This window comes from Pseudomonas chlororaphis subsp. piscium, assembly GCF_003850345.1.
Classification (GTDB): Bacteria; Pseudomonadota; Gammaproteobacteria; order Pseudomonadales; family Pseudomonadaceae; genus Aquipseudomonas; species Aquipseudomonas piscium.
This window is the reverse complement of record NZ_CP027707.1, coordinates 1,552,228-1,609,345: the sequence shown is the minus strand read 5'-3', so window position 1 is coordinate 1,609,345 and position 57,118 is coordinate 1,552,228. Positions and strand designations below refer to the sequence as shown.

The window sequence follows — 57,118 nt, the reverse complement described above, 5'->3', positions numbered from 1 at the left end:
ATCACTCCTCGGGCGCTTGCCTTTACTTATACGACAGGGTGTATCGAACGAAGGAGTTACCCGAACCCGCACCAACGGTGGCGGCGGTCGCAACATAGTTCGCCTTGAACTTGAGGGTTGCCGTGTTGCCTGCAACGGTGGCGAGTTGTGGCGTGGCTTCCGACTGACCGAGTGGGACTTTCGTACCAGCCGCGACATCGTCGTTGAACACCTGGATCTGCACACCGGTGGCAGGCGCGGCGCCGATCAGCTTGAGGTTCCCGGTCACCACGTCGACGTTACCCACCTGGTCAAAATCAACGACGACCTTGGTTCCATTGGCACATTGCGCGCCGGACAGTACCAACGCGAACTTCTCGAACGGAGAAGCATCGCCAATGGCCTTGAAGATCGAAGGAGAGATGCGCCCCAGTTCCACGTTGGTGATGTTGTTTTCACCCGGTGCCTGGCCGTTGATATTGCAAGTCACGTCAGAGATGCTGCCAGAGAAGTTAACCACGCCATCAGTGGCATGAGATAACGAAGGAACAAGTGCAGCAAGCATCAAGCTGGAAGTTACCAGGGATAGTAAAGATGTGCGTTTCATGTGATTTCCTTGTTCACGTTGATCGGCAAAAGAAGTGCAATCAGTTTGATCGTCCTCCCGGTTCAGCCATGACCAAATCGCGCCAGCCATAGCAGCCCAAGCCTCTCTCATTCAAAGTCTAAGTCGATGGGTCGACAACAATAGCAAGCTCCTTTAGGTGCCCCATGAAGAACACCCAAAGGAAGCCGTAGCTTACCGATCAACCTTCGAATTTGAATTGAGAGACGGCCGAAGCACCCATCAGAAATATCTTAATAAACCGCCCATTGATTTCGTCTTTACTTATGAGACAAGACTGTGTACTTCTTCAACGCGTTGCGTGTTAGCTGAACTCTACCAAGTGCTCGCGTCGCAGTAGCCTGAACCAGGCCAACTAGCTACTCAATAAAAAATGAAAGGAGTCTACCCGCTGGCCTGCGCAATGAGCGCCGACAAAAAGGCCCAACCTCAATGAGAAGAATTGAATATAGAGAGTAAAAATATAAAACCTACACGCATAACCAATATAGAGAGAGCACACTATGGGATCCATAGTCATAGTCGACGACCACCCCCTGGTCAGGGTTGCATTGAAAGTCATACTTGAACGTAACGGGCACCATATCGTCGCCGAGGCAGACAATGGCGTCGACGCCATTCAAGTTGTTCGCACACATAAACCGGATCTGGTGATACTTGACCTCGATCTACCGCAATTGGACGGCTTATCCGTACTCACTCATTTCAAGGCAAATAACTTCCTGGTAAAAACGCTGATATTGACGTCCAGCGACTCGAAGAACTTTGCCGTACGTTGCTTGCATGGGGGCGCAGCAGGCTTCATCTGCAAGGACGAAGCGCTGGATGAGGTGGGAGACGCAGTGAAAGCATTGTTATCAGGGCATACCTATTTCCCTGAAAGTTCTCTGCTCCTATTGCAGGAAAGCATTCACACCAACCAGATGCAAAGCATTGCCGCCTCCCAGCTGACCAACAGGGAAATCACCACATTAAGGTTATTGGCGCAGGGTCTTAACAATAGGGAGATTGCAGCGACTCTGCTTATCAGCCACAAAACGGTCAGCACTTACAAAGTAAGACTCTTGAAGAAATTCAACACCACCAACCTTCTGGCCCTGATTGAAATAGCCAGGCAGAAAGGAATCATATAGGCCTCTTGCGAAACCCAGCAGCGCATGGACATCTGTCCGTTCCAGAATCAGCGTCTTATCGGTTTTGCGACGGGACATCGAGCACGACGCTCTTAGAGCAGCAGAGGAATCAGCGCTCACGAGGCAGTTCTCTCAGATTGATTGGCCCATCATCCTGTATGGCTACAAGACAGATGTCCTTGAGGTTGAGCAACGCCTGCTCGACCAGCTGCGCCCTTTCCAACAGCACCGGCCAGGCCCCTGCGATACTGACTTCCCTCAGTTGCTGGCAGCTGGAAATCAGCGGCTGGTACTTCAGCACACAAGCTGCACCCGCCATTTTGTGGCACAGCCTGGCAAGGGCTTGCCGATCGTTTTGTTCGCAGTACGCCCGCAACAGCTCAAGGTCTTTGAGCTGGTAGGTCCTTACATCGTCGATGAGCCGTCGGGCGATTTGCTCATTGTCGCCAGCAAGGTCCATGAGCCTGCCAAGCACCTCTAGCAACGACACGGCGGAACCGACCCGGATAGCCTGAAGCACCTCGTCATCCGCACCCACGTCCGCATTGAAACCTGCCGCCTCCGGCGTTGCACCGGCCTGTACATCCTGCCTATTCATATCCGCCTCCCTGCCTCACCTGAATATGCCGCGGCCCGTTCACTGAATAGGGGTCAGGCTAGGCAAAACTCCTTGGAGCGAATATCAGACATTTCTCAAAGCGTTGGACAGGCAACTTTGTTCAGGGCGCCACTCCCCAGACACTGAAGTCCAGGCAGCATGAAAAAAGCCCGCCAGAAAAATGCTCTGGCGGACTTTTTTAACCGCTGACGCTGCAACTTGCGGCTGTCCAGCACCGGCATGACCCAGCCAGCCCTTGTCGCACAAGGGTTTCAGCTCATCGAGCCGCGCCAGTGCTGGGTGCCTGCGAGCATTTCGCCAAAAACACATCGACATAATATTGACACCAAAACACCCGCCCGTCGGAATATTGGCACTTCGTACTGTTACTCCCGGTTAACACCTTTACAAGGCCTGACCCCACAACTAAACAACTATCAAACTGATATCAGGAAAGGCCGTATCCCTGAATCAGAACGATCCCAAGACAAGGCTTCATCCAGCCATTACTTCAGGAGTCCCTTTCATATGGGCGCTCTCAGGCTATTGCGCACCATGCGCAGCGCAGCCCCAGGCTTGGGCCCATGTTCGCCCGACCGCTCCTGCGATTCGCTTTTCAAGTACGGCGAACTTCTTCACCTGCACGCCACCGGCGTCCCTCTTCCGGCAGGCCCAGACGGCCGACGATGTCCGGGATCAGCTCGCACCGCTCCTTGACACCCTGAGCGGTACAAGCATGGGACTTCGTCCTGTCAGCAGGACCTGGCGATTCTAAAAAAAGCATTCTCGGGAGAAAGACATGGCTACCACCACAACGACCAGCGGCGGCACCACAACCTCGTTTTCCAATACACCGCAGGCGCAGGACGACATTTTCACTACAGGTGTCATTGGCACGAGCAGCGCGGCCATCACTGAAGACCTGCTGGGGATCGTGTATCTGGACGTCATGTCCAACGACCTGGGCGGCAACGCCAAGACACTCTGGTCACTCGATAACGCGACCAGCCTTTCTACTGCCACCAAGGTTTATGCTCCGGCCGATCTCCTGCTCCAGGACACGAGCAGAGTCGAGGCGACGAGTTCTGACACCAGCTTCAATGGCGCAAAAATCTGGATTACGTCGGATGGAAAAGTCGGCTACGACGCCGCGACCTTATCGACTGCTTTCAAGGCGCAACTTCAGGCGCTTGCTGCCGGAACGTCCCTGACAGACAGCTTTACGTACGCGATTCGTCTCGGCAATGGCACGCTCAGCTGGGCCACTGCGCAGGTGCAATTTGCAGGTGCGAATGACAGCGTGACGATGAGCCTTGGCGCACAGGCCGGTACCGTAACCGAAGATGCGGCCACGACATCGAGCCCGACCGACTCGCACAGCGCGACGGGCACGATTGCCTTTAACGATGTCGATCTGAGCGACACGCATACCGCCTCTTTCAAGGCGGCGCCAGGCAATGCCACAGCGCTGGGCAACTTCGCCCTCGCTTCGGTGACTGAAGCCGCCAATGCGGCCAACGGCACCGTCAACTGGACTTATGCCTTGAATAACGCGGCAGCCCAGTCCCTGGCCCAGGGTCAGACGGCCAGCGAAACTTATGTGGTCACCGTCAGTGACGGGCATGGCTCGTCGACAACGCAGAATGTGACCATCACCATCACGGGTACCAACGACCAGGTGCAGATCACCAGCGGCGTGCAGGCCGGAGATGCCAAGGAAGACAGCGGCGACTACGCTGCCAGCGGCAACATCACCTTTACCGACGCCGACCTGATCGACACCCACAGCGTTACCGTCACGCCGGGCGCTTCCGGCTACCTGGGCAGCTTCACTACAGACCCGCTGAACGACAGCACCGGCACGGGCAGCGGCTCGCTGGGCTGGCACTTCGCGGTAGACAACGCCGCCCTGCAGTTCCTGGGCGAAGGCCAGACCCTCACCCAGACCTATAACGTGGCGATCGGCGACGGCGCGGTGCAGACCGTGACCATTACCATCACCGGCACCAACGACCGGCCGACGCTGACGATTGCCGACACTACCGGAGCGATGAACGAAGGCAACGGCACCGCCACATTGAGCGACAGCGGCGCCCTGAGCTTTGCCGACCTGGACAACATCGACGTGGTGACCGTGTCGCACACCGCCAACGGCAACATCGCCTGGAGCGGTGGCACACTCAATGCGGGCGTGGCTTCGGCACTGGTCGCCGGCTTCTCGGTCGATCAGAACAGCTGGGACTACAGCAGCAGCCAGAACCTCGACTTCCTCGGCGCCGGTGAAACCATCACCTTCTCGTACAGGGTGGTCGCCACCGACAACAGCGGCGCGGCAAACGCGGCTTCAGCGACGCAGACCGTCACCATCACCATTACCGGCAGCAACGATGCACCGGTACTCAACTTCGCCACCGGCAACGATGCCGGCACCGTGAAGGAAGACACCACCCTTAGCATTAGCGGCCAATTCAGCTCGGCCGACATCGACCACGATGCCACGGCCACCTGGAGCATCGTTGGGGCAAACACCGGCAGCTATGGCTCGATCATCGTGGACAGCACCGGCCAGTGGACATACACCCTGGCCAACGGCACTGATGGCGTTGCCAGTGCGGTGCAATCGCTGAAGGCTGGCGAAAGTCATGATGAGGTGTTCAGCATGCAGGTCAGCGATGGCCTCGGAGGCGTCGATACCCAGCTAGTGACCGTTACCGTCACCGGCAGCAACGACGCGCCGGTGATCAGCGTCGCCACCGGCAACGATGCCGGCACCGTGAAGGAAGACACCACCCTCAGCGTCAGCGGTCAATTCAGCTCGGCCGATATCGACCACGATGCCACCGCCAGCTGGAGCATCAATGGCTCGCCAACTGGCAGCTACGGTTCGATTGCTGTGGACAGCAGCGGCCAGTGGACCTACACCCTGGCCAACGGCACCGATGGCGTTTCCAGTTCGGTGCAATCGCTCAAGGCGGGCGAAAGTCATGACGAAGTGTTCAGTGTTCAGGTCAGCGATGGCCTCGGCGGCGTGGATACCCAGTTGGTGACCGTTACCGTCACCGGTACCAACGACGCCGCCGTGCTGTCCTCGGCCAGCGTCACGCTGAGCGAAACCAATGCTCCGCTAACCACCGGCGGCAGCCTGACCGTCAGCGATATCGACAGCCCGGAAAGCTTCTAGGCGCAAATCGACACCGCCGGCAACTACGGCAAGTTCTCCATCGGCACCGGCGGTGCCTGGACCTATGTCGCCGACTCCGCCCACAACGAGTTCGCCGCCGGCACCACCTACACCGACACCTTCGCGGTGAGCAGTGCCGATGGCACCCTCACTTCGGTCACTGTGCATATCCTCGGCACCAACGATGCCGCCGTGCTGTCCACCGGCATCGCCAACCTCACCGAGACCAATGCCGCCGTCGACATCTCCACCGCCGGCACCCTGACCATCAGCGACGTCGACAGCGCCGCGACCTTCGTCGCCCAAACCAACACCGCCGGCAACTACGGCAAGTTCTCCATTGGCACCGGCGGTGCCTGGACCTATGTCGCCGATACCGCGCACAACGAGTTCGCCGTCGGCACCACCTACACCGACACCTTCGCGGTAAGCAGTGCCGACGGCACCCTCACCTCGGTCACGGTGCATATCGCCGGCACCAATGATGCGGCCGTGCTGTCCGCCGATATCGCCAACCTCACCGAGACCAATGCTGCCGTCGACATCTCAACCGCCGGTACCCTGACCATCAGCGACGTCGACAGCGCCGCAACCTTCGTCGCCCAAACCAACACTGCCGGCAACTACGGCAAGTTCTCCATCGGCACCGGTGGTGCCTGGACCTATGTCGCCGATACCGCGCACAACGAGTTCGCCGTCGGCACCACCTACACCGACACCTTCGCGGTAAACAGTGCCGACGGCACCCTCACCTCGGTCACGGTGCATATCGCCGGCACCAATGATGCGGCCGTGCTGTCCGCCGATATCGCCAACCTCACCGAGACCAATGCCGCCGTCGACATCTCCACCGCCGGCACCCTGACCATCAGCGACGTCGACAGCGCCGCAACCTTCGTCGCGCAGACCAATACCGCCGGCAACTACGGCAAGTTCTCCATCGGCACCGGCGGCGCCTGGACCTACACCGCCGACTCCGCCCACAATGAGTTCGCCGCCGGCACCACCTACACCGATACCTTCGCGGTGAGCAGTGCCGATGGCACCCTCACTTCGGTCACTGTGCATATTCTCGGCACCAACGATGCCGCCGTGCTGTCCGCTAGCATCGCCAACCTCACCGAGACCGATGCCGCCGTCGACATCTCCACCACCGGCACCCTGACCATCAGCGACGTCGACAGCTCCGCAATCTTCGTCGCCCAAACCAACACCGTCGGCAGCTACGGCAAGTTCTCCATCGGCACCGGCGGTGTCTGGACCTACGTCGCCGATACCGCGCACAACGAGTTCGCCGCTGGCACCACCTACACCGACACCTTCGCGGTGAGCAGTGCCGATGGCACCCCCACCTCGGTCACGGTGCATATCGCCGGCAGCAATGACTTGCCGACTATCACCTCCAACGGCGGTGGTGCGACAGCTTCGGTCAACCTGGCGGAGAACAGCACAGCAGTCACGACAGTGGCGGCGACCGATGTTGATCTACCGGCACAAACGCTGAGCTACAGCATCGTCGGCGGAGCGGATGCCACGAAGTTCTCGATCGCTTCAGGCACAGGCGCGCTGAGCTTTATCTCTGCCCCCAACTTTGAAGCGCCGACCGATTCGGGAACGAACAACGTTTATGACGTGATTGTGCGGGCGTCGGACGGCACGCTGTTTGACGACCAGGCGATCGCGGTAACCGTGACGGGCGTCAACGACAACAGCCCGGTGATCACCTCCAACGGCGGTGGTACGACGGCTTCGGTCAATGTGGCGGAGAACACCACGGCAGTCACCACGGTGGTAGCGACCGATGCCGATCTACCCGCGCAGACGCTGAGCTACTCGATCCTGAATACGGCCGGGACGGACTTCGGCAAATTCTCGATCAGTGCGAGCGGAGTGCTGACGTTCAATTCGGCGCCCGATTACGAGAATCCCCAGGATATCGGTGGTACCGGCGGCGACAATGCCTACGTCGTGGACGTTCAGGTGGCCGACGGCAATGGCGGAACCGACACGCAGACCATTACGGTAAACGTGCAGAACGTCGTCGAGACGCCAATCGATAGCGTGCCGCCAACGGTGACAGTGACAGGGACAGCCTTAGGCGGTTCGATTGGCTCGACGTCGACGGTCACATTCCAGTTCAGTGAGACGGTGAGCGGCTTCAACCTCTCGGATGTCTCGGTGACTACGACGAGCGGAACGCCCCGCGGAACCTTCAGTAACTTTACCCAGGTTGATGGCGATACCTACACAGCGACGCTGACCAGAACGCAGGGCGGTAGCGTGAAAGTCGACGTTGCCGCGAACAGCTACACCGACCTGGCGGGTAATCCTGGTGCTGCCGGGAGCAGTGCAAACCTTCCGGCAGGCGTTGCCGGCGAGCCCATCAACCTGGCCCTCAACATTCCACTGGCCGAGATTAACGGCCCCGTAACAGTGGCCATCAGCGGCGTTCCTTCGGGGTGGGTGTTCAATGCAGGAACCGACAATGGCGACGGTACCTGGACCGTGCAGACCAACGATCCCGGCGCCTTGACCGTGACAGCCCCAGGCGACTTCGCGGGCGCGTTGGTGCTTGATGTCAACCTGTACTGGAGCAACAGTGACGGCAGCACCGCAAGCGCCTACGTGTTCAACAACGTCGAAGTCTATGCCCCAGGCTCGCCGATCTTCGCCTTGTCCGCTGACGATAACCTGAGCGGCTCGTCCGGTGCCGACACGTTCGTCTTCGCCCAGCCGATCGGCAACAACCAGATCTACAATTTCGACGTCGCGGCGGACAAGATCGACTTGATCGGCTTCACAGGCGCCACCACCTTCGCTGACTTGAGCATCACCAACGATGCAAACGGCAATGCCCTGGTCAGCATCGGCTCCGGCCAGACGGTCACCCTCAGAGGTGTCGATGCGGCGGACCTGGGCGAAGCGAACTTCCAGTTCGATGTGGACCCGCTCACCCACAACAGCGGCACCCTCAGTATTGCCGACGGCGCGATCATGCCGTTCGGTGGCGGCATCCATAACAGCGGCATCATCGAGCTCGGCTCCGCCGGCAACGAGACCAGCCTCGAGATTCTGTTCCGTGGCGCGACCTTGACCGGTGGCGGCCAGGTGCTGCTATCGGACAACGCGCAAAACGTGATTTTCGGCGGCAGCGCCGACACCGTGCTGACCAATGTCGACAACCGTATTTCCGGCGCCGGCCAGTTGGGTGGCGGGCAAATGATCCTGGCCAATGCGGGGCTGATCCTGGCGAGCGGCTTGAACAGTCTGGTACTCGACACCGGCACCCACACCATCACCAACAGCGGTGTACTGGAGTCCACCGGCACAGGCGGCATGACGGTGGCCAGCGCGGTCGAAAACACCGGCCATCTGTGGGCCAACGGTGGCGACCTGCACCTGCTGGCCGACGTGACCGGCAATGGCAGCGCGACCATCGACGGCGACGCTAGCCTGACCTTCGCCGGCGCCGCACACACCTCCGTCGCCTTCCACGGCGAAGGTGCGGGCTCGCTGGTGATCGCCCAGGCTGAAGCAGCGGGCTCGCTGGTCGGCATCCTCGGCCTCGAGAGCGATGACTTGCTGACGTTCGGCGATCTCGCGTTCGGCGCCAACACCCAGCTCAGCTACAACGCCAACGCCTCTGGCGCCGGTGGCCTGCTGACGGTGGAGGACGGCGCACATCGAGCCGAAGTGAACCTGCTGGGGCACTACTCGGCGGAAGACTTCCAGGTCACCGACGGGGGCGAAGCCGGTACCCAAGTCAGTTACCACGGCGAATCCAGCGGCACACTGGTGGGCAGCATGCTCGCGGACACGCTCAGTGGCGGCGACGGCAACGACATCATCGTGGGTCGTGGCGGCGAGGACACCCTCAGCGGCGGCGCGGGAGCCGACGTGTTCGCCTACCTCAACGCAAATGAAGGCGGTGACCATATCCTCGACTACAACTACGCCGAAGGTGACAGCGTCGACCTCTCCGCGCTGCTCAACGCCAACTTCGTCAGCGGCACCAGCCAGGTGGCCGACTTTGTCCAACTGGCGCAGTCCGGCAGCGACATCACTGTGCAGGTGGATCCCGATGGCGCCAACAATGGCAAGCACTTCGTCGATGTGGCGGTGCTAGACCACGCTATTACGCCCAGCCCCGATCTGGTGCGCACCTGGTTCGGGGAGGCCGACCATACGCTGACGGCGTGATGCATTGGGCTGGAGCTGACTGGGAGGGTAAATATGCTCGATGTGAATCGAGTGCCCCCTCGAAATCCGAATGGGGGAACAAGCGGGGGAATAAAAACAGCCAGAAACGACGAAACCCCTGAAAACTTTAACGTTTTCAGGGGCTTCGGCTACTTCAATAATGGCGGAGAGATAGGGATTCGAACCCTAGGTACCCGCGAAGGTACAACGGATTTCGAATCCGTCCCATTCGGCCACTCTGGCATCTCTCCAACGGCGCGCATCATAACAGCACCTTTGCCCGAAGCGAAGCCCCTCGAGCAAATTTTTTCCGTGCTATCAGTCGGTTGCGTCGATTACAGCGGTACGCCCAGACGGTTTGCGACTTCTTCGTAGGCTTCGATCACATCACCGAGGCCCTGACGGAAGCGGTCCTTGTCCATCTTCTTGCGGGTTTCCTTGTCCCACAGGCGGCAGCCATCCGGGCTGAACTCGTCGCCCAGGACGATCTGGCCGTGGAATACGCCGAACTCCAGCTTGAAGTCCACCAGCAGCAGGCCGGCGTCGTCGAACAGCTTGCTCAGGACTTCGTTGACCTTGAGCGACAGTTCTTTCATGCGCGCCAGTTGCTCGGCGGTGCCCCAGCCGAACGCCACGACGTGGGACTCGTTGATGAACGGGTCGCCCTTGGCGTCGTCCTTCAGGAACAGTTCGAAGGTGTAAGGGTTGAGTTTCAGGCCCTCTTCCACACCCAGGCGCTTGACCAGGCTGCCGGCGGCGTAATTACGCACGACGCACTCAACCGGAATCATGTCCAGCTTCTTCACCAGGCACTCGTTGTCGCCCAGCAGTTTGTCGAATTGGGTCGGCACGCCGGCCTCTTCGAGCTTCTGCATGATGAAGGCGTTGAACTTGTTGTTCACCATGCCTTTGCGATCGAGCTGCTCGATACGCTTGCCGTCGAACGCCGAGGTGTCGTTGCGAAACAGCAGGACCAGGCGGTCGGCGTCGTCGGTCTTGTAAACCGATTTGGCTTTGCCACGGTAGAGTTCTTCACGTTTTTCCATGATGGGCTCCGCTTGCTAAGTAGGTGGGCTAGGCGATGTGTCGCCAGTCGAGCCCTGAATCTTGATCGGCCAGTTGCAGCCAGTCCGGGTCGCACCCGAGGGTGTCGACAAAACATTGCCGGGCCAGCTGCGGCAGGTTGTTCTTGCTGCTGAGATGGGCCAGTACCAGATGCTGCAGGTCCTGCCAGCCCAACTCGGCCACCAGGCTTGCGGCCTGATGGTTGTTCAAATGTCCCATTTCCCCACCGACCCGCTGCTTGAGGAAATACGGGTAGTAACCTCGGGCCAGCATGTCGCGGCAGTGATTGGCCTCGATCATCAAGGCATCCAGCCCGCGATAGCGGTCGATCACCGTCTCGCAGTAGGAACCCAGGTCGGTCAGCAGGCCGAAACGCCGCTGGCCGTCACTGAACACGTACTGCACGGGTTCCAGCGCATCGTGGGCGACGCGGGTCACGTCGATGCTCAAGGCACCGACCTGAAGCGTCTCGCCCCCGGCGAGAAAACCCGCGGCTTCCACCGGTTTGCGCATCCCGCGCAAGGTGCCGCGACTGAGATAGACCGGTAAATTGTAGCGCCGAGACAGCAAACCCACGCCATGCACGTGGTCGGCATGTTCGTGGGTTACCAGAATCGCGCTCAGCTGCGCGGGGGCTACCCCCAGGCGCAGCAGGCGCCGCTCGGTTTCGCGCAAGGAGAAACCACAATCCACCAGGACGTAAGTGTCGTCACTGGCTATCAGCGTGCCATTCCCTTGACTACCACTGCCGAGAACGGCGAAACGCATCGGATCAGCCCAGGTTGTCCTGAATCACAGTCAACACTTTGCGCGCCACTTCAGGCGGAGCAACGGTGTTGATGTCTTTCTCGACGGTGACCTGGACGTTGTCGCCCACCTTGCTCAGGCGAACCTGATAACGCTCGGCGCGGGCTTCGATTTCTTCCTTGGCCGGCGCGCTGCCGAACAACTTGCCGAAGAAGCCCGGCTCGTCGTTTTTCTTCTCGGCTTTTTCCGCCAGGTTGATGTAGTACAGGCCCAGGCTGCGGTTGATGTCCTCAACCCGCCACTCGCCCTGTTCCAGGGCGCGGCCGACGCTCGACCAGGCACGGTCGAGGTCTTCGCCAAGGTTGAGCACCACGTTGCCGCTGCCGTCTTCGGTGAGGCTGACACGGCTAGGGGTATCGAAATCACGCGCGGCCAGCAGGGAGACCGAACCGCCCTTCTCGGCGCTGCGGCTCATGCTGGCGAGCATTTCGTCGACCAGCGCGGCATCCAGGCTGGTGTTGACCGAGCGGTTGGTGAAATCGACGCTGGACGTGCTGCCGACAGGACGCTCGGCGCTGACCACGTAGACTTCACTGGTATTGCGCTGCACGCCTGGCTCGATACGCACCCGCACGCGGGTTTCGTTATCGGCCGAACCTACGCTGCCCAGGCGCTTGGCCATGGATGCGGAGAGCTCGTCGGAACGCTGCCAGGCGGTGGTGAACTCGCCGGTTTGCGGGCGTTGTTCGTCAATACGGAAACCGTTGTCCTGGAAGAACTGCATGGCCACCGGCCAGACTTCGGCCGGGGCGTGCTGGGCCATGACCCAACGCGCATCGCCACTCTTCTGCAGGGTGTAGTCGCTGGCATCGGCCACCGAGCCCAACGGCTGCGGACGCGGCACGATGTATTCGCCCTTGACGGTGTCGTCGGCCACGTTGCGCGGAATCGGCAACAGCGGATCAAGGCGTTTGGAGGTGCTGACATCCGACGGCAGTTGCATCGGTGCGGTCTGTTGCGCTTGCAGGTAATCGCTGCCGCGGTCACGGAAGTAGCCTTCCGGCCCCCAGATCCAACCGCAGCCACTGGTGCTGGAGATAATCAAGGCAAGTGCGGAAAGTCCGGCCAATCGCTTCATGCGTAGTACTTCCTCAATTAAACCAATACGCCGGACTGGCGCATGGCCTGCCGCAGCGGTTCGTGACAGGCAGCACTGAGCCAGGTGAGCGGCAGACGGATACCGTTCGCCATCAAGCCCATCTCGCACAGGGCCCATTTCACGGGAATAGGGTTGGATTCGATAAACAGAGTCTTGTTGAGCGGCATCAGCTTCTCGTGGATCGCCCGGGCGGTGACGGCATCGCCACGCATCGCGGCGGCGCACATCTCGCTCATGGCTTTTGGCGCCACGTTGGCGGTCACCGAAATATTGCCCTTGCCGCCCAGCAGGATCAGCTCGACGGCGGTTGCGTCATCGCCGGAGTACACCAGGAAGTCGCTGCTCACGCCGGCCAGGATGTCCTTGGCGCGCTGCAGGTCGCCGGTGGCTTCCTTGATGCCGATGATGTTCGGCACGGTCGACAGGCGGATCACGGTCTCGGCCTTCATGTCGCAAGCAGTGCGACCCGGCACGTTATAGAGGATCTGCGGGATATCGACGGCTTCGGCAATGGCGCGGAAATGCTGATACAGGCCTTCTTGCGTCGGCTTGTTGTAATAAGGGGTCACCAGCAGGCACGCGTCGGCACCGGCGATCTTCGCGTTGGTGGTCAACTCGATCGCCTCGCGTGTCGAGTTCGCGCCGGTACCGGCGATCACCGGGATACGCCCTGCAACCTGAGCGACCACGCGACGAATCACTTCGATGTGTTCGTTCACATCGAGGGTAGCCGACTCACCTGTAGTGCCGACCGCCACAATGGCGTTGGTGCCCTCTTGCAGGTGGAAGTCCACCAGTTTGCTCAGGCTGTCCCAGTCGAGACGACCCTGTGCATCCATGGGTGTGACCAGTGCCACCATACTGCCCGCAATCATGCAACCGCTCCTGCCGGAAAAAGAGAGCGGTAATGGTACTGGCGCCAAGATGCTTGCACAAGCGAAGTACCGCGCGGCGAGCATTCCCCTGAGCGATGTATTTCGCTACCCTTCAGACTTTGATCGGTACTGCTAAGCTTGTACGCCGGGTTCCAGCCTCCCTTTTCGGCATCCGAAGCCCCAATCCCGCGTTGCCGCCCTTCGCTCTCGCCTTTTATGGAGCTCGTCGCAACCTGGCGGTTCAGGGCTTCTGAAACCGCATCCGGATGTTTACCCAGTACTCGAGCCCGCAAAAGTATCGACCGCTCATCGCTTTAGGAATGCTGCATGTCCACCCCCACAGTCCGCGAACAATTCCTTGTCATCAGTGCCCTCGGCGCCAACCCCATGGAGCTGACCAACGTCCTGTGCCGCGCCAGCCATGAAAACCGCTGCGCCGTGGTGACCTCCCGCCTGACCCGCCACGGCGAGTGCAGCGCGCTGGTCCTGGAGGTTTCCGGCAGCTGGGATGCCCTGGCGCGCCTGGAGGCCGGCCTGCCGTCGCTGGCGAAGAAATACGCCTTCACCGTCAATGTGGTGCGCAGCGCGGCCCTGGAAAACCGCCCGCAGGCCCTGCCTTATGTGGCTTACGTCAGCGCCGCCTACCGCCCGGACATCGTCAATGAACTGTGCCAGTTCTTCATCGATCATCATGTCGAGCTGGAAAGCCTGACCTGCGATACCTATCAGGCCCCGCAGACCGGCGGCACCATGCTCAACGCCACCTTTACCGTGACCTTGCCGGCCGGCACCCAGATCAGCTGGCTGCGCGATCAGTTCCTGGACTTCGCCGACGCAATGAATCTCGATGCGTTGATCGAACCTTGGCGCCCACAGAACCCAATGTAAGGAAGCCCCAATGGCCGTTGCCATCGACCAAGCTGTTGCCAACTTTGAAGCCCCGGCCACCAGCGGTCAGACCGTCAGCCTCGCCGCGCTCAAGGGCAAGCAGGTGGTGATCTACTTCTATCCGAAGGACAGCACCCCGGGCTGCACCACCGAAGGCCAGGGCTTTCGTGATCAATACGCCGCGTTCAAGGCCGCCAACACCGAGGTGTTCGGCATCTCCCGCGATGGCCTGAAGTCCCACGAGAACTTCAAGTGCAAGCAGGAGTTCCCCTTCGAGCTGATCAGCGACAAGGACGAAGCCGTCTGCCAGCTGTTCGATGTGATCAAGCTGAAGAAGCTCTACGGCAAGGAATACATGGGCGTCGACCGCAGCACCTTCCTGATCGACAAGGACGGCGTGCTGCGTCAGGAATGGCGTGGCGTGAAAGTACCGGGCCACGTGGATGCGGTACTGGCTGCCGCGCAGGCGCTGAACAAGGCCTGAGCAGGGCAACCGACTAAAAAAAGGGGGCGGCTGATTCAGCCGCCCCCTTTTCGTCTCCAGAACAGAACCGCTCTACAGCAAAGGCGCCACGACCGGCTCCTTGCGTGGCCAGGCATCCAGTACCGCCTTGAACAGGGTGGCCAGGGGAATCGCAAAAAACACCCCCCAGAAGCCCCACAGCCCGCCAAACAGCAGCACCGCACAGATGATCGCCACCGGATGCAGGTTCACTGCCTCGGAGAACAGCAGCGGCACCAGCACGTTGCCGTCCAGGGTCTGAATGATCCCGTAGACCGCCATCAAATAGATGAACTGATCGCTCCAGCCCCACTGGAACAAGGCAATCAGCGCCACCGGCACGGTCACCACCACCGCCCCGACGTAGGGCACCACCACCGAAATCCCCACCAGCAGCGCCAGCAGGGCCGCGTAATTCAGCCCCAAGGCCACGAAGGCGATGTAGGTCACCCCGCCGCAAATGACGATCTCGATCACCTTGCCACGAATGTAATTGGCGATCTGCCGGTTCATTTCCTGGGCCACCCGGGTGATCAGCGCCCGCTCGCGCGGCAGGTAACCGCGCACCCACTGGCTGATCATTGCCCGATCCTTGAGGAAGAAAAACACCAGGATCGGCACCAGCACCAGATAGATCATGATGTTGACCAGCAGCGGCAGGCTGGACAGCGAAAAGGTCAGCGCCCACTGGCCGAACTTGCCGATCTCGCCGCGCGCCACCTCGATCGCCTGCAACACCTGTTCGTCAGACACCAGGTGCGGATAACGCTCCGGCAACAGCAGAAGCAGCGATTGCCACTTGGCGAGCATTCCCGGCAGCTCGTTGAACAAGGTGATCAACTGGTGCCACAGCAGCGGCACGACAACCACGATGAACACCAGCAGCAGCCCCATGAACAAGGCAAAGACCAGCCCCACCGCCGCCCCGCCAGGCAAACGCCAGCGCTCCAGGGTCAGCACCAGCCCTTGCATCAGGTAGGCCAGCACCATCCCCGCCAATACCGGCGCGAGCATGCCGCCCAGGGTCAGCACCGCGGTGAAGGCCAGGAACAACAGAACGGCCAGTACCACGGCCTCTTCATCGGAGAAGTAGCGCTGAATCCAGTCGCGTAACACTTTGAACATCAATGATCCTTAGACAGAGGCGCGATGATTTCCGGGGCGGTTCAGGCCTTCTTCAGCCAGTAACGATAGACCCCGGCTTCGTCTTCCTCGCGAAGCAAGGTATGACCGGCCAAACGGGCAAAGGTGCGAAAGTCGCGCTGGGAACCGGCATCCGTGGCGATCACCTTGAGCACCGCGCCGCTGGCCAGGCGATTGAGTTCCATCTTGGCCTTGAGCAGCGGCAGCGGGCAGTTCAGGCCGCTGGCATCGAGCTCGGCGTCGTGGGCTACAGCATCAGTCATTGCGTCACTCCGGGAGGGTCGTCGAGGTGCCTAGAATATCTGGTCCAAGGCCTGGTGTCCGGCTACAGTAGACTCTTTGTCGACTAAGGCTTTGTGCATGACTTTTTTGCGCCCTACCCTGCTGACGCTCGCTTGCCTGCTCGCCTCACCAGGCTTCGCCGACGACCTGCCGTCACTCGGTGATGCCAGTTCTGCCATTGTCTCCCCCCAACAAGAACACCAACTGGGCCGCGCCTGGCTGGCGCTGCTGCGCAGCCAGGTTTCGCAACTCAACGACCCGCAACTCAAGGATTACGTCGAAACCAGCGTCTACAAGCTGGTCGAGACCAGCCAGGTCAATGACCGGCGCCTCGAATTCATCCTGATCAACAGCCCGCAACTCAACGCCTTTGCTGCTCCAGGCGGGATTGTCGGGGTCAACGGCGGGCTGTTCCTCAACGCCCAGACCGAAGGCGAATATGCCTCGGTGCTGGCTCACGAATTGGCGCACTTGTCGCAACGCCACTTCGCCCGTGGCGTCGAGGCCTCGCAGCGCATGCAGGTGCCGATGATGGCCGCCCTGCTGGCCGGTATCGTGATCGCCGCGGCAGGCGGTGGCGACGCCGGGATCGCCGCCATTGCCGGCACCCAGGCCGCGGCCATCCAGGAACAACGGCGCTTCTCTCGGCAGAACGAGCAGGAAGCCGACCGCATTGGCATCCTCAACCTGGAAAAAGCCGGTTATGACCCGCGCTCCATGCCGACCATGTTCGAGCGTCTGATGCGCCAGTACCGCTTCGACGCCAAGCCGCCGGAGTTCTTGCTGACTCACCCGGTCACCGAATCGCGGATCGCCGACACCCGCAACCGCGCAGAACAGGCCAAGGCCGGCGGCAAGGAAGACAGCCTGCGTTATCAACTGATCCGCGCACGGGTGCAGTTGATCTACGAAGAGTCTCCCGGCATGGGCGCCAAGCGTTTCCGCGCCCAGCTCGACGAAAACCCGAAAAACGATATCGCCCGCTACGGCCTCGCCATCGCCCAGATCAAGGGCAGCCAGTTCAACGATGCCCGGGAAAACCTCAAGCAGCTGCTGGCCAAGCAGCCTAACGACATTACTTACAACCTGGCCCAGATCGACCTGGATACCGCTACCAGCCGCTTTTCCGACGCCCAGGCCCGGGTGGATAAAATGCTTGCCCAGTACCCGGGCAACTACCCATTGAACCAGGTCAGGGTCGATCTGCTGCTCAAGCAGAATCGCCCTGCGGACGCCGAAAAGGCCCTGGAAAATCTGCTCAAGACACGCTCCGACGATCCGGACGTCTGGTACTCGGTGGCGGAAACCCGTGGCCTGTCCGGCAATATCATCGGCCTGCATCAGGCGCGGGCCGAATACTTTGCCCTGGTCGGCGACTATCGCCAGGCGATCCAGCAGTTGGATTTCGCTAAACGTCGCGCCGGCAGCAATTTCCCCCTGTCTTCGCGGATCGACGCTCGTCAGCGTGAGCTGATGGACCAGGAGCAGATGGTCAAGGACATGATGCGCTGAGCCCAACCGGTACCCACAAAAAAGCCCGCCTCTTTCGAGGCGGGCTTTTTATTGCGCAATCAATCCGCTACACGGATTACTCGGCCAGCTTGAAGGTAATGAAGCTGGCGCGTCCCTGACGCAGAACCCGCATCGAGACCGAACGGTTCTTCGGCAGCGCCTGGGCGATTTCAGTGAAGTTCTTGGTCGAAGTGATCGCCTGATTGTTCAGGTGAGTGATCACGTCGCCCGGCTGCAGGCCGATCAACGCCGCGGGGCCGTCCTGAACTTCCTTGATCACCACACCGCCCTTGAGGTCGTAGGTTTTCTTCTGCTCGTCGCTCAGCTCGACCACCGCAACGCCCAGACGGTTGCTGCTGCGCTCGACACCGGACTTGCCGATGGCGTCCAGGGCCTTGTCTTCGTCCGGAATCGCACCAACGGTCAATTCGACGTTCTTGCGCTTGCCGTCACGAATCACTTCAAGGTTGGCTTTCGCGCCCGCCTTGAGGGCACCCACCAGATGCGGCAGGTCCGCCGACATGATGATCGGTTGACCGTTCATGCTCAGGATCACATCGCCCACCTGCAGGCCGCCCTTGGCCGCCGGACCGTCGTCCTGGATCTGTGCCACCAGCGCACCGGCCGGCTTCTCCAGGCCGAAGGACTCCGCCAGGTCCTTGTTCACTTCCTGGATGACCACGCCCAGCCAGCCGCGGCTGACTTTGCCACCGGCTTTCAGCTGGTTGGAAACGTCCATGGCAACATCGATCGGGATCGCGAAGGACACCCCCATGAAGCCGCCGGAACGGGTGTAGATCTGCGAGTTGATACCCACGACTTCACCGGCCAGGTTGAACAGCGGACCACCGGAGTTACCCGGGTTGATCGGCACGTCGGTCTGGATGAACGGCACGTAGTTTTCGTTCGGCAGGCTACGACCGATGGCACTGACGATGCCCTGGGTCACGGTGTGGTCGAAACCGAACGGCGAACCGATGGCCACTACCCACTGACCGGCCTTCAGGTCCTGGGATTTGCCCAGTTTCAGCACTGGCAGGTCCTTGCCATCGATCTTCAGCAATGCCACGTCGGAACGTGGATCGGTGCCGATCAGCTTGGCTTTCAGTTCGCTGCGGTCGGCCAGACGGACAAGGATTTCATCCGCATCGGCAATCACATGGTTGTTGGTCAGGATGTAACCGTCCGACGAAATGATGAAGCCCGAACCCAGGGACTGGGCTTCACGCTGGCGATCACCCCGTGGCGAACGCGGCTGCGGCGGCATGCCACGCTCGAAAAACTCGCGCAGCATCGGCGGCAAGCCTTCGAGGTCCGGCATCTGGGCGGAAACCTTACGGTCCGGGAGCTTCTGCGTGGTACTGATGTTGACCACGGCAGGCGATGCCTGCTCGACCAGTTGCGTGAAGTCGGGCAAGTCCGCCGCCTGCGCGCTGACGACCTGACCGAGCACCAGCACAGTAGCGAAAATGGAAAGATAGGATTTCAAACGTGGTATCGACATACGGCTCCCATTGCAACGAGCGTGGTTAAGCGATAGGGAACAAGAAATACCAAGCGACTCGCGCAGTACTTTTGTCCCGGAAACGACAAACAAGGCCAGGACCTAGTGGCTCTGACCTATAAGAAAAAACAGGGGGTTTTGCAAATGAAAATGATCACCGAACATGTAGATATCTCGATTGCAGAGCTGGCATTGCAGACCTCTTACACAACCAACATTAACGCTCGATGAACACCTGAGGCTGATACTCACTGCGCCTTGGGCGCAGCGGCGTCGGTACGCATCGACAAGGCGATCCGTTCGGCGGTGCCGATAGGTATCTCACCCACCACTGTCACCATCATCTCGCCTTCTGGCGTGGTCAGGCGTCGGGAGACCGCCACGGTCGGGCCCAGCTGAGTGCGGGTGTCGGTCACCGTCGCACCATTGAGCGGTTCGAGGAACACCGAGAAGCGGGCCAGGCCATCGTCGTACATCAGGCTGTTGACCATGGTCTTGGTGTCGGGATCCTTGCGTGCACTGCTGCTGGTCAATTCGAAGCCTGGCGGCAACCAATCCGAGTGCCAGGTCTGTGCAGCCTTCACCGCGGAAGCCTTGTCGCTGTCCAGGGCCACAGCCTTGCATTCGGCGCTGGCCTGCAGCTCGCTGTCCTTCGGTATATCCGTCGTATCCAGGCGAGTGAACTGGAAACGCTCGAGCAACTGCCCCTTATCGTTCAACAGCAACGATTTCAGCGGCAGGCCCGTTTCGCGGTCCAGATGCAATTCAAAACCATAACGGTGCTGGTCCCGCGGGGTCAGGGAAACGATGACCGCCGCACGCCCAGCCACACGCGACTTGCCGATGACGGCAAGGTCGTACCAATTCTTGAGCTTTTCTGGATCGAGTGAGTGGGCCGAAGCGTTGGGGCCATCCCCCAGTCCAGCCACCAGCGTACCGCTGACACATTGGGTACGCCCATCAACACGCACAACCTCTTGAGCGGAACCGTCGAGCTGAATCAGTCGCTCGCGGACCTGACCATCCTGGACGCGATGCCAGATGTTATGGGTAGAAAAACTACCGTTACGCTCGTAGACGAAAGTACCCTGGAAGCTTTGCTGCTGTTCGGCTTGCCCAAGACGTTTCAACCAATCCTGAGCTTCGTCGGCGTGGGCTGGAACGATGAACCAGCCGCTGAGCAGAAGCGAGAGTAGAGGGATGGCGCGCATGATCCTCCTTAACGGTTTTCCAGGCTCGCCGCACGAGCATAAGGCAGAGCGCTTTCAGTGCCCTTCAGTGCAGCTTGTTGAGCATGCTGACGCAGGTAGCTCGGCAGACGCTGATCGTGCCAGCCTGGCTGACCTTGCAATACGCCATTGGCCATAGGACCAGTGGCTTCCGAACTCTCATTGTAGCCGGCCAATACAGCTGGGCCTTTTACTTGAGGAGCAGCCAGGGTTGGCTGGTTCGATTGCTGTGCCAGTTCGACACCAGCGATCTCGTCCTGGTTGTACAGGCGAACACCCGCCAATACGGCAACGGTCACCGATGCGGCAACAGCCAGGCGACCCAGGCTGCGCCATGGACCACGAGTGGCCTTGACCGGTACGGCTTCGTCAGCCAGCGCAGCAGAAACAGCCGCGGCGATATCCAGACGCGGAAGCAGCAACTCCTTGTGCATGGCCGCCCGGGCGATCTGGTAACGAGCCCAGGTCTCACGGGTTTCCACTTCGTCGACGGCATTCAATACCCGACGTAATTCCAGTTCGTCCGCTTCGTTATCCATCACCGCGGACAGCGATTCCTGCAGGGCTTCACGACTCATGGCGGTTCCTCTCTTGGCTGTCGCCGCTGTCTCAGGTTTCCTGCAACAACGGCTGCAGGGCTTTATCGATGGCCTCCCGAGCGCGGAAAATCCGGGAGCGCACGGTACCCACCGGACATTGCATGACACTGGCAATGTCCTCGTAACTCAGACCATCGAATTCACGTAAAGTTAAAGCCGTACGCAAATCTTCTGGCAGTTGCTGAATGGTTCGATGGACGGTGCCTTCGATCTCATCCCGCAGCAATGCGCGCTCCGGCGATTCGAGATCCTTGAGGCCATGATCGCCATCGTAGAACTCCGCATCCTCGGAACTGACATCGCTATCCGGCGGCCGGCGGCCGCGTGAAACCAGATAGTTTTTCGCCGTGTTGATGGCGATACGATACAGCCACGTATAAAACGCACTGTCACCGCGGAAATTACCAAGCGCACGGTAAGCCTTGATAAAAGCTTCTTGTGCAACATCCTGGGCTTCATGGGTGTCGTGCACGAAACGCACGATCAACCCGAGAATTTTGTGCTGGTATTTCAGCACTAGCAGATCGAACGCTCGCTTGTCGCCGCGCTGAACGCGCTCGACCAGCTGCTGATCCTCTTCCTGGGTTAGCATGAACACTCCTCGATAAGCTCGGAGGAGGCTTGCATAACTAAACGATCAAGCTTGCAAACATAGACTCGGGCTTTTCGCAAAAGTTCTCCCCCTCCAAGCAAGTTTCCTGCGGGCTCTGATTTGGCACGCACGAAAAACGCAGCGCGGGCAAGGCCGGCTGCGCGAATAATCCTGTCGTCGAATTGCGTTGCACGACCACAACACAAGTCCTGCATAAAACCGACGCTGTCCCTTCTATCAGGCAACCTTCTATTGAGTTTGGGGCCGTATCAAAAGTTCCCAATCTTTATAGCCGTGCAGAGCGAACATTGTGTAACCATGAAGAGAAAAAGGTTGCTACATCTTCGATACAGTCGCCAGCTCCCCGATTTGACGGAAAAATAGAGCCACCCATCACTGCCTCGCAAGACCGCCTTTTCCGCGCCCATAATTTCATAATGCCACGAAGGCACCGCTATTGTGCCGATCCCCCCCTCTATATACTAGTGGGCTGCATGGCTGCTTTGACTCGCCGATCCAGGCGTCTTGCGCCAACCCCGACCCGGGTCGCTTTTGAGCGGAATCTTCCAATGAGCCAACAGTTTCAACACGATGTTCTGGTGATAGGCAGCGGCGCTGCCGGTTTGAGCCTTGCGCTGACCTTGCCCGGTCATCTGCGCATTGCCGTATTGAGCAAGGGCGATCTCGCCAATGGCTCGACCTATTGGGCTCAGGGTGGCGTCGCGGCAGTGCTGGACGACACCGACACCGTCGAATCCCACGTCGACGACACCCTCAATGCCGGTGGCGGCCTGTGCCACGAAGACGCAGTACGATTTACCGTCGAGCACAGCCGCGAGGCCATTCAATGGCTGATCGATCAGGGCGTGCCCTTCACCCGCGACGAACAATCGGGCAATGAAGACGGCGGTTTCGAATTCCACCTGACCCGCGAAGGCGGCCACAGCCATCGCCGCATCATCCATGCCGCCGACGCCACCGGCGCGGCCATCTTCACCACATTGCTGGACCAGGCCCGGCAACGCCCGAACATCGAGCTGCTGGAACAGCGGGTCGCCGTCGATCTGATTACCGAAAAACGCCTGGGGCTGGAAGGCGATCGCTGCCTCGGCGCCTATGTACTCAACCGCGCCACCGGCGAAGTCGATACCTACGGTGCGCGTTTTGTCATCCTCGCTTCCGGCGGTGCCGCCAAGGTCTACCTCTATACCAGCAACCCCGATGGCGCCTGTGGCGATGGCATCGCCATGGCCTGGCGTTCGGGCTGCCGGGTGGCCAACCTGGAGTTCAACCAGTTCCACCCGACCTGTCTCTACCATCCGCAGGCCAAGAGCTTCCTGATCACCGAAGCCCTGCGCGGCGAGGGAGCACTCCTGAAGCTGCCCAACGGTGAACGCTTCATGCCGCGTTTCGACCCGCGCGCCGAACTGGCGCCGCGGGATATCGTCGCCCGGGCCATCGACCATGAAATGAAGCGCCTGGGTATCGATTGCGTGTACCTGGACATCAGCCACAAGCCGGAAGCCTTTATCAAAAGCCACTTCCCGACCGTGTACGAGCGCTGCCTGGAATTCTCCATCGACATCACCAAGCAGCCGATCCCGGTGGTACCGGCCGCGCACTACACCTGCGGCGGGGTGATGGTCGACCAACAGGGTCGCACCGACGTTCCGGGCCTGTATGCCATTGGCGAAACCAGCTTTACCGGCCTGCACGGCGCCAACCGCATGGCCAGCAACTCGCTATTGGAATGCTTCGTCTATGCCCGTTCCGCGGCAGCCGACATTCTCGAGCAACTGCCGCAGATCGCCATTCCGATCGCCCTGCCCGCCTGGGATGCCAGCCAGGTCACCGACTCCGACGAAGACGTGATCATTGCGCACAACTGGGACGAACTGCGGCGATTCATGTGGGACTATGTCGGCATCGTGCGCACCAACAAGCGCCTGCAACGTGCTCAGCACCGGGTGCGCCTGCTGCTGGACGAAATCGATGAGTTCTACAGCAACTACAAGGTCAGTCGCGACCTGATCGAGCTGCGCAACCTGGCCCAGGTCGCCGAGCTGATGATTCGCTCGGCCATGGAGCGTAAGGAAAGCCGGGGTCTGCATTACACCCTCGACTACCCGAACCTGCTGCCCGAAGCACTGGACACTATTCTGGTGCCGCCCACCTACGGCGACTGAACTTGAGCCGCACGCGCAGGCGCCGATGCACATCGGCCGCCTGCGCATCTCGCGGCACACAGACCGACCTCACCCAGCGCTCGCCCGGCAGGCGAAAACGCAACACCACCAGCAACGGCAGCGCCAGGCTGTCAGGCCGCAATTGCACCGGTCGCCAGCCCTGCCCGGCGCACCACAGCTGCCAGCCATCGGCATTACGGCGCAGACCGCTGAAAGCCGAGGGATGACTCAGTAGAATCCGCCGCGGCAATGCCCAGACTCCGTGGCCCAGGCACAGCAGAGCCCCGAGCAGACCGGCCCAGAGCGGAATATCGAGCATCAGCAAGGCGCCCAGCGCGAACAACTGGGCCAGAAGATAGGCCGCCAGCAATTGCCTGGAAGGCTGCCAGCGGCATTCGAAGGTGTTACTTGGGTTGGACACGATCCAGGATCATGCGGACCATGCGTTGCAGCTCGGGATCTTCGGATTCGGAGCGTTCCATGAACCAGCCGAACATGTCCTGATCTTCGCACTCGAGCAGCCTGACGTAGCAGGCACGATCAACATCGTTCAGATGCGGATAGACTTCTTTCACGAATGGCACCAGCAACACGTCCAGTTCCAGCATGCCGCGGCGGCTGTGCCAGTAGAGGCGGTTCAGTTCAACATCTTCGACCATGGAGCGCTCCTCAAATAGAGCGCAAGTATACAGCCCGAGGGACGCCAGAACAGTCGGCTTTGGTCGGTCACCACCCATCCTTTGTGAACTACCCATTTCAAGGGCGCCACCTTATGATGTTCGCCAGACTTTTTACCCTGCGATGACCCATGGCTGATTCCGCTTTTTTTTGCTCCCTGTCCCACGAGGGCGTTCTCGCCGTCCGCGGCCCCGATGCCAGCAAGTTCCTTCAGGGCCAGCTGACCTGCAACCTCAATTACCTCAGCGACAGCCAATCCAGCCTGGGCGCCCGTTGCACCCAGAAAGGCCGCATGCAATCGAGCTTTCGCATCCTGCTCGAAGGCGATGGCTGCCTGCTGGCCATGGCCACCGAGTTGCTGGAGCCGCAACTGGCGGACCTGAAAAAATACGCAGTGTTTTCCAAGGCCAAGCTCAGCGATGAAAGCGCCCTGTGGGCGCGCTTCGGCCTGGGCAACGCCGCTGCGCTGCTGGCCGGTCTCGGGCTGGAGCTGCCGCCGGAAGACGGCGCGGTCGCCCGCAACGACGGCCTGATCGCCATTCGTATTTCAGCGGAGCGGACCGAGCTCTGGGCACCCGCAGATAAAGCTGAAGGCCTGCGTGAAAAGCTGGCCGCGCAACTGCCCGAAGGCGATCTCAACCACTGGTTGCTGGGCCAGATCCGCGCCGGTATCGGCCAGGTCATGCCGGCCACCCGCGAGCTGTTCATCCCGCAAATGCTCAATCTGCAGGCCATCGGCGGCGTCAGCTTCAAGAAAGGCTGCTACACCGGCCAGGAAATCGTCGCGCGCATGCAGTACCTGGGCAAACTCAAGCGCCGCCTCTACCGCCTGGCCCTGAACGTCGAAGAGCTGCCGGAGCCCGGCACCCCACTGTTCTCCCCGACCCACGGCAGTTCCATCGGTGAAGTGGTGATCGCCGCACGCGCCGAACAAAACATTGAACTCCTGGCCGTACTGCAAGCCGAAGCTGCAGAGGATGGCAATCTCCATCTCGGCGCGCTCGAAGGTCCCGGGCTGCAACTGCTGGACCTGCCTTACCAGCTGGATCGCGATCGAGAAATCCAGCGCTGATCGCCGCAACTTCCTGCAATACCCCTAGAGAACAGAAATGAGTGAGCTGGCGGAAAAGGTCCAACAGGATTTGGTTGAGGCCATCGATAACGATGACCTGGTTCTGCCAACGTTACCGGAAGTGGCCCTGCAGATTCGCCGGGCCGCTGAAGATCCGGAAATCAGCGTCAGTACCCTGAGCAAAGTGATTGGCCGTGATACGGCGCTGTCGGCGCGCCTGATCAAAGTGGTCAACAGCCCCCTGCTGCGCGCCACCCAGGAAGTCACCGACCTGCACACCGCGATTACCCGGCTGGGGGTCAACTACAGCAGCAACCTGGCCATCGGCCTGGTCATGGAGCAGATCTTCCATGCCCGCTCGGAGGTGATCGCGCAGAAGATGCACGACGTCTGGCGCAAGAGCCTGGAAGTGGCTGGTGTCAGCTATGCCCTGTGCCGCAGCCATACCCAGTTGAAGCCCGACCAGGCCGCCCTTGGCGGGCTGGTGCATCAGATCGGCGTGCTGCCGATCCTGACCTATGCGGAAGATCACTACGAGCTGCTGTCCGACCCGGTCAGCCTCAACCACGTGATCGAGCACATCCACCCATTGCTGGGGGACAAGCTGCTGCAGGTCTGGGAGTTTCCGGAACAACTGGCGAAATTGCCGGGGCAGTACCTGGACTTCCAGCGCCAATCCGCGCGCCTGGATTACGTCGACCTGGTGCAGGTCGCCAGCCTGTATTGCCACAAGGACAGCGATCATCCGCTAGCGAAGATCGACGCCTTCAGCGTGCCGGCCTTCAAAAAGCTCGGGATCGACCCCGAGAACAAGGCAATGTGCGACGACTTGGCTGAATCGCAGTCCATGTTCTATTGAGACAGCGCAATCTCAACCCGCGTTGAAGCTCACCCGCACCTTCAGCCCCGCCTGCGCGCCGTCGTGCAGGCTGATCTGCGCCAGATGGGCGCGGCAGATTTCGCCGACGATCGCCAGGCCCAGGCCGGAACCGGCGACATGGGGGTTGCGCCGGTAGAAACGCTCGAACACCCGATCGCGCTCTTCCAGCGGAATTCCCGGGCCGTCGTCCTCCACCTCCAGCACCGCCGGCGCGCTGACCCGTAGGATCACGTTTCCGCCGGGTTTGGTGTGGGCCAGGGCATTGTCCACCAGGTTGCTCAGCAGCTCGTTCAAGAGGGTCGGCTCGCCGCGCAGCCAGACCGGCTCGTCGGCTTCCAGGGCCAGGGCGACCCCCCGAGCGTGGGCCAAGGGCGCCATGGCCATGCCCAACTCGCGGGCCAGCTGGCTGAGATCGAGCAATTGCGCGCCGCCCTCGGCAATCGCCCGGGCGCCGTTTTCGATCCGCGCCAGGGACAGCAGCTGATTGGCCAGGTGGGTCAGGCGATCGGTGCCCTGGGCCGCGCTTTCCAGGGTGCTTCGCCAGGTCTCGGGTTCTGACGCCCGCAGCCCCAGTTCCAGCCGCGCCTTGAGCGCCGCCAGCGGAGTGCGCAATTCATGGGCGGCATCGGCGATGAACTGCGCCTGGCGCTCGAACTGCCCACGCAGCCGCTCGGTGAAGTGATTGAGTGCCCGCACCAGCGGCCACAACTCCCGTTGCACCTCCACCAGCGGCAATGGCCGCAAGTCGTCGGGCTGACGCTCTTCCACCGCGCTGCGCAAACGCTCCAGTGGACGCAACGCAGCGCTGACCGCGAACCACACCAACAGCAACGCGCCGATGGCCAGCATGCCCAGGCGCAGCAGGGTATCGGCCATCAGGCTGCGAGCCATGCGGACCCGCGCCTCGTCGGTCTCCGCCACGCGAATTTCCGCCATGCCGTTCATGTTCGGCTCGCTGACCGCCTTGAGCAGGCTCACCACCCGGACGTTCTGCCCTTGATAGGTGGCATCGTAGAACCGTGCCAGCGCCGGGTAATCGTCGGTGCGCGGCGTGCCCGGCGGCGGACCGGGCAGGTTTTCGTAACCGGAAATCAGCTTTTGGTGGATGTCGTTGACCTGGTAGTAGATCCGTCCGGCACTGTCGTAGGCGAAGGTATCGAGGGCGACATAGGGCACATTGGCGCTCAGGCCGCCGTCGCGCTGGGACAGGCCGGCGGCGATGGTCCGGGCCGAGGCCAGCAAGGTGCGGTCGTAGGCGGTGTCCGCCGCCTCGCGGCCGTTCCAGTAGGCACTCATGCCGCTGGCCAGCATCAGCACCACCAGCAGCAGCGCCAGGTTCCACAGCAGGCGCCAGCGCAGGCTGCTGGGCCTATGCATCGCGACTTTCCAGCAGGTAACCGAGACCGCGGAAGGTGACGATGGCCACAGGCTGGCCATCGAGTTTCTTGCGCAAGCGATGGACATAGATCTCGATGGCATCCGGGCTGGCCTCTTCATCCAGGCCGAACACCTGGGAAGCCAGTTGCTCCTTGCTCATGACCCGCCCCGGCCGGGCGATCAGCGCCTCGAGCACCGCCTGCTCGCGGGAGGTCAACGTCAGTAGCTCCTCACCGAGAGTAAAGCGCCGGGTATCGAGGTCGTAGGCCAGCACTCCGCAGCGCTGCACCCGCTCGCCGCCGAGCACGCTGCGCCGCAGCAGGGCCTTGACCCGCGCTTCCAGCTCGGTCAGTTCGAAGGGCTTGGCCAGGTAGTCGTCCGCCCCCAGGTTGAGGCCGTGGACCCGGTCCTTCACATCGCTGCGCGCGGTCAGCATCAACACCGGCAGGTTCTTGCCCCGCGCTCGCAGGCGCGCCAGCACTTCGAAACCATCCAGGCGCGGCAGGCCCACATCGAGGATCGCCATGGCGTAATCCTCGCTGCCCAGGGCCAGGTCCGCGGCGACCCCATCGTGCAGCACATCCACGGTCAAACCCGTGCTCTTGAGCGCCTGGGCGACACTTTCAGCCAGCTGCAGGTGGTCTTCGACGAGAAGCACGCGCATGGATTTCCTACCTCGTTCAGGGGATCGACGGCACTTTTTATTGCCGCGGAGTTTACAGCCGGGACCGCTGCTGTGAAGCCCGAAAACCGTGAAAGTCTGCTGAAAGGTTAGCGAAAGGTTGGCCCATTAGAGTCCTGTTACGGATTGTTTCGACTTCCGTGGCTACCTCCGGTGGCCTCCCGAAAAACGCCTCGATGCGTTTTCGCCAATAAGAACAATAACGGAGTACAACACGATGCTGTCCATGCAGCCTCAGGCTTGCCAGCCTGTTCGTTTTTCCCGTCTCAGCCACACCGCCCTCGCCAGTGCCGCCGCCCTTGCCGGTTTCTCACCGATCAGCCAGGCCGCCTTCTTCGAAGACAGCAGCGCCACCCTCGAAACCCGCAACATGTACTTCAACCGCGATTTCCGCAGCGGCACCAGTGCCCAGCAATCCAAGCGCGACGAATGGGCCCAGGGCTTCATGCTCAACCTGCAATCGGGCTACACCGACGGTACTGTGGGCTTCGGCGTCGATGCGCTGGGCATGCTCGGCATTAAGCTCGACTCCAGCCCCGACCGTACCGGCACCGGCCTGCTGCCGACCCACGACGACGGGCGCGCCGCCGACGAGTACTCCAAGGTCGGCCTGACCGGCAAAATGAAGATCTCCGCCACCGAACTGAAGATCGGCAGCCTGATCCCGGAACTGCCGACCATCAAGCCCAACGACGGACGCATCCTGCCGCAGACCTTCGAGGGCGGCCTGCTGACCTCCAAGGAAATCAAGAACCTGACCTTCACCGGCGGCCGCCTGGAGAAAGCCAAGGATCGCGACAGCACCGACTTCGAGGACATCGCCCTCAACAACAAGAACAGCCGCTTCGCCGGCACCGTCGCCGGCAAGCACTTCGACTTCGGTGGCCTGGACTACAAGTTCACCGACAAGATCACCGGCAGCTACCACTTCGCCCAGCTCGCCGAAGTCTATAACCAGCACTTCTTCGGCCTGCTCGCCTCGCAGCCGATGGGCCCGGGCACCTTCGCCACGGACCTGCGCTTCGCCGTCAGTGACGACCAGGGCCAGGCCCGTGGCGGCAAGATCGACAACAAGTCCCTCAACGGCCTGGTGAGCTACGCCCTGAACGGGCATAAACTCAGCGCCGGCTACCAGCACATGTCCGGCGACAGCGCCTTTCCCTACCTCGACGGGGCCGACCCGTACCTGGTCAACTTCGTGCAGATCAACGACTTCGCCGGCGCCGAGGAACGCTCCTGGCAAGCCCGCTACGACTACGACTTCGGCAAGCTCGGCATCCCCGGCCTGACCTTCATGACCCGCTACCTGAGCGGTGACAACATCGCCCTGAAAAACGGCGACACCGGCAAGGAATGGGAACGCAACACCGAGATCAAGTACGTGGTGCAAAGCGGCACCTTCAAGGACGTCGCGGTGCGCCTGCGCAACGCCACCTACCGCTCCAACTATTCGGCTCGCGATGCGGATGAAGTGCGCCTGCTGGTGAGCTACAGCCTGGCGCTCTGGTAATCGACCGACCTTCGGCAGGCACCGCGCCTGCCAAAGGCCCTGGCATGCAATACACAACAACAACTCCTGTGGAGACAAGCATGAACCCATCACTGCGTAAATTGGCCCTCGCCGCCGGCTGTATGCTGTTCGCCGGTCAACTGCTCGCTGCCGCCAGCGGCGAACCCAAGCGCCCGGAATGCATCGCCCCGGCCTCCCCCGGCGGCGGTTTCGACCTGACCTGCAAACTGGCGCAGAGCGCGCTGGTCAACGAAAAGCTGCTGACCAAACCGATGCGCGTGACCTACATGCCCGGCGGTGTCGGCGCGGTGGCCTACAACGCAGTGGTGGCCCAGCGTCCGGCCGACGCCGGCACGCTGGTAGCCTGGTCCAGCGGTTCGCTGCTGAACCTGGCCCAGGGCAAGTTCGGCCGTTTCGATGAAAGCGCGGTGCGCTGGCTGGCCGCGGTCGGCACCAGCTATGGCGCCATCGCAGTGAAGAGCGACTCGCCGTACAAAACCCTCGACGACCTGGTCAAGGCACTGAAGAAAGACCCGAGCTCGGTGGTGATCGGCTCCGGCGGTACCGTCGGCAGCCAGGACTGGATGCAGACCGCGCTGATCGCCAAGGCCGCCGGGATCAACCCGCGCGACCTGCGCTACGTGGCCCTGGAAGGCGGCGGCGAAATCGCCACCGCGCTGCTGGGCGGGCACATCCAGGTCGGCAGTACCGACATCTCCGACTCCATGCCGCACATCCAGAGCGGTGACATGCGCCTGCTGGCGGTGTTCTCCGACAAGCGCCTGGACGAGCCGGAAATGAAGGACATCCCGACCGCCAAGGAGCAAGGCTACGACATCGTCTGGCCAGTGGTGCGCGGCTTCTACCTCGGGCCAAAGGTCAGCGACGAAGACTACGCCTGGTGGAAAGACGCCTTCGACAAGCTGCTGGCTTCCGAAGAGTTCGCCAAGCTGCGCGACCAGCGCGAACTCTTCCCGTTCGCCATGACCGGGCCGGAACTGGACGCCTACGTGAAGAAACAGGTGGCCGACTACAAGACCCTGGCCAAAGAGTTCGGCCTGATCCAGTGATCGCCCCTGTCTAGCGGTCCTGTCCCTTTCACGGGGACGGGGCCCAGGAGTTTCCCATGCTCTTACAACGCATTTTCGCCTCGCTGCTGCTCCTGGTCTGCCTGGGCCTGGCACTGATGGCCTGGCCCTACCAGGCCGCTTTTTCCTACGAACCGGTCGGCCCGCGCGCCTTTCCCCTGCTGATGCTCGGGCTGATGGGCCTGGCGCTGCTGTACATGGTGTTTCGCCCGGCGCCGATCAAGCACAGCGAAGACGAGCCGCCGCTGGACCGTGAAACCCTGACCAAGATCAGCATCTGCGTGGTCCTGCTGCTGATCTTCGCCGGTCTGTTCGAACCCCTGGGTTTCATTCTCAGCAGCATCCTGATCGGCATTCCGATGGCACGCCTGTACGGCGGCCGCTGGGTGCCCAGCGCCGTGGTCACCACGCTGATGGCCATCGGTCTGTACCTGCTCTTCGACCGGGTGATGGACGTGCCACTGCCCCTGGGCCTGCTCGACGTTCTGGAGAACTGATATGGATACGCTTGGCTATTTGGGCCAGGGTTTCGGCGTCGCGCTGAGCCCCTACAACCTGGTCACCGCCCTGACCGGCACCCTGATCGGCACTGTGGTCGGCCTGCTTCCGGGCCTGGGCCCGATCAATGGCGTGGCACTGCTGATCCCGATTGCCTTCGCCCTCGGCCTGCCACCGGAGTCAGCGCTGATCCTGCTGGCTGCGGTGTACCTGGGTTGCGAATACGGTGGCCGGATCAGCTCGATCCTGCTGAACATCCCGGGTGAAGCCTCCACCGTGATGACCACCCTCGACGGTTACCCGATGGCGCGCCAGGGCCTGGCCGGGGTGGCCCTGTCGCTGTCGGCCTGGAGTTCATTCATCGGCGCCTTCATCGCCACCTGCGGCATGGTGATGTTCGCCCCGCTGCTGGCGAAATGGGCGATCGCCTTTGGTCCGGCGGAGTACTTCGTGCTGATGGTGTTCGCCATTGTCTGCCTCGGTGGCATGGCGGGTGACCGACCGATCAAGACCTTCATCGCGGCATTGATCGGGCTGTTCCTGTCGTCGGTGGGCATCGACGCCAACAGCGGCGTGTACCGCTTCACCGGCGATAACATCCACCTCACCGACGGTATTCAGTTCGTGGTGCTGGTACTGGGCCTGTTCTCCATCAGCGAGATCCTGTTGCTGCTGGAAAAAACCCACCGTGGCCAGGAAGCGGTGAAAGCCACCGGGCGGATGATGTTCAACTTCAAGGAAGCGGCGTCGGTGTTCGTGGTGAACATCCGTTGCGGCCTGCTGGGCTTCATCATGGGCGTCTTGCCGGGTGCCGGTGCGACCCTGGCCAGCGCCGTGGCCTACATGACCGAAAAACGCATCGCCGGCGCCAGCGGCAAGTTCGGCCAGGGCGACAAGCGCGGCCTGGCGGCTCCGGAAACCGCGATCGGTGCCTCGGCCTGCGGCGCCCTGGTACCGATGCTGACCCTCGGCGTCCCGGGTTCGGGCACCACCGCGGTGATGATCGGCGCCCTGTCGCTGTACAACATCACCCCGGGCCCGCTGTTGTTCCAGCAGCAACCGGACATCGTCTGGGGCCTGATTGCCTCGTTGTTCATCGCCAACATCATGCTGGTGATCCTCAACATCCCGATGATCCGCGTCTTCACCCGCATCCTCGCCGTGCCGAACTGGGCCCTGGTGCCGGTGATTGCAATCATCACCGGGATCGGCGTCTACGCGGTGCACGCCACCACCTTCGACCTGTTCCTGATGGTCGGCATCGGCATCTTCGGCTACATCCTGCGCAAGCTGGACTTCCCGCTGTCGCCGGTGCTGCTGGGCTTTATCCTCGGCGGGCTGATGGAGCAGAACCTAAGGCGCGCGCTGTCGATCTCCAACGGCGCGATGGAAATCCTCTGGTCCAGCCCGATCACCGTCGGCGTCTGGGTGCTGACCGTGATCATGCTGCTGATGCCGCTGCTGCGCATCTGGCGCAAGCGCTCGGCCCTGCAACGCGCCGTGGCCGATGTCTGAGGCCAGCTTCAAACAGTGGTGGGGGACGCCCCTGGTCGGTCTGGTCGGCGGTTACCTCGCCAGCCAGATCGGCTGGCCGCTGCCGTGGATGGTCGGCTCGTTGCTGGCGATCATCCTGGTGCGCTGCCTGACGCCCTGGCAACTGGGGGAAATCCCCGGCGGCCGCAAATGCGGGCAATGGGTGGTGGGCATCGGCATCGGCCTGCACTTCACCCCGGTGGTGATGGAGCAGGTCATGAGCCATTTCGGCCTGATCTTCTTCGGTGCCCTGGTCACCAGCCTGTCCAGCGTGGTCGGGGTGTGGCTGCTGCGGCGCACCGGCGAAGACCGGGCCACCGCCTTCTTCTCCAGCATGCCGGGCGGCTCCGGCGAGATGGTCAACCTCGGCGCGCGCAACGGCGCGGTGCTCAGCCGTGTGGCGGCCGGGCAGAGCTTGCGGGTGCTGGTAGTGGTCTTGTGTGTACCGGCGGCCTTCAAGTACCTGCTGGGTGAAGGCGTGCCTCAATTGCATCCGGCCAGCGTCGATTGGCGCTGGCTGGCGGTATTGTTTCCGGCGGGCGCCCTGCTCGCCTGGCTCTGGCAGCGTCTGCGCCAGCCCAACCCCTGGTTGTTCGGGCCACTGCTGGTCAGCGCCGCGGTCAGTATCGGCTGGGACCTGCACATCGGCCTGCCGGACGGCGGCAGCCAAATCGGCCAGTGGCTGATCGGCAGCGGCCTGGGTTGTCACTTCAATCGCCAGTTCTTCCGCCGCGCGCCCTCGTTCATGGGCCGCACCCTGATCGGCACGGCGCTGACCATGTTGATCGCCAGCCTCGCGGCCGTGGTCCTGAGCGCCCTGACTCATCTGGATCTGCGTTCACTGACGTTGGGCATGATGCCCGGCGGCATCGCGGAAATGAGCCTGACAGCCGAGACCCTGCAACTGTCAGTGCCGCTGGTGACGGCGATGCAGGTGATGCGTTTGCTGTTCGTGCTGTTCCTGGCCGAGCCGCTGTTCCGGCATTGGAATCGGCAGCCAGAGAGCGTCTGACGTATCCGGTCGTTCTTATCGCGGGCAAGCCTCGCTCCTACTGAATCCCGTTGTTTCTGTAGGAGCGAGGCTTGCCCGCGATGGGGCCTTCAAAACCCCATCAAACCGGCGGCAACCGCCATTCGATCGGCGTTTCGCCATTCTGCTCGAGGTACTTGTTGGTCCGGCTGAAATGCCCGCAACCGATAAAGCCGCGGTACGCCGACAGGGGCGACGGGTGCACCGAGGTCAGCACCAGGTGCTTGGTGGCATCGATCAGCTTCTGCTTGCTCTGGGCGTGGGAACCCCACAGCAGGAACACCAGGTGCGGCTGGTGCTGGCTCACCACTTCGATGATCCGGTCGGTGAAGTACTGCCAGCCCTTGCCTGCGTGGGAAGCCGCGTTGGCCCGCTGCACGGTCATGGTGGTGTTGAGCATCAGCACGCCCTGGTCGGCCCAGCTCTGCAGGTAGCCGTGGTTGGGCATGTCGATGTTCAGGTCGCGCTTGAGCTCTTTATAGATGTTCACCAGGGACGGCGGCGCCGGTACGCCCGGCTGCACCGAGAAGCACAGGCCGTGGGCCTGGCCCGGACCGTGGTAAGGGTCCTGGCCGAGGATCACCACCTTGACCTTATCCAGCGGCGTCGAATTCAGCGCATTGAAAATCAACGGGCCCGGCGGGTAGATCTCCTTGCCGGCGGCATGTTCCTGACGCAGGAACTCGCGTAACTCCGCCATGTAAGGCTGGTCGAATTCGGCACGCAGTGCTTGCTTCCAGCTGGGTTCGAGTTTGATACGGTCGTCATCGGTCATGGTTGCACCCGGTAAAATCAATGGGCGCACCCTAGGAAAGCCCACCACGCTTGTCAATTGATCTGACGCAGAACCGCCACTTTCGCCTATAGCGATCATACTGAACGCTCAAATTCCCGATCGAGGTCACGATGAATCTGCACTTCGAAGAACTCACCGGCACCGACGGCGCGCGCATCGCAATTGCCAGCCTGGATGCCGAACAATCCCTCAACGCTTTGTCCCTGCCGATGATCCACCTGTTGAGCGACCGCCTGGAAGCCTGGGCCAGGGATCCGCAAGTGGTCTGTGTGCTGTTGCGCGGCAACGGCGCCAAGGCCTTTTGCGCCGGCGGTGAAGTGCGCAGCCTGGTCCAGGCCTGCCTGGCCAACCCCGGCGAAGTGCCGCCACTGGCCGCGCAATTCTTCGCTGCGGAATACCGTCTCGACTACCGCCTGCACACCTATCCGAAACCATTGATCTGCTGGGGCCACGGTTATGTGCTCGGCGGCGGCCTGGGCCTGCTGCAGGGCGCCAGCATTCGTATCGTCACGCCGAGCAGCCGCCTGGCGATGCCGGAAATCAGTATCGGCCTGTACCCGGATGTCGGCGCCAGCTGGTTCCTCTCGCGCCTGCCGGGCAAGCTCGGGCTGTTCCTCGGCCTGACCGGCGCGCATATGAACGGCCGTGATGCCATCGACCTGGACCTGGCCGACCGTTTCCTGCGGGACGATCAGCAGGAAGCGCTGATCGACGGGTTGCTGCAGCTCAACTGGCAGGAACAGACGCCGATGCAGCTCAACAGCCTGCTCAAGGCCCTGCAACAGGAGGCCATGGAACAGATGCCCGCGGCCCAGTGGCTGCCACGGCGCCAGCAGATCGACGAGTGGCTGGACGTCAGCGACGTACGCTGTGCCTGGCGGGTCATCAGCCAGCTGCACAATCACTCGGATACCCTGCTGGCGCGAGCGGCGAAAACCCTCAGCGAAGGCTGCCCGCTGACCGCCTGCCTGGTCTGGGAGCAGATCCAGCGGGCCCGGCACCTGTCCCTGGCCCAGGTGTTCCAGATGGAATACACCCTGAGCCTGAACTGCTGCCGGCATCCCGAATTCAGCGAAGGGGTGCGGGCACGCTTGATCGACAAGGACCACAAACCCCACTGGCACTGGCCGGACATCAACAGCATCCCCGACGCTGTGGTGCAGGCACATTTCCACAAGGCCTGGGAAGGCCGTCACCCCTTGGCCGATCTGTCAGACTTTTGAAAATCAGCTCTGAAGGTCAGCCATAAAAAAGCGGCGCTCCAGGCGCCGCTTTTTCGTTGTGGTAGATCAGCGGTTGTGATGACGGTCACGGCGGTGATCGTCGCGACCGCGATCGCTCCAGTCTCGATCGCCACGCCGGCCGTCATAGTCGCGGCGGCCGTCATGCCGGTAGTCGTTGTTCCAGCCCTGGCGGTGGCCATCCCAGCCCCGGTTCGGGTAGGTGCGGTAAACCGCCCGCGGCGCCGACTGGTAGTAACGCGGTGCCGGTTGGTAATACCGGGGCTGGTAGTACCGGGGCGCTGGTTGGTAGTACCGAGGCGCAGATTGGTAATAACGCGGCGCGTAATAGCCGCGGCCGGAAGAATAATAGGAACCGCCGTAGTAGACCGGCGCCGGCGTCGTATAGACCTCAGAGCGGTAGTAAGTGGAACCTCCGTCGTAGTCGTAATAGGGAACGCAGGCAGAAAGAGCCAAACCCAGGAACGCAGTGAGAAGAATTCGACGATACATGGCGGCCTCCTGGACCGCTGATGAGCCATGCCAACGACGCTGGCCGGCGGCAGCCAAGGATGTTCTGGCTGACGGAATATCTGACCGCGAAAACGGGGTCTGGTGCGATTTTCGTTACACCTTGATACAAGTCGCCACGCAAGGATTTTGGATCCGAAAATGCCCGGTTTTTGCGGCCTGCGTGCCATTACTGGCGAGCTATCGAATGACGCAGCTACTCACCGGCACTGCCACTAGAATGCTTGCATCGGGTCACTGCCACGGAGTCGCCCATGCCGCTTAGTTCCCCGCTGTATTCGCAACGCTGGTTGATCATCACGCTCATCGCGCTGCTGGGCTGCGGTTTTATGGCCACTTCCTTGCTCAGCTATTACGCCTCGCGGACCTCGATCCGCGACAACATTGTCAACACCGAGCTGCCGCTGACCTCCGACACCCTGTATTCGGAGATCCAGAAAGACCTGGTACGACCGATCCTGATTTCTTCGATGATGTCCCGCGATACCTTCATGCGCGACTGGGTGATGGGTGGCGAACGCGACCCCGAGCAGATGACCCGCTACCTCAACGAGGTGATGACCCACTACGGCGCCTACACCGCCTTCTTCGTCTCCAACAGCACCCTGACCTACTACCACGCCAAGGGTGTGCTGAAAAAAATCAATCCTGATACCCCCCTCGACGCCTGGTATTTTCGCGTCCGCGACATGGCCACGCCGTATGAGATCAATGTCGATCCGGACCAGGCCAACCAGAACAACCTGACGTTTTTCATCAACTACAAGGTCTACGACTACCAGGACAATTTCATCGGCGTCGCTGGTGTCGGCCTCAAGGTAGATACGGTGATCAAGCTGATCGACCGCTACCAGCAGCGTTATCAGCGCAGTGTGTATTTCGCCGATAGCCAGGGCCGGATCGTCCTCACCGGGGCCGAAGGCGGTCCGCAAGGCGCGCGGGCCGGCCAGTCGCTGCTCGAACTGGAAAACCTGCACGACCTGCAGGCCAAGCTGCCCAAGCCCCACAGCGGCAGCTATGAATACAACGCCCAGGGCCAGGGGCACTTTCTCAATGTGCGCTTCATTCCCGAGCTGAACTGGTACCTGTTCGTCGACAAGCACGAGGGCAGCGCGCTGGGCGATATCCGCCGCTCGCTGTACCTCAATCTGCTGATCTGCCTGGTGATCACCCTGATCGTGCTGGCCCTGCTCAACGGCGTGATCAGACGTTTCCAGCGCAAGATCGAAACCCAGGCCACCCTCGACAGCCTCACCGGCCTGCCCAACCGTCGCGGCTTCGACCTGCTGGCTGGCCAGGCCATGCATGAGGCCCAGCGCGAACCCAAGCCGCTGACCGCCCTGCTGCTGGACCTGGATCACTTCAAACGCCTCAACGACACCCACGGCCACCTCGCCGGCGACCAGGTGTTGAGCGGCTTCGCCCGGCACCTGGCAAGCTGCCTGCGCCAATCCGATATCGTTTGCCGCTGGGGCGGCGAAGAGTTCATCGTGCTGCTCAAGGACACCGACGGCGCCACGGCGCTGAAGATTGCCGAGAAGATCCGCCTGCTGATCGAGCAACAGAGCTATGCCTATGAGGGCAAGAATCTGCGGCTGACCGTCAGTATCGGCGTGACCACGCTGCAGGCGGACGATACCCTGCACAGCCTGCTGTCGCGCGCCGACCATGCGATGTACCGTGCCAAGCAGACCGGCCGTAACCGAACCTGCGTGGAAATGCCTCACTCCAGTTATGAATGAACCGACCCTGAACAGCCCCACCCTCTGCCCGGCCTGCGGCGCCCGCAATGACTGCAGCCTGGCCGACCCGCGTACCGCTGACCAGGCCTGCTGGTGCTACAGCGTGAGCATCGACCCGGCGGTGCTCGAAGCCCTGCCGCCGGAGCTGCGCGATCGCGCCTGCCTGTGTCCGCGCTGTGCCCAGGTCGACGCGCAACTGCAAGCGGCCGCCAGGCCGATCCCGTAAGATGCGCAGCCTTTTGCCAGCCTGCCGATAGCCATGCGCGTTGACCGTTTCCTCAGTAACCTGCCCCGCTTCAACCGCCAGCAGGTGCGCCTGTTGCTGGTGGCAAAGCGCGTCCGTATCGACGGTCAGGTGGTCAGCGATCCCCACGCCGAGGTGCGAGAGTTCAGCCGGGTCGAGCTCGACGACGAAGTGCTGCAGGCCGGCAAGCCACCACGCTATTTCATGCTGCACAAACCCATGGGCTGCGTCAGCGCCACCCGCGATCCCGAACACCGCACCGTGCTCGATCTGCTGGACGAACCGGACAAGCACGAGCTGCACATCGCCGGGCGCCTGGACTACAACACCACCGGTTTGCTGATCCTCACCAACGACGGCAGTTGGTCACGGCGCCTGACCCAGCCGCAGACCAAACTGCCGAAGCGCTATTACGTCGAGACGGAACAGGACATAGGCCCGGAGTACGCCGAGACTTTCGCCCAGGGCCTGTACTTCGCTTTCGAGGACCTCACCACCCTGCCCGCCGAGTTGCAGATCCTCGGCCCCCGGTGCGCGCGGCTGAGCATCGTCGAAGGCCGCTATCACCAGGTCAAGCGCATGTTCGGCCATTTCGACAACAAGGTCTTGCGCCTGCACCGCGAACGCATGGGACCGCTGGCCCTCGACGAAAACCTGGCGCCTGGCGAGTACCGATCGCTGACCGATGAAGAAATCCGCCTGATCTGATTGCCTGCAATTTCTCTAGCGGCTGTAAGCCATCGACGACGGTCGTCACCATTCAGCCGAAATTGTCGAACAATTTACCAACGGCACTTGCGAGACTGCGTTCTCCCTGCTTGAATCAGTCCGTCGGCCGAAATGTGACCGATGAGTCACGAACATACTCTAAGAAATCCTTTGCCGTCCGAGCCGCCTGTGCTCATTCCTGTTGTCCGGCAAATTGCCCGCCTATAACAACACCCGTCGACCATCTGTGCGGATCGACATGGGCTAAAAATTCCAGGCGTATGCCTACCTGTCACAAATCTCGTGCACCCTCGGTTGCGCGCATACCCGCTTGCCAGGAGTCTTATGACATGAGGCCAGAAATCGCTGTGCTGGATATACAAGGTCAGTATCGGGTTTACACGGAGTTCTATCGCGCAGATGCCGCAGAAAAGACCATCATTCTGGTCAACGGCTCAATGGCCACCACTGCGTCTTTTGCGCAGACCGTGAAGAATCTGCATCCGCAATTCAATGTGGTGCTCTACGACCAGCCCTACGCCGGTCGTTCGAAAGCCCACAACAAACACGAGAAAATGCTCACCAAGGAAGTCGAGGGGCTGATCCTGCTGGAGCTGATCGACCACTTCGCCGCCGAGCACGTGATGTCGTTCTCCTGGGGTGGCGCGCCGACGCTGCTCGCCCTGGCACAACGCCCGCGGCGCATTGAAAAGGCGGTGATCAGCTCGTTCTCGCCGGTGATCAACGAGCCGATGCGCGACTACCTCGAACGCGGCGTCGATTACCTCGGCAGCCTGGACGGCGATCGTGTCGGGCACCTGGTCAACGAGACCATCGGCAAGCACCTGCCGTCGCTGTTCAAGCGTTTCAACTATCGCCATGTCAGCACCCTGGCCGAGCATGAATACGGGCAGATGCACTTCCACATCAGCCATATCCTCAACAGCGACCGCCAGTGCTACCTGAAAGCGGCGAAGAACATCGAGGTACCGATGCTGTTCATGAACGGTGAATGGGACGAATACACCGCCGCCAATGACGCCCGGCTGTTCGGCAACCACGTCCGGCACTCGACGTTCAGCACCATCCAGGCCGCCGGGCACTTCCTCGACATGGAACACAAGGCCGCCTGCCGGGACAGCCGTAACGCGCTGATGGGGTTCCTCAAACCGACCCAGCACACCAGTCGTCCGCGCTATCACTACCTGCAGGACCACCATGCCCTGGCTATCTGAAGTGACGTCATCGCGAGCAACTCGTCCCCTGCCCCAGAAGCGAGCTTGCCCGCGATAGACCGCAAGCCGGTCTTCGCCCCGTCGCCGCGATGACGGCGTAGAAGCGTGCCTGCGTGCATTTCCCGCCGCTTCGCAAACACAGGCCCGGCAAAGAAAAACTTCAAATCCGCGCGCACTTCTGGTACAAAGTCAGCCGCTCCGAGCGGGTGTCGTATAATGGCATTACTCCAGCTTCCCAAGCTGATAACGAGGGTTCGATTCCCTTCACCCGCTCCACTTCAACTTTCCAAGGGTTTCCAAGAACGTCCACTGCGCATCTCAAGTCATTGAAGATAAACACTTTTCTCTTCTGACTCGATCCAGAGACGTCCACTGAAATCCACGCCAAGCCGGGACTTTTTAGTCCATTATTTAGTCCATCTTTAGGGTGGCGCGGTGTTCGGATTGTTGCTGGGAGTGCGGATCGACTGTGATCAGCATCTGGTTCCTGACTCAAATTCAGGAGCTGGAACATGGCGCTCTCCGACCTCACTGTCCGCAAGGCCAAGGCCACCGGCAAGGCATACAGCCTCGCAGATCTGGATGGACTCTCACTGGCCGTAGCGCCGGGTGGGGGCAAATCTTGGCACTTCCGTTATCAATGGCATGGCATCCAAAAGCGGATGTCCCTGGGTACGTACCCAGAACTGTCGCTGCGCGATGCCCGCGTCCTGCGCGACGAAGCCCGTGCGCTGGTGGCCAAGGAATCAATCCACACCGCGACCGAAAGCAAAAACGAGCGGCCGTTCGCCTGGCCGACGAGAACACCTTCAAGGCAGTCTTTGTGAAATGGCTCGCGCATCGCGGGCTGACATACGAAGAAGGACGCCAGACCACCCAATCAATGATCCCGCGCATCTTCGACAATGATGTGCTGCCGATGCTGGGCCATCGCTCGATTTACGAGGTCAAGCGAATCGATCTGCTCGAAGTCATTGGCAACATCGAGCGGCGCAAGGCACTTTCGGTAGCGGAGAAGGTTCGCGGCTGGTTCAATCAAATGTTCCGCTATGCGCTGGTGGTCGTGCCCGGCCTTGAACAGAGTCCTGCCTCCGACCTGGATGTGGTAGCTCTGCCAGGCCATCGAGGTGGTTCGCTATTTGCTGGAGCAACTCAAGCCGGCCCAGCGCTACCTGCTGCGCAGTGACTGGGGCATCAAGGCCCGAATCTGGAAGTAATTGGCCACATCCGACCAGGCACGAAGGGGCCAGCGAGCAGAAGAATATGTGCTCGCCACCGATGACGATCAGTTGTAGTTGAGAACGAAGCTCATAGTCGCATCGCCCTTGCCCGGCTTTATCTCGCCACCTGTGGGGGCATATTTGGCACTGCCGGAGAATCGGTAAATGGAGCCTTCCGCGATCTCCCGGTTCCAATCGAGGGCGATGGACCTGGAGATAGCAAATGGCAACTTGACGCCCTTGTCGTTGACCAGGGAAATGCCCACCCCCGATGCGACCCCCGCCTGACCTAGCTGGGCAAGTTTGAGCAGGCCGTCGGCCTGAGAATTGCCTTCGAAGTAGACTTTTACCGGAACTTTCGTGTCAGGTTTCAAGCCTTCGCAGCGGACATCGAAGTTGAATGGCACCTCTTTGACGCTTCCCTTCTTGAGGTTGTCGATAGTCTGCTTGCCCATGGGGACATTGACCGCCGCTCCTACTGATTCACATCCAGCGAAAAATATATCGTTGACCAGTTCGGTAGCACCTTGTGATCTGACCACAACTGATAAACCACCGACTGCCCATGTCACGTTGAACTTCATAGAGGCATTTCCCGATGCTACGCCACGACCGGTACGAACGAACACAACATCCATTAAGTCGGGCACAGCCGGCATTCCATTCAGCACGATTTGAAAGGAATATGGGACACAGAAAGTTGTGGTACCTGAACCCAGTGTCAGACAGAACTTGACCCCGACGCCCTCGATACCTGTTTCATAAACATTTGGCAGCGCCGAAGGCAACAACGCAGTGTCCGCCACAATAGAGACAACATTACCTGGCCCAGAGCATTGGACGGTCTGATAAGGCCAGAGCTTCAATCTATGCTTGGCAAGCTCCTGCCCAATGGCGGCTGCCTTGATGATCGTTTTAGAGGGAAGAGTAATATCCTTTGTAAGCTGCGGTGGAGTACCCATCCAGCTGCAAGCCGCGAATGCATCCTGAGCAGACAGACCGGATAAGAACAACAAGGTGAGTATCAGTTTGCGCATATATACAGCCCCCTCTCCCAAGCCCCATTTAGAGCCCAGGTACAAGTCAATGATGGCTAAAGAAAAGTGGTGAAAACTCTCTCGTCGCCACCAGATGACGCCTGGCCTCAGCCGGAAATGGCGCCGTCGTATTTGAGGATTCCACCAAAATCGCCGATGACTTCGAATTCAACCTGGAGGTCGTTGGCCTGGACGCCGTTCGGTAGTTCCGCAATCTCGACCTGAGAAGTCGTGGCCGGCGCGATCATATCGATCGGCGCGGTGAAACTCTTGTTTCCCATCCGCAGCGTGATAGCGGCAAAAGACAGGTGGAAAGCCGACGGGTTGGTCACTTCCAGATAGGGCTTGCCGTCTTTGGCAAGCAGGCGCCACTTCAGCTGTTGCGGGGCCTCCGTGACCTTGCCGGGTAGCCCGGCCGGCCGGTAGAACAGCTTGAGGCGCTGCTGCAAGGCGATTTGCAGGGTATTTTCCTCCCGGGACTTTTGCGGAACCTCCCGCACGTTCAGCCAGTACACCGACTCCTTGTCGGTCGGCAGGCCTTTGCCGCTGTACAGGATGCGCAACACCTGCTGCTGTTCGCCAGCCAGGCGCTTGAGCACCGGGGTGATGGCGAAAGGCACATCCTCGCTTTTGTCGGCCGACTCGACCCAGGCCTGGAACATCAGGTCCTCGGTCGCGCTGTTCTTGATCACCAGGGACGCTTCCTTGCTCGGTGCCGCAAGCACCACACGGGTATTTTCCAGGTTGATGCCGGCCTGGGAGAAAGCAGAAAAAAGCAGGGTGAAACTGGCCAGAATCAATCCGGCGATGACTGGGGTCTTCACGGTAAATTCTCTACCTCGGTATGCGTCGAAGGGCAGCCCCCCCGTTGTCACGCGCCATGCAAAAACATCGATGACTCGACGAGGCGAACCGTGCGGGCATTCATGACGTTCGAGAAAGTCAGGAGGCAGGAAAACTACAGTAGATAGGCGTCGCAAGCAGTAGGACGATTCCTAAAAGGAACAACGTGCTCACTCATCTGCGAAATAGCGAGGCACCGCATGAGGAACCGGATGGTGCGAATTCGGTGTTCGAGGAAAGAGCCATAGGCCCGACGTACTGCATCGCACCCAAGCCCCAGATTTGCCGGGCCACAATACGGTCTGGCTCCTGCCCAACTCGCTCAACCTGCGTTCTTGGTTTCGCCACCCAGGAGAGTCGGACTATGCCCCCCTTTCACTACATGCGATGTTCTACGTATTCCTGTCGAGGACAACCGTCCTGAAAGCTTCGTAGCATCGTAATGCCCATTCGACGGTGAGGGACTGCAGCGTCTGGGCGTCGATGCCGCTGATATGGAGGAATCTAGTCCACGATGTAGTCCAATACGGTATCTGCATCCACAAAAATCTTTGTTAATCAAAAAGTTAGATATCGGGCGCTGTTCCCTTCACCCGCTCCACTTCATTCGAGTCCAGCGTCAGGCCCTGCCGACGAGGGATGCAGAAACAAAAAAACCGGTCCTCGAGTGACCGGTTTTTTTATGGGCGCTTTATCAACCTGCGGCCACGATGAACGAGCACGGAAATGGCAATAGCCCCGAATAGCCCCGTGCTGTCCTCCAGCGCCTCGACCGGGTTCGCTCATCTTCAAAGATGCTGACCAGGCCCGCTCATCTGTATTCCTGTCGCCCCTCAACAAAATCAGCTTGGCCAGTACTTCGGCAGATATCGCGGTTCGAGAAGGATCCTGCAACACAGCCAGCGCTCTTATCCGCCGCGTTCCAAACTCGCTCTTTCTACACTTCAGCCTGCGGAGTTCCCCTGCCAACGACCGTCGGGCGGGCCAGGTATTGAACACATTTTTTTGGTAGGTATAGTAACCACCAGACATCACAAGGAGGTGATGTGAACAGTCGGTATTTGATCGGCCAAATCGTCGCAGACGGTTGGTATCTGGTCAGGGTCAGAGGCAGTCACCACCCTTTCAGGCCCCCCAGTAAACCGGGGCTGGTGACAGTTCCACATCCCAAAAAGGACCTGCTGAGAAAAACCGCCATCAGCATTCTGAAACAGGCGCTGCTCATGTGAAGGTGATTCACTGCGCCCTGGAGGTTCCACACATGCTTTACCCGATTGCAATTTCAATGGGCGATGACGAACACGCCTGGGGCGTGGAAGTCCCCGACATTCCTGGCTGTTTCTCGGCCGGTGACGACCTCGATGACGCCATGGCCATGGCCCGCGAAGCCATCGAAGGGCACTTCGAGATTCTCGCCGAAGACGGTGCCGCCATCCCGTCCGCCAACAAGGTCACCCTGCACGCGGCCAACCCTCAGTACGCAGGCTGCACCTGGGCGCTGATCGACATCGATGTCACCAAGTACCTGGGCAAGGCGCAGAAGCTCAACATCACCCTGCCCGGCTACCTGCTGAACCGCATCGACGAATACGTGCTGCATCACCCGGAAGCGAAGAGCCGCTCGGGTTTTCTCGCTTCGGCTGCATTGAAGGTATTGCAGCAAGACTGAACACGCCGCCCTGATCGAAGAACGTGAGCGGCCCATGATGCTGTGGGTGGCCGCTCAACGCTGAACCGGCTAGCGCTCGGGCAAATGACCCGCAAACGAATATAAGCAAGGACCCATTCGGTATTTAAAAGCGCCCCACCCACCCCGTTATAGTCGGCCCTCCCCAGGCTAAACAGACAGGAGGCCCAGGTGGCCAAATCTTCCCCATTGTTCGACTCGCTGCAGGCCGATATCGATGCCCTGGCCAGGCAGCTGGGCGTCAGCTCCATTCTGATCATGCGTTCGCTGCCCCAGCACATGCAGGTCGAAGCCTCGGGCGGGCGACATGAGGATACTTATCCGATTGGCGCCCAGGGCCAGAAAAGCAGCCTCGCGCACAACGGCCAGGCGCTGTATTGCGAGCGGGTGGTGGACAGCGGCCAGCCGCTGTACGTCAAGGATTCACGGCTGGAAGCCGAGTGGGCGGGCAACGAGGACGAGGTGGAATTCGGCCTGAGCAACTACCTGGGTTACCCGGTGCGCGATGCCGATGGCGAGGTGTTCGGCACCGTCTGCGCGCTGCATGAAAGCGCCAAGCAATACAGCGCCGAAGAGCAGGCCGCGCTGGAGGCGTTCCGACAAAAGGTCGAGGCTTTGCTCGCCCGTTCGTCGCGATGAGACTTTAGTCGTACAGGTCGTCCACAGACACGCGCGGACGAGCACGGCTACACCCAGGTCGCATCCGGTGCATCGGCAGCGCTCGAAACTTCTACGATGAGCCCTCGCCTTTCACCGTAGAGACCGCCCATGCGCCAGATCCTGCTCGCTCCCTTGCTCGCACTTTCGTTGGCCACCGGCAGCTGCCTGGCCGGCCCTTCGTTCGATCATCTGTACGCCTTCGGCGACAGCTACTCTGACAACGGCGCCAGCGACCGCTTGACCCGGGACATGCTCGCCCACCAGCTCAAGGACGCTCAGCAACTGCCCGGCGAGCTGTATTGGCAAGGCCGCTGGAGCAACGGCCCGACCGCCGTCGAAGTACTTGCCAAAAGCCTGCGGCTGCCCCTCACCGACCACGCCGTTGGTGGCGCGAAAAGTGGGCAGAACAACTACTACGCCTGGATGACCGCGTACCGCGACACGGGAGTGAGCGGGCAGATCGACGACTACCTGGCCAACGCCAAAGGCCAGGCCGACCCTCGCGCGCTGTACTTCATCTTCATCAGCGCCAACGACTTTTTCGAGCACGCCGACTTCGGCCACAAGGAGCCGATCGACGAACTGGCCACCAGCAGCATCGGCCATATCCAGAATGCCGTCGGCCGCCTGGCCAAGGCCGGCGCCAGGCATTTCCTGGTGGTCGGCAGCACCGACCTACGCCATGCCCCGGCGGTGGTGGCCAGCGGGCAGAGCGAACAGGCGCTGCGCTATCAGCAGATACTTGAATGGCAACTGCCACCGCTGCTGGTGGCCGAGAGCAAAAAGCTCGATGTACGGATCACCTACTTCGACCACATCGCCTTCAGCGACCAGCTGCGCCGCCAGCCTACCGAACATGGCCTGGCCCAGCTCGACCGGCCATGCCAGCCGACCTACCCCGAGGTGAAGCCGGCATGCGCCCATCCAAACGAATATTTCTATTGGGATGAATGGCACCCGACCCGCAAGGTCCATGCCCTGGCGGGAGAAGCCATGGCCAAGGCCCTCGACCAGACCCGCTAAGGCACAGGCTCGTCGGCGAGCCGCAGGCCTGTCCTAGACGCAGGGCTGCAGCGGAAAACGATTCGCCCCGCTCCAGGCCAGGAAGCGCTCCTGCAGCATCGGCCTGGCGAGGAAATAACCCTGGGCTTCATCGCAGCCAAACGCGTACAGCATCTGCAGGCATTTGAAACTCTCGATGCCCTCGGCCACGGTGCGATAACCCAGCTCGCGGGCCAGGCTGATGATCGAGCGGGTGATCTTCTGGTGCTGGGTGTTGCGCTCCAGGTCGGTGATCATCGACTTGTCGAGCTTCACCACATTGGCCGGGATCTGGTGCAGGTAGGCGAAGTTGCTGTAGCCGGTGCCGAAATCATCGATGGCCACGTCCATGCCCAGCTCGCGAATGCGCGTCAGCTGCGCCAGGACATTCGGGTTGGAACGCAGCCACTCGCCTTCGGTGATCTCCACTTCGAGCCGCCGTGGGTCGATGCGGTGCCGCTCGCAGGCGCGACGGATCAGCTCGGCGATATCCTGGTCCTCGAAATCCTTGGGCGACAGATTGATCGACAGCTTGCTGCTCTCGGGCAGGCCCCAGCCGCGCAACTTGCTCAACACCGTGTCGATGACCCAGCGGGTCACCTGATGAATCAGGCCGTTGCGCTCCATCACCGGAATGAACTCGGCGGGAGAGATCGGCCCCAGCCACGGATGCTCCCAGCGCAACAAGGCTTCGGCACTCACCTGGGCCCCATCGGGCAGGGCGAAGCGTGGCTGGAACATCAGGTAGATCTGGCCACTGCGCAAGGCATCGTTGAGGTCCGAGGCCAGGTTGAACGCGCGGCGCTGGGCGTGATCGCGCCCGGCATCGTAATGCGCCCAGAAACTGCGCCTGGCCATGGCCAGTTCCAGGGCGAACATGGCCTTGCGCAAGGCATCGTCCACCGACTGGGTATCGATCTCGAACTCCACGGTCCCGGCGCAGACCGTGGGAATCATGGGAAACCCCAGCCCGGGCGGCTGGCGGCGCAGGCGACTGACCAGGGCATCGAGCAGCTGATTGAGCCCTTGGGCCGGCGCCGGCAGCAGGAAGCCGAAGCGCTTGACCGACACGTGATAGACCCGCACATGCCGCCCCAGGTATTCCTGCAGGCGCAGCGCGAGAAAACGGATGATGGCCTCGAAAGGCGCCAGCCCCAGGGCCAGGGTCAGTTCGTGGGCGACCTTCATGTCCAGGGCATCGATCAGTACCAGCACGCGCTTTTCGCCGAGGTGGTGCTCGGCCAGGTCCCGCAGGTCGCCCTGGAACTGCTCGCGATTGGCCAGGCCGCTGACCGGGTCGCGACGACGCAGGCGCTGGCGCTGCTCGACCTGCTCCATGACCATCGCCGCCATGTCCCGCAACTGCTGGCGCTCGACGATGCTCAACTGCTGCTCGACCTTATCGATGATGCACAGGCTGCCGATGGCATAACCGGACGCGGTCAACAGCGGTGCCCCGGCGTAGAAGCGGATGCCCTGGTCCCGGGTCACCAAGGGGTTGTCGTGGAAGCGCGGATCGCGCGCCGCGTTGCGCACCTCCAGCACCTCGCGGCCTTGCACCGTGAAGGCACAGAACGACTGGCTGATGGGAGTCTGCGGCTCATCGAAGCCGACCCGCGACTTGAACCACTGGCGATCGCGGTCCACCAGGCTGATCAAGGCGGTCGGCACCTTGAAGTACTCGGCCGCCATGCGGCAGATCCGGTCGAAATTCTCGCAACTGGCGGTGTCCAGCAACTCCAGGGCATGCAGGGCGGCCAGGCGCCGCTCCTCGGCAATCGCCTTGTCAGGCATACACAACCTCGGGCCGGGATAACGCGATCATCACAATAAACAACCTTTTCGCAGGGAGGCTGGGGGGACGCGGCAGCCATGAATGCAGTAGTGGCACTAGGACATCTCGCCCTCCAGAATGACTGACGGGCAGGCGCTTGCCAAACCCATCCGTCGGACGAACGGTATAGGTTACAAAAAAGTATGGTTCTCAAGACCTATGGTCTAGAGCGCTGCGAGGGGTTTCGGCAGTGATCTCAGGCGCCAAAGCGAGCGATAGCCGCATCGACGAAGTGCCGCAGCTTGGCGGTCATCTGCCGGTCCGGCCGGTACAGCAGATGCATCGCGCGGCTCGGTGCCTCATAGCCGGGTAGCAACTGCACCAACTCCCCCGCAGCCCGCGCCGGCTCGAGAAAATCCGCCGGCCCCAGCACTATGCCGAAGCCATCCACGGCCGCCGACAGCAGGGCCTTGCTCTCGTTGACCTGCAAGCGGCTGCGCACCTGAACCTCATGCACCTGACCGTCGCGGCGGAACTGCCATTGGTTGTCCGCCGGCCGTGACCAGTAGGCGTACCCCAGGCACTCGTGTTCCTCAAGATCGGCCGGCACCCGTGGCGTGCCCCGTGCGGCGAGGTAGGCAGGCGCCGCGCAGGCAATCAGCCGATAGGACGCCAGCGGCCTGGCGGTGAGGCTGGAATCGGCCAGGGGTCCGATACGAAAGGCCGCCTCGTAGCCCTCCTCCACCAGATCGATGTAGCGATCGGTGAGGTGCAGGTCGATTTCCACCTCCGGATGCTCGCGCAAAAAACCTGTCACGAAGGGCATGAGGCTGTAGGAACCGAAGGTGACTGGCGCGCTGATGCGCAACTTGCCCCGGGGCGTGGCGTTCATGATCTGCACCAGGGAATCGGCGGCCTGGGCCTCGCCGAGAATGTGCTTGCAGCGCTCGAGGTAGGCACTGCCCAGCTCGGTCAGGCTTTGCCGGCGCGTGGTGCGGTTGAGCAGGCGCGCGCCCAGCCGCTGCTCCAGCGCCGCGACATGCTTGGCGACCATCTGCGGCGACAGCCCCAGGCGAGTCGCCGCACGGGCATAGGAACCGCTTTCGGCGGCCGCGACAAAGGCTTCCATGCTGGTCAGACGATCCACTATTCAACACTCCCAGTAACAAGACCAAGTACCAGATGCTTATTTATCGCCACTTGGTGGTGAATCATCATAGCCGCTCGACCCTTTCAACGGAGCATGGACATGCGTATCGGCATTATCGGAGCAGGTTTTATCGGGCGCGCCGTGGCGCAACTGGCCTTGGCGGCGGGGCATGAGGTGATGCTCAGCAACTCCCGCGGTCCGCAGACCATGAGTAGCGTGGCCAGTGGCATTCGCGGCAGCCGCATCGGCAGCGTGGAAGACGCCGTGCAGTTCGGCGAGCTGGTGCTGGCGGCGATCCCGCTGGCCCATTACCGCAGCCTCCCCACAGCCCTGCTGGCCGGCAAGACGGTGCTGGACGCCAACAACTATTACCCGTCCCGCGACGGCCATATCGAGGCCCTGGACCGTTTCGAAACCACCACCAGCCAACTGCTCGCCAAGCACCTCGAAGACGCCAGGGTGGTGAAAGTGTTCAATGCCATCCTCGCCCAGGACCTGCTGACCGACGGCCGTCCCAACGGCGCCCCTGATCGTCGTGCCCTGCCGATTGCCGGCGACGATCCGCAGGCCAAGGCGCAGGTCGTGCAATTGCTCGATGAGCTGGGTTTCGACGCTGTCGATGGCGGCGGCCTGGCGGACAGCTGGCGCTTTGAACGGGCCAAACCGGCCTACTGCATCCCGCTGGATAAACCGGGGCTGCGCGCGGCCCTGGCGGAGGCGCAACGAGAGGTCGAACTTCCCGAAGGTTCGTGGCGCTCCTGACAGCGGGGCCCGCAACGCTCTGCCGAGCACAAAAAAACGACCCGTTCGGGTCGTTTTCATCGGTTTGCCTGCGCGCCGGCTCGCCCTCGGTCAACTGGCCCAGCCACCCACATGCAGGTGCCAGCCATCGCCGCGAGGCTCCCAGAACGGGTGCACATAATGGTACCCGGGACGCAACGGCTCCCAGTGACCATGGGCCGCTACATACTGCCGGCCATCCCAGTGCCAGTAAGCCCGGGACCAGACATAACCCGGGCGATGCATGGGTTCGACTTCGATGACCCGCACCGGCGGTGGCTGCGGCGCAACCACCTCGACGTACTCCACCGGCGCCGCGCGTTCGACCACCCGCCGCTCATGCACCACCCGTTCCTGCACACACCCGGAGGCCACTACGACCACCGCCACCAGAGCCGTGTAACGTAACAACATGCTGCCTCCCCGGCGCTTGACGCCGACGTTTGAACTGCTGACAACGCCCCCTGTAACCACCCGGCTCCTGCCAGGCGTACGGAGTGTTTTAACAGCTCGAAACTGTCTGCTTGCTGAACCTGACAGCGGCCGGCAGATAGCGACAACGCAGTGGCGACAAACAGCCAATCAGCGGCGGCAGATCAACGTCCTTGGGCGTCGAAATCCGTCCGGGTCATCTCGAAAAACTTGCTCGGCAGCCCCTCGAACTCGCCATCCCGTACAAATCGAAAACCCAGCTTGCGCGCCACCGCCAACGAGGCCTGGTTCAAGGCATGGGCATCGGCCACGATGCGCTCGACTCCAGCCCCAAGAAAAGCATGCTCGACGATGCGCCCCGCCGCCTCGGACGCAAAGCCCTTGCCCCATGCCCGCCGCACCAGGCGCCAGCCCATTTCCAGTTCCGGGCCGACGGCCTCGTAGGGAATGAACGACACCCAGCCGAGAAACTCCTCCGGCGCGGACTTGGCAAAGATCGCCCAGTAACCGCAGTGCTCACCAAAATCGCGCTCGATACGCGAACGCACAAAATCGCGGTGCTCCTCGCCACCGTCCCAGGGGCCGGGAAGGTAGCGGGTGACTTGCGGATCGAGGTCCATGGCGATGCACGCCTCGAAGTGTTCGAGGGTACGCGGGCGGAGCAGCAGGTTGGGGGTTTCGAAGTGGAGGTTCATCAACTGGATATCCATTCCATATTCACCGAGGGTAAAAAACGCCGCAGTGAAAGTAGCAGGTTGGCGTCGGCATCGCCGGATATCAGTAGCAGAACTTCCCCCTGACACGCAGACACCTGTAGGAGCGAAGCTTGCTCGCGACCAGGCCACCACAGGCATCCACCCTGTTCCAGGCAGCAATCCCTTTCTGAAGGCCACCGACGCCATCGCGGGCAAGCCTCGCTCCTACAGGGGACCGTGGTTACTACGCCAACAGCGCCTGGATATCGTTGAACAGCGCGAGTGGGATCTGCACGCCGTGTCGCGCGCTGCGCGCCCTGGCCTCGAAGCGCCGCTGCGACGGCAGCCGCGCGCCTTGCTCGGTGATGGCCGTGAACAGTCCTTCGGCTCGAGCCAGACCTTGCTGATAGTCCTCGCCCAAAAACACTTTGGGGTCGAACGCGAGGATCAGTTCGCCGTGGCAGGGCGCCGCGCCGACGCTGTCATCGAAGGCCATGGACTCGGCGCTGGTGAGGTCGCCGATCAGCGCGCCGGCCAGCAGTTCGATCATCGCCGCCAGGGCTGAACCCTTGTGTCCGCCGAAGGTTTGCATGGCGCCTTGCAGGGCCGCCTTGGCATCCGTGGTGGGTTGGCCTTGGGCATCGATGGCCCAGTGTTCGGGGATGGCTTTGCCTTGGCGCGCGTGCAGTTCGATATCGCCGCGGGCGATGGCGCTGGTGGCGAAGTCGAACACGAACGGCTGGCCCGTGGGTCGTGGCCAGGCGAAGGCCAGGGGGTTGGTGCCGAACACCGGTTTGCTGCCTCCGGCCGGCGCCACCCAGCTGTGGCTGGGGTTCATGGCGATGCCCACCAACCCTTCGGCGGCGATCGCCTCGACCTCCGGCCACAGCGCCGAGAAGTGGAAGCAGCGCTTGATCGCCATGGCCGCGAGGCCCTGGCTGCGGGCCTTTTCCGCCAGCAACGGCAGACCGGTCTGGAACGCCAGCAAGGAATAGCCGTAGTGCGCATCCACCTCCAGCACACCCGCGGAAATATGCCGCAGGCTCGGCTCGGCCAGCGGGTCGACCTTGCCCTCGCGCACGGAGCGCACACAGCCCAGCAGGCGATACACCCCGTGGGAGTGGCACTCGTCGCGCTGCCCCTGGGTGATGACCTCGGCAATGGCCCGGGCATGGGCATCGGACAGGCCGTGGCGGGTCAGCACCTTGAGGGACAGGTCGCGGACCTGGTCGAGGGACAGGGTGATGAGTTCGGACATTTCACTGCCTCATGATAGTGAAGACAAAACCGCCTCTATAAGGCGGGGGCGACGTAAAACCTATTGGGTGAAATGCGCCTGAGCAGCACGCAGCCAACCCGGCGCACTCGCTACAACCCTCTCAACGTGGACGTTCGCCGTTGAGGCGCTGCGGAATCTGCCAGGGGTTGTCGCTGCGCAGGGCCTGCGGCAGCAGTGCTTGCGGCACGTCCTGATAGGACACCGGGCGCAGGAAACGCTGGATCGCCAGGCTGCCCACCGAGGTGGTGCGCGTGTCCGAGGTGGCTGGGAATGGCCCGCCATGGACCATGGCATGGCCGACTTCGACACCGGTGCCAAAACCGTTGACCAGCAGGCGGCCGGCCTTTCGCTCCAGCAACGGCAGCAGTTCCCGGGCTTGCGGATGGTCGTCGTCACTCAGGTGCAGGGCGATGGTCAACTGACCTTCCAGGCTCGCCAGCAGCGCTTTCATCTGGGCCGCGTCGGTGCAGCGCACGATCAACGAGGCCGGGCCGAAGACTTCTTCCCGCAACTCCACCCTGGCCATAAAGGCCTCGTCCGAAGTGGCGAACAGCGCGGCGCGGGCCTGATAACGCTCGCCGTCGACGCCCTGCCCCAGGGTGTCCACCTCAGCATGCCGCAGCAGCCGCTCGACACCCTGGTAGTAGCTGGCGTGGATGCCCGGCGTCAGCATGGTCTGCGCCGGCGCCACCTTGAGCGATGCGGCCGCCGCGGCTTCGAATGCTCGCAGCGCCGGGCTGTCGACAGCGAGGATCAACCCCGGGTTGGTGCAGAACTGGCCGGCGCCCAGGGTCAGGGAGCCGACAAAGGCCTTGGCGATGGCTTCGCCCCGCTCGGCCAGCGCATTGGCCAACAGCAGCACCGGGTTGATCGAACTCATCTCGGCATAGACCGGAATCGGCTCCTCGCGGGCCGCGGCGATCTTCATCAGCGCCACACCGCCGCTGCGCGAACCGGTAAAGCCGACGGCCTTGATCCGACTGTCCGCCACCAGCCCCTGGCCAATGCTGCGGCCGGAATCGAACAGCAGGGAGAACACCCCTTCCGGCAAGCCGTGACTGTGCACCGCCTGCTGGATCGCCTGCCCTACCAGTTCCGAGGTGCCCGGGTGCGCCGAATGCGCCTTGACCACCACCGGGCAACCGGCGGCCAGCGCCGAGGCGGTGTCACCACCAGCCACGGAAAACGCCAGAGGAAAGTTCGACGCACCGAACACCGCCACCGGCCCGATGGCGATCTGGCGCAAGCGCAGATCCACCTTGGGCAAGGGCTGGCGCTCCGGCTGGGCCGGGTCGATGCGCGCCTCCAGGAAACTGCCGTCGCGCACCACCGCCGCGAACAAGCGCAGTTGGCCGACCGTGCGCCCCCGCTCGCCTTCCAGGCGGGCGCGAGGCAGGCCGGTCTCGCTCATGCAGCGCTCGATCAGCTCGTCGCCCAGGGCGAGGATGTTGCTGGCGATGCTCTCGAGGAACGCCGCCCGTTGTTCCAGGCTGGTTTCCCGATAGCGGTCGAACGCCGCTTCGGCCAGGGCGCAGGCGCGCTCCAGGTCATTCGGGCCGGCGCCGCCAAAACTCGGCGCCAGGGCCTCGCCAGTGGTGGCGGCCAGCGCATGTACTTCGCCGTGGCCGCCACGCACGCGGGATTGGCCGATCAGCAGTTGTCCTGTTACAGGCATGGGTTACCTCTCTGAATAAATGGCGTGAAATGCCTAGCAGTCATTCGTCTTCCCCTTCCAGCACCAACTTGCTGCCCGGCACCCCGGTATTGGCGCCCCAGTAGTAGATGCACAGGGCCATAAGCGTGACGGCCAGGGTGTCGTAGGGATGGGTCAGCGCACCGATACCGCCGAAGCTGCCCAGGTAGGAAATGACGATGGTCAGGGCGTAAAAGGCGATCAGCCACAGGGACGAGCGCACCTGTTCGGTGAGGCTCAGGTGGTCGGTGGGCACCAGGCGCTTGCAGCCCAGGTAGATGACGAACATCAGGATCTGCAGGCCCAGCAACCAGGACACCGTGCTCCAGCCGGACCAGTAGACGATCAGCGCGGCGATGACAAAGGACACCGGCCCCAACAGGCCGAAGCCGCTGACCCGGAACGGCCGCGGCAGGTCCGGCGCGCTCTTGCGCAGCGCCGCCACGCTGATCGGGGCAATCGCATAACTGAGCACCAGGGCCGCCGACACCACGTTGATCAGCGCTTCCCAGGACGGGAACGGCAAGGTCCAGAACACCGACAGGCCGAAGGTCAGCCACAGCGCCGGGCGCGGGATGCCGGACTGTTCGTCGATGCGGGTGAATATCTTGAAAAAGGTCCCGGTCTTCGCCCAGCCGTACACCACCCGTGGCGTGGCGTTCATGTAGATGTTGCCGCAGCCGCTGGGGGAAATCACCGCGTCCACCACCACTAGATAGGCTAGCCAGCCGACGCCCAGGGTCAGGGCGATGTCGCGATACGGCAGGGAGAATTCCTTGCTGATACTGCTCCAGCCGCTGGCCAGCATCTCGGTGGGAATGCTGCCGAGGAATGCCAGTTGCAGCAGGCCGTAGATCAGGGTCGAGAGCAGGACCGAAAGGATCAGCGCGATGGGAATGGTGCGCTGTGGATTGCGCACTTCGCTGGCCACCGAAATGATCGGCGTCAGGCCCAGGTAGGCGAAGATGATGCCGCCGGCGGAGACCGCCATTTCGATGCCGGACAGCCCAAAGGGAGCAAAGCCCTGGACGTGGAAATTCTCCGGTTTGAAGAAGGTGAACAGCACGCCAATGACCAGCAGCGGCACGACGAACTTGAACAGGCTGATGAGGTTGTTGGACTTGGCGAAGGTCTTGACGCTGGAGTAGTTGAGCCAGAAGAACAGGCACAACAGGGCGAACTGCACCAGCCAGCCGAGAATGGTCGGGTTGCTGTTGCCGGCATGGGTCAGCCCCGGAAACCAGGCCGCCGCGTATTGCCGCGCCGCCACCACTTCAATGGCCACCAGGCTGGAAAACGCGATCAGGGTGATGAAGCCCATCAGGTAACCCAGCAGCGGCCCGTGGGAGAACACCGGATAACGCACCACCCCGCCCGCTCGCGGCAAGGCCGCGCCCAGCTCGCAATAGACGATGCCCAGCAGCAGGACGGCAAAACCGCCGAGCAGCCAGGAGAAGATCCCCGCCGGCCCGGCGATGGCCGAGACATGGCTGGCGGCGAACAACCAGCCGGAACCGAAGATCGCCCCCAGGCCGATGAAGGTGAGGTCAACCAGAGAGAGCTGTTTCTTGAATTTGCCTTGGCCTGACATAGGCGCGCCTTCTTATTGAGTTATTGGAGTAGGCAGATCGAATGTCGCGCCGGCCTCCCGCGGACGGGGTACCGGCGTGGTGAAACACGGCACTGCGCGAGTACCTGATTGTTCTTCTCGTAGACCAGGGCGCCCCCGCCACCCAGCGCGCGGGAGCGTCCTGTCGGCGGGCTTACAGACCGACGTCGGGCAATTGCGGACGCTCGGCCAGGGCCTTGGCGACTATCGCCTTGACCTCGGCCAGGGTCTCGCCCTGCAGAGCCAGGCGGGGTGGGCGGGTGATCGAGGAGCCGCGGCCGACCAGTTCCTCGCAGAGCTTGATGCACTGCACCAGGTCCGGACGCGCATCCAGGTGCAGCAGCGGCATGAACCAGCGGTACAGCGCCAGGGCTTCCTCGAAGCGTTTTTCCTTG

General features: G+C 61.6%; 52 protein-coding genes, 2 tRNA genes and 1 pseudogene (1 of these 55 cut by a window edge). 26 read left to right on the top strand and 29 right to left on the bottom strand.

Annotation, left to right across the window (positions count from 1 at the left end; translation table 11 throughout):
- Nucleotides 1-22: 22 nt before the first annotated feature.
- Nucleotides 23-586, bottom strand: coding sequence for a fimbrial protein (locus C4K38_RS07370; protein WP_053277826.1), 564 nt, complete (start codon nt 584-586; stop codon nt 23-25).
- Nucleotides 587-1,107: 521 nt separating this feature from the next.
- On the opposite strand from C4K38_RS07370, the gene C4K38_RS07365 reads away from it, so the two are divergent.
- Entirely contained in the window at nt 1,108-1,737 is a 630-nt protein-coding gene (locus tag C4K38_RS07365; RefSeq protein WP_053277825.1) for a response regulator transcription factor, read from the top strand.
- Nucleotides 1,738-1,846: 109 nt separating this feature from the next.
- Here C4K38_RS07365 and C4K38_RS07360 read toward each other — a convergent pair whose 3' ends face one another.
- Entirely contained in the window at nt 1,847-2,335 is a 489-nt protein-coding gene (locus C4K38_RS07360) for an Hpt domain-containing protein (protein ID WP_053277824.1), read from the bottom strand.
- A gap of 799 nt (nt 2,336-3,134) precedes the next feature.
- On the opposite strand from C4K38_RS07360, the gene C4K38_RS32520 reads away from it, so the two are divergent.
- Both C4K38_RS32520 and C4K38_RS32515 read left to right on the top strand, forming a co-directional pair.
- Nucleotides 3,135-5,516 carry a VCBS domain-containing protein gene (locus C4K38_RS32520; protein ID WP_231998563.1) on the top strand — a complete coding sequence of 794 codons (2,382 nt, stop codon included), beginning with the start codon at nt 3,135-3,137 and terminating at the stop codon, nt 5,514-5,516.
- A gap of 6 nt (nt 5,517-5,522) precedes the next feature.
- Complete coding sequence (locus C4K38_RS32515) at nt 5,523-9,716, top strand: beta strand repeat-containing protein (protein ID WP_269458529.1); 4,194 nt, start codon at nt 5,523-5,525, stop codon at nt 9,714-9,716.
- A 161-nt stretch (nt 9,717-9,877) separates the two neighbouring features.
- Here the strand turns inward: C4K38_RS32515 and C4K38_RS07350 are convergent.
- The 5 genes from C4K38_RS07350 to dapA all read right to left on the bottom strand — a co-directional run bounded on the left by C4K38_RS07350 (nt 9,878) and on the right by dapA (nt 13,562).
- Nucleotides 9,878-9,967: transfer RNA gene (locus C4K38_RS07350), tRNA-Ser, on the bottom strand.
- A gap of 84 nt (nt 9,968-10,051) precedes the next feature.
- Nucleotides 10,052-10,762 (bottom strand): phosphoribosylaminoimidazolesuccinocarboxamide synthase, encoded by a 711-nt coding sequence (purC, locus tag C4K38_RS07345; RefSeq protein ID WP_007930242.1) that lies wholly within the window; start codon nt 10,760-10,762, stop codon nt 10,052-10,054.
- Between the two features lie 28 nt (nt 10,763-10,790).
- Entirely contained in the window at nt 10,791-11,549 is a 759-nt protein-coding gene (locus C4K38_RS07340; protein ID WP_053277823.1) for an MBL fold metallo-hydrolase, read from the bottom strand.
- Nucleotides 11,550-11,553: 4 nt separating this feature from the next.
- Nucleotides 11,554-12,666: an NlpB/DapX family lipoprotein gene (gene bamC / locus C4K38_RS07335; RefSeq protein WP_053277822.1), complete on the bottom strand. Its 1,113-nt coding sequence runs from the start codon at nt 12,664-12,666 to the stop codon at nt 11,554-11,556.
- Between the two features lie 17 nt (nt 12,667-12,683).
- Nucleotides 12,684-13,562, bottom strand: a complete 879-nt coding sequence (gene dapA, locus C4K38_RS07330; RefSeq protein ID WP_038581455.1) for a 4-hydroxy-tetrahydrodipicolinate synthase — start codon at nt 13,560-13,562, stop codon at nt 12,684-12,686.
- A 327-nt stretch (nt 13,563-13,889) separates the two neighbouring features.
- Between dapA and C4K38_RS07320 the strand changes: the two genes are divergently transcribed.
- Nucleotides 13,890-14,450, top strand: coding sequence for a glycine cleavage system transcriptional repressor (locus C4K38_RS07320; protein WP_053277821.1), 561 nt, complete (start codon nt 13,890-13,892; stop codon nt 14,448-14,450).
- A gap of 10 nt (nt 14,451-14,460) precedes the next feature.
- Nucleotides 14,461-14,934 carry a peroxiredoxin gene (locus C4K38_RS07315; protein WP_053277820.1) on the top strand — a complete coding sequence of 158 codons (474 nt, stop codon included), beginning with the start codon at nt 14,461-14,463 and terminating at the stop codon, nt 14,932-14,934.
- A gap of 72 nt (nt 14,935-15,006) precedes the next feature.
- Here C4K38_RS07315 and C4K38_RS07310 read toward each other — a convergent pair whose 3' ends face one another.
- Both C4K38_RS07310 and C4K38_RS07305 read right to left on the bottom strand, forming a co-directional pair.
- Nucleotides 15,007-16,077 (bottom strand): AI-2E family transporter, encoded by a 1,071-nt coding sequence (locus C4K38_RS07310; RefSeq protein WP_007930236.1) that lies wholly within the window; start codon nt 16,075-16,077, stop codon nt 15,007-15,009.
- A 41-nt stretch (nt 16,078-16,118) separates the two neighbouring features.
- Nucleotides 16,119-16,358 (bottom strand): sulfurtransferase TusA family protein, encoded by a 240-nt coding sequence (locus tag C4K38_RS07305; protein WP_007930235.1) that lies wholly within the window; start codon nt 16,356-16,358, stop codon nt 16,119-16,121.
- A 97-nt stretch (nt 16,359-16,455) separates the two neighbouring features.
- Here C4K38_RS07305 and C4K38_RS07300 point away from each other — a divergent pair, with 97 nt between their 5' ends.
- Complete coding sequence (locus tag C4K38_RS07300; RefSeq protein WP_025805022.1) at nt 16,456-17,889, top strand: M48 family metalloprotease; 1,434 nt, start codon at nt 16,456-16,458, stop codon at nt 17,887-17,889.
- A 76-nt stretch (nt 17,890-17,965) separates the two neighbouring features.
- Here the strand turns inward: C4K38_RS07300 and C4K38_RS07295 are convergent, their stop codons facing one another.
- The 4 genes from C4K38_RS07295 to rpoE all read right to left on the bottom strand — a co-directional run bounded on the left by C4K38_RS07295 (nt 17,966) and on the right by rpoE (nt 21,813).
- The gene (locus C4K38_RS07295; protein WP_053277819.1) at nt 17,966-19,393 is read right to left on the bottom strand and encodes a DegQ family serine endoprotease; all 1,428 of its coding nucleotides are present in this window, start codon (nt 19,391-19,393) and stop codon (nt 17,966-17,968) included.
- Between the two features lie 248 nt (nt 19,394-19,641).
- Entirely contained in the window at nt 19,642-20,604 is a 963-nt protein-coding gene (locus C4K38_RS07290; RefSeq protein WP_053277818.1) for a MucB/RseB C-terminal domain-containing protein, read from the bottom strand.
- A gap of 8 nt (nt 20,605-20,612) precedes the next feature.
- A complete protein-coding gene (locus C4K38_RS07285) occupies nt 20,613-21,200 on the bottom strand; it encodes a sigma-E factor negative regulatory protein (RefSeq protein WP_053277817.1) in 588 nt (195 codons plus the stop codon).
- 31 nt (nt 21,201-21,231) lie between these two features.
- Nucleotides 21,232-21,813 (bottom strand): RNA polymerase sigma factor RpoE/AlgU, encoded by a 582-nt coding sequence (rpoE, locus tag C4K38_RS07280; protein WP_007930230.1) that lies wholly within the window; start codon nt 21,811-21,813, stop codon nt 21,232-21,234.
- 569 nt (nt 21,814-22,382) lie between these two features.
- Between rpoE and nadB the strand changes: the two genes are divergently transcribed.
- Nucleotides 22,383-23,999, top strand: a complete 1,617-nt coding sequence (nadB, locus tag C4K38_RS07275) for an L-aspartate oxidase (RefSeq protein ID WP_053268420.1) — start codon at nt 22,383-22,385, stop codon at nt 23,997-23,999.
- Here the strand turns inward: nadB and C4K38_RS07270 are convergent.
- Nucleotides 23,968-24,420: a protein YgfX gene (locus C4K38_RS07270; RefSeq protein ID WP_053277816.1), complete on the bottom strand. Its 453-nt coding sequence runs from the start codon at nt 24,418-24,420 to the stop codon at nt 23,968-23,970. The two genes, nadB and C4K38_RS07270, sit on opposite strands and share 32 nt — an antisense overlap.
- Nucleotides 24,404-24,658, bottom strand: a complete 255-nt coding sequence (locus C4K38_RS07265) for an FAD assembly factor SdhE (protein WP_007930227.1) — start codon at nt 24,656-24,658, stop codon at nt 24,404-24,406. Before C4K38_RS07265 ends, C4K38_RS07270 begins: the two co-directional genes overlap by 17 nt.
- 149 nt (nt 24,659-24,807) lie before the next feature.
- Between C4K38_RS07265 and ygfZ the strand changes: the two genes are divergently transcribed.
- Together ygfZ and C4K38_RS07255 are read left to right on the top strand one after the other, a co-directional pair.
- Nucleotides 24,808-25,749, top strand: a complete 942-nt coding sequence (ygfZ, locus tag C4K38_RS07260) for a CAF17-like 4Fe-4S cluster assembly/insertion protein YgfZ (RefSeq protein WP_053277815.1) — start codon at nt 24,808-24,810, stop codon at nt 25,747-25,749.
- Nucleotides 25,750-25,786: 37 nt separating this feature from the next.
- Nucleotides 25,787-26,608 carry an HDOD domain-containing protein gene (locus tag C4K38_RS07255; protein WP_053277814.1) on the top strand — a complete coding sequence of 274 codons (822 nt, stop codon included), beginning with the start codon at nt 25,787-25,789 and terminating at the stop codon, nt 26,606-26,608.
- Nucleotides 26,609-26,620: 12 nt separating this feature from the next.
- Here C4K38_RS07255 and C4K38_RS07250 read toward each other — a convergent pair whose 3' ends face one another.
- Complete coding sequence (locus tag C4K38_RS07250) at nt 26,621-28,006, bottom strand: sensor histidine kinase (RefSeq protein WP_053277813.1); 1,386 nt, start codon at nt 28,004-28,006, stop codon at nt 26,621-26,623.
- Entirely contained in the window at nt 27,999-28,670 is a 672-nt protein-coding gene (locus C4K38_RS07245) for a response regulator (RefSeq protein ID WP_009042580.1), read from the bottom strand. The genes C4K38_RS07250 and C4K38_RS07245 overlap by 8 nt, the downstream gene beginning before the upstream one ends.
- A 235-nt stretch (nt 28,671-28,905) precedes the next feature.
- Between C4K38_RS07245 and C4K38_RS07240 the strand changes: the two genes are divergently transcribed.
- The 5 genes from C4K38_RS07240 (at nt 28,906) to C4K38_RS07220 (ending at nt 34,329) form a co-directional block, all read left to right on the top strand.
- On the top strand, nt 28,906-30,198 hold the full coding sequence (locus C4K38_RS07240; protein WP_025805006.1) for an OprD family porin: 1,293 nt from the start codon (nt 28,906-28,908) through the stop codon (nt 30,196-30,198).
- Between the two features lie 80 nt (nt 30,199-30,278).
- Nucleotides 30,279-31,268, top strand: coding sequence for a Bug family tripartite tricarboxylate transporter substrate binding protein (locus C4K38_RS07235; protein WP_053277812.1), 990 nt, complete (start codon nt 30,279-30,281; stop codon nt 31,266-31,268).
- A 56-nt stretch (nt 31,269-31,324) separates the two neighbouring features.
- Nucleotides 31,325-31,783 (top strand): tripartite tricarboxylate transporter TctB family protein, encoded by a 459-nt coding sequence (locus C4K38_RS07230; RefSeq protein ID WP_053277811.1) that lies wholly within the window; start codon nt 31,325-31,327, stop codon nt 31,781-31,783.
- Nucleotide 31,784: 1 nt separating this feature from the next.
- Nucleotides 31,785-33,299: a tripartite tricarboxylate transporter permease gene (locus C4K38_RS07225; protein ID WP_025805003.1), complete on the top strand. Its 1,515-nt coding sequence runs from the start codon at nt 31,785-31,787 to the stop codon at nt 33,297-33,299.
- On the top strand, nt 33,292-34,329 hold the full coding sequence (locus C4K38_RS07220; protein WP_053277810.1) for an AbrB family transcriptional regulator: 1,038 nt from the start codon (nt 33,292-33,294) through the stop codon (nt 34,327-34,329). Before C4K38_RS07225 ends, C4K38_RS07220 begins: the two co-directional genes overlap by 8 nt.
- Before the next feature lie 100 nt (nt 34,330-34,429).
- Here C4K38_RS07220 and ung read toward each other — a convergent pair whose 3' ends face one another.
- Nucleotides 34,430-35,122, bottom strand: coding sequence for a uracil-DNA glycosylase (gene ung, locus C4K38_RS07215; protein ID WP_053277809.1), 693 nt, complete (start codon nt 35,120-35,122; stop codon nt 34,430-34,432).
- A gap of 131 nt (nt 35,123-35,253) precedes the next feature.
- On the opposite strand from ung, the gene C4K38_RS07210 reads away from it, so the two are divergent.
- Complete coding sequence (locus C4K38_RS07210) at nt 35,254-36,366, top strand: enoyl-CoA hydratase/isomerase DspII (RefSeq protein ID WP_053277808.1); 1,113 nt, start codon at nt 35,254-35,256, stop codon at nt 36,364-36,366.
- A 66-nt stretch (nt 36,367-36,432) separates the two neighbouring features.
- On the opposite strand, the gene C4K38_RS07205 is transcribed toward C4K38_RS07210, so the two are convergent.
- A complete protein-coding gene (locus C4K38_RS07205; RefSeq protein ID WP_053277807.1) occupies nt 36,433-36,876 on the bottom strand; it encodes a hypothetical protein in 444 nt (147 codons plus the stop codon).
- A 272-nt stretch (nt 36,877-37,148) separates the two neighbouring features.
- Here C4K38_RS07205 and C4K38_RS07200 point away from each other — a divergent pair, with 272 nt between their 5' ends.
- The 6 genes and pseudogenes from C4K38_RS07200 to C4K38_RS07175 all read left to right on the top strand — a co-directional run.
- Nucleotides 37,149-38,636, top strand: coding sequence for a sensor domain-containing diguanylate cyclase (locus C4K38_RS07200; protein WP_053277806.1), 1,488 nt, complete (start codon nt 37,149-37,151; stop codon nt 38,634-38,636).
- A gap of 7 nt (nt 38,637-38,643) precedes the next feature.
- On the top strand, nt 38,644-38,862 hold the full coding sequence (locus C4K38_RS07195; RefSeq protein WP_274302222.1) for a cysteine-rich CWC family protein: 219 nt from the start codon (nt 38,644-38,646) through the stop codon (nt 38,860-38,862).
- A 33-nt stretch (nt 38,863-38,895) separates the two neighbouring features.
- Nucleotides 38,896-39,588, top strand: coding sequence for a pseudouridine synthase (locus C4K38_RS07190; RefSeq protein ID WP_053277804.1), 693 nt, complete (start codon nt 38,896-38,898; stop codon nt 39,586-39,588).
- A gap of 350 nt (nt 39,589-39,938) precedes the next feature.
- The gene (locus tag C4K38_RS07185) at nt 39,939-40,823 is read left to right on the top strand and encodes an alpha/beta fold hydrolase (protein ID WP_053277803.1); all 885 of its coding nucleotides are present in this window, start codon (nt 39,939-39,941) and stop codon (nt 40,821-40,823) included.
- Nucleotides 40,824-41,025: 202 nt separating this feature from the next.
- A tRNA-Gly gene (locus tag C4K38_RS07180) sits at nt 41,026-41,099 on the top strand.
- A gap of 236 nt (nt 41,100-41,335) precedes the next feature.
- A pseudogene (locus tag C4K38_RS07175) lies at nt 41,336-41,940 on the top strand (tyrosine-type recombinase/integrase); the annotation flags it as partial.
- 168 nt (nt 41,941-42,108) lie between these two features.
- Here C4K38_RS07175 and C4K38_RS07170 read toward each other — a convergent pair.
- Together C4K38_RS07170 and C4K38_RS07165 are read right to left on the bottom strand one after the other, a co-directional pair.
- Nucleotides 42,109-43,080 carry a fimbrial protein gene (locus tag C4K38_RS07170; protein WP_053277800.1) on the bottom strand — a complete coding sequence of 324 codons (972 nt, stop codon included), beginning with the start codon at nt 43,078-43,080 and terminating at the stop codon, nt 42,109-42,111.
- A gap of 107 nt (nt 43,081-43,187) precedes the next feature.
- Complete coding sequence (locus tag C4K38_RS07165; RefSeq protein WP_053277799.1) at nt 43,188-43,904, bottom strand: fimbrial biogenesis chaperone; 717 nt, start codon at nt 43,902-43,904, stop codon at nt 43,188-43,190.
- A 1,065-nt stretch (nt 43,905-44,969) separates the two neighbouring features.
- Here C4K38_RS07165 and C4K38_RS07160 point away from each other — a divergent pair.
- The 4 genes from C4K38_RS07160 to C4K38_RS07145 all read left to right on the top strand — a co-directional run bounded on the left by C4K38_RS07160 (nt 44,970) and on the right by C4K38_RS07145 (nt 47,293).
- Complete coding sequence (locus tag C4K38_RS07160; protein ID WP_053277798.1) at nt 44,970-45,152, top strand: type II toxin-antitoxin system HicA family toxin; 183 nt, start codon at nt 44,970-44,972, stop codon at nt 45,150-45,152.
- Between the two features lie 32 nt (nt 45,153-45,184).
- The gene (locus tag C4K38_RS07155; protein WP_053277797.1) at nt 45,185-45,592 is read left to right on the top strand and encodes a type II toxin-antitoxin system HicB family antitoxin; all 408 of its coding nucleotides are present in this window, start codon (nt 45,185-45,187) and stop codon (nt 45,590-45,592) included.
- A gap of 189 nt (nt 45,593-45,781) precedes the next feature.
- On the top strand, nt 45,782-46,249 hold the full coding sequence (locus C4K38_RS07150) for a GAF domain-containing protein (protein ID WP_053277796.1): 468 nt from the start codon (nt 45,782-45,784) through the stop codon (nt 46,247-46,249).
- A gap of 129 nt (nt 46,250-46,378) precedes the next feature.
- Nucleotides 46,379-47,293 (top strand): SGNH/GDSL hydrolase family protein, encoded by a 915-nt coding sequence (locus C4K38_RS07145; RefSeq protein ID WP_053277795.1) that lies wholly within the window; start codon nt 46,379-46,381, stop codon nt 47,291-47,293.
- Between the two features lie 33 nt (nt 47,294-47,326).
- On the opposite strand, the gene C4K38_RS07140 is transcribed toward C4K38_RS07145, so the two are convergent.
- Entirely contained in the window at nt 47,327-49,105 is a 1,779-nt protein-coding gene (locus tag C4K38_RS07140) for a putative bifunctional diguanylate cyclase/phosphodiesterase (protein WP_053277794.1), read from the bottom strand.
- A 236-nt stretch (nt 49,106-49,341) separates the two neighbouring features.
- On the bottom strand, nt 49,342-50,232 hold the full coding sequence (locus C4K38_RS07135; protein ID WP_053277793.1) for a LysR family transcriptional regulator: 891 nt from the start codon (nt 50,230-50,232) through the stop codon (nt 49,342-49,344).
- Between the two features lie 102 nt (nt 50,233-50,334).
- Here C4K38_RS07135 and C4K38_RS07130 point away from each other — a divergent pair, with 102 nt between their 5' ends.
- Complete coding sequence (locus C4K38_RS07130) at nt 50,335-50,997, top strand: NADPH-dependent F420 reductase (protein ID WP_053277792.1); 663 nt, start codon at nt 50,335-50,337, stop codon at nt 50,995-50,997.
- A gap of 90 nt (nt 50,998-51,087) precedes the next feature.
- Here the strand turns inward: C4K38_RS07130 and C4K38_RS07125 are convergent, their stop codons facing one another.
- The 6 genes from C4K38_RS07125 to C4K38_RS07100 form a co-directional block, all read right to left on the bottom strand.
- Nucleotides 51,088-51,429 carry a YXWGXW repeat-containing protein gene (locus C4K38_RS07125; RefSeq protein ID WP_053277791.1) on the bottom strand — a complete coding sequence of 114 codons (342 nt, stop codon included), beginning with the start codon at nt 51,427-51,429 and terminating at the stop codon, nt 51,088-51,090.
- Between the two features lie 182 nt (nt 51,430-51,611).
- Complete coding sequence (locus C4K38_RS07120; RefSeq protein ID WP_053278331.1) at nt 51,612-52,142, bottom strand: GNAT family N-acetyltransferase; 531 nt, start codon at nt 52,140-52,142, stop codon at nt 51,612-51,614.
- A 244-nt stretch (nt 52,143-52,386) separates the two neighbouring features.
- Entirely contained in the window at nt 52,387-53,400 is a 1,014-nt protein-coding gene (locus tag C4K38_RS07115) for an Ldh family oxidoreductase (protein ID WP_053277790.1), read from the bottom strand.
- A gap of 121 nt (nt 53,401-53,521) precedes the next feature.
- Complete coding sequence (locus C4K38_RS07110) at nt 53,522-55,096, bottom strand: aldehyde dehydrogenase (NADP(+)) (protein WP_053277789.1); 1,575 nt, start codon at nt 55,094-55,096, stop codon at nt 53,522-53,524.
- A 40-nt stretch (nt 55,097-55,136) separates the two neighbouring features.
- Nucleotides 55,137-56,705 (bottom strand): APC family permease, encoded by a 1,569-nt coding sequence (locus tag C4K38_RS07105; RefSeq protein ID WP_053277788.1) that lies wholly within the window; start codon nt 56,703-56,705, stop codon nt 55,137-55,139.
- 172 nt (nt 56,706-56,877) lie between these two features.
- Nucleotides 56,878-57,118 carry the 3' portion of a dihydrodipicolinate synthase family protein gene (locus C4K38_RS07100; protein WP_053277787.1) on the bottom strand. It continues 680 nt past the right edge of the window, so 241 of the gene's 921 nt are visible here — the last part of the coding sequence; its start codon lies off the right edge, out of view; the stop codon is at nt 56,878-56,880.

Bases quoted from the DNA above. Each gene is read 5' to 3' on its own strand.
- C4K38_RS07250 (WP_053277813.1), bottom strand. From the start codon at position 28,006: ATGCATAGGCCCAGCAGCCTGCGCTGGCGCCTGCTGTGGAACCTGGCG.
- C4K38_RS07225 (WP_025805003.1), top strand. From the start codon at position 31,785: ATGGATACGCTTGGCTATTTGGGCCAGGGTTTCGGCGTCGCGCTGAGC.
- C4K38_RS07360 (WP_053277824.1), bottom strand. From the start codon at position 2,335: ATGAATAGGCAGGATGTACAGGCCGGTGCAACGCCGGAGGCGGCAGGT.
- C4K38_RS07230 (WP_053277811.1), top strand. From the start codon at position 31,325: ATGCTCTTACAACGCATTTTCGCCTCGCTGCTGCTCCTGGTCTGCCTG.
- C4K38_RS07235 (WP_053277812.1), top strand. From the start codon at position 30,279: ATGAACCCATCACTGCGTAAATTGGCCCTCGCCGCCGGCTGTATGCTG.
- C4K38_RS07220 (WP_053277810.1), top strand. From the start codon at position 33,292: ATGTCTGAGGCCAGCTTCAAACAGTGGTGGGGGACGCCCCTGGTCGGT.
- C4K38_RS07125 (WP_053277791.1), bottom strand. From the start codon at position 51,429: ATGTTGTTACGTTACACGGCTCTGGTGGCGGTGGTCGTAGTGGCCTCC.
- C4K38_RS07245 (WP_009042580.1), bottom strand. From the start codon at position 28,670: ATGCGCGTGCTTCTCGTCGAAGACCACCTGCAGCTGGCTGAAAGTGTC.
- C4K38_RS07120 (WP_053278331.1), bottom strand. From the start codon at position 52,142: ATGAACCTCCACTTCGAAACCCCCAACCTGCTGCTCCGCCCGCGTACC.
- ygfZ (WP_053277815.1), top strand. From the start codon at position 24,808: ATGGCTGATTCCGCTTTTTTTTGCTCCCTGTCCCACGAGGGCGTTCTC.
- C4K38_RS07130 (WP_053277792.1), top strand. From the start codon at position 50,335: ATGCGTATCGGCATTATCGGAGCAGGTTTTATCGGGCGCGCCGTGGCG.
- C4K38_RS07205 (WP_053277807.1), bottom strand. From the start codon at position 36,876: ATGTATCGTCGAATTCTTCTCACTGCGTTCCTGGGTTTGGCTCTTTCT.
- C4K38_RS07340 (WP_053277823.1), bottom strand. From the start codon at position 11,549: ATGCGTTTCGCCGTTCTCGGCAGTGGTAGTCAAGGGAATGGCACGCTG.
- C4K38_RS07305 (WP_007930235.1), bottom strand. From the start codon at position 16,358: ATGACTGATGCTGTAGCCCACGACGCCGAGCTCGATGCCAGCGGCCTG.
- ung (WP_053277809.1), bottom strand. From the start codon at position 35,122: ATGACCGATGACGACCGTATCAAACTCGAACCCAGCTGGAAGCAAGCA.
- C4K38_RS07285 (WP_053277817.1), bottom strand. From the start codon at position 21,200: ATGAGTCGTGAAGCCCTGCAGGAATCGCTGTCCGCGGTGATGGATAAC.
- C4K38_RS07365 (WP_053277825.1), top strand. From the start codon at position 1,108: ATGGGATCCATAGTCATAGTCGACGACCACCCCCTGGTCAGGGTTGCA.
- C4K38_RS07370 (WP_053277826.1), bottom strand. From the start codon at position 586: ATGAAACGCACATCTTTACTATCCCTGGTAACTTCCAGCTTGATGCTT.
- C4K38_RS07300 (WP_025805022.1), top strand. From the start codon at position 16,456: ATGACTTTTTTGCGCCCTACCCTGCTGACGCTCGCTTGCCTGCTCGCC.
- C4K38_RS07145 (WP_053277795.1), top strand. From the start codon at position 46,379: ATGCGCCAGATCCTGCTCGCTCCCTTGCTCGCACTTTCGTTGGCCACC.
- bamC (WP_053277822.1), bottom strand. From the start codon at position 12,666: ATGAAGCGATTGGCCGGACTTTCCGCACTTGCCTTGATTATCTCCAGC.
- C4K38_RS07240 (WP_025805006.1), top strand. From the start codon at position 28,906: ATGCTGTCCATGCAGCCTCAGGCTTGCCAGCCTGTTCGTTTTTCCCGT.
- C4K38_RS07200 (WP_053277806.1), top strand. From the start codon at position 37,149: ATGCCGCTTAGTTCCCCGCTGTATTCGCAACGCTGGTTGATCATCACG.
- C4K38_RS32520 (WP_231998563.1), top strand. From the start codon at position 3,135: ATGGCTACCACCACAACGACCAGCGGCGGCACCACAACCTCGTTTTCC.
- C4K38_RS07185 (WP_053277803.1), top strand. From the start codon at position 39,939: ATGAGGCCAGAAATCGCTGTGCTGGATATACAAGGTCAGTATCGGGTT.
- C4K38_RS07320 (WP_053277821.1), top strand. From the start codon at position 13,890: ATGTCCACCCCCACAGTCCGCGAACAATTCCTTGTCATCAGTGCCCTC.
- dapA (WP_038581455.1), bottom strand. From the start codon at position 13,562: ATGATTGCGGGCAGTATGGTGGCACTGGTCACACCCATGGATGCACAG.
- nadB (WP_053268420.1), top strand. From the start codon at position 22,383: ATGAGCCAACAGTTTCAACACGATGTTCTGGTGATAGGCAGCGGCGCT.
- C4K38_RS07155 (WP_053277797.1), top strand. From the start codon at position 45,185: ATGCTTTACCCGATTGCAATTTCAATGGGCGATGACGAACACGCCTGG.
- C4K38_RS07140 (WP_053277794.1), bottom strand. From the start codon at position 49,105: ATGCCTGACAAGGCGATTGCCGAGGAGCGGCGCCTGGCCGCCCTGCAT.
- C4K38_RS07115 (WP_053277790.1), bottom strand. From the start codon at position 53,400: ATGTCCGAACTCATCACCCTGTCCCTCGACCAGGTCCGCGACCTGTCC.
- C4K38_RS07295 (WP_053277819.1), bottom strand. From the start codon at position 19,393: ATGTCGATACCACGTTTGAAATCCTATCTTTCCATTTTCGCTACTGTG.
- C4K38_RS07290 (WP_053277818.1), bottom strand. From the start codon at position 20,604: ATGCGCGCCATCCCTCTACTCTCGCTTCTGCTCAGCGGCTGGTTCATC.
- purC (WP_007930242.1), bottom strand. From the start codon at position 10,762: ATGGAAAAACGTGAAGAACTCTACCGTGGCAAAGCCAAATCGGTTTAC.
- C4K38_RS07310 (WP_007930236.1), bottom strand. From the start codon at position 16,077: ATGTTCAAAGTGTTACGCGACTGGATTCAGCGCTACTTCTCCGATGAA.
- C4K38_RS07170 (WP_053277800.1), bottom strand. From the start codon at position 43,080: ATGCGCAAACTGATACTCACCTTGTTGTTCTTATCCGGTCTGTCTGCT.
- C4K38_RS07315 (WP_053277820.1), top strand. From the start codon at position 14,461: ATGGCCGTTGCCATCGACCAAGCTGTTGCCAACTTTGAAGCCCCGGCC.
- C4K38_RS07105 (WP_053277788.1), bottom strand. From the start codon at position 56,705: ATGTCAGGCCAAGGCAAATTCAAGAAACAGCTCTCTCTGGTTGACCTC.
- C4K38_RS07255 (WP_053277814.1), top strand. From the start codon at position 25,787: ATGAGTGAGCTGGCGGAAAAGGTCCAACAGGATTTGGTTGAGGCCATC.
- C4K38_RS07265 (WP_007930227.1), bottom strand. From the start codon at position 24,658: ATGGTCGAAGATGTTGAACTGAACCGCCTCTACTGGCACAGCCGCCGC.
- C4K38_RS07210 (WP_053277808.1), top strand. From the start codon at position 35,254: ATGAATCTGCACTTCGAAGAACTCACCGGCACCGACGGCGCGCGCATC.
- C4K38_RS07110 (WP_053277789.1), bottom strand. From the start codon at position 55,096: ATGCCTGTAACAGGACAACTGCTGATCGGCCAATCCCGCGTGCGTGGC.
- rpoE (WP_007930230.1), bottom strand. From the start codon at position 21,813: ATGCTAACCCAGGAAGAGGATCAGCAGCTGGTCGAGCGCGTTCAGCGC.
- C4K38_RS07190 (WP_053277804.1), top strand. From the start codon at position 38,896: ATGCGCGTTGACCGTTTCCTCAGTAACCTGCCCCGCTTCAACCGCCAG.